This window comes from Streptomyces aculeolatus (genome assembly GCF_020400605.1).
Taxonomy (GTDB): domain Bacteria; phylum Actinomycetota; class Actinomycetes; order Streptomycetales; family Streptomycetaceae; genus Streptomyces; species Streptomyces aculeolatus.
The window spans coordinates 173,015-219,331 of the sequence record NZ_JAINRD010000013.1; the positions used below are offsets into that span (position 1 = coordinate 173,015).

The window sequence follows — 46,317 nt, forward strand, 5'->3', positions numbered from 1 at the left end:
CGCATCCGCGGCTCGGTCGTCCTCCCGGAGGCCGAGCTGCTGTGGCGTTTCTCCCGTTCCTCGGGGCCGGGCGGCCAGCACGTGAACACCAGCGACACCCAGGCCGAGGTCCGCTTCGACCTCGCGGGCACGCAGTCGCTGCCGCCGGTGTGGAAGGAGCGGGCCCTCGCGCGGCTCGCGGACCGGCTCGTCGACGGGCACGTGGTGGTGCGGGCGAGCGAGCACCGTTCGCAGTGGCGCAACCGCGAGACCGCTGCCGTACGGCTCGCCGCGCTGCTCGCGGAGGCCACGGCGCCGCCGCCCGCGCCGCGGCGCAAGCGGAAGGTCCCGCGGGGTGTGAACGAGCGCCGGCTGCGGGAGAAGAAGCAGCGGTCCGACGTCAAGCGCGGGCGTACGGGCCGCGGCTGGGGCCAGTAGCCGCCACCGCCGGAAGCCCGGCCCGCCGCCGCTGACGGCGGCCTGCCGCCGGTGGCCCGCCAGGGGTTGTTGCCGACGCGAAGGTGCGAACCCTCAGCCCAGCGTCCGGTACCGCCCCCGGAAGTACGTGAGCGGGTTCCCGTCCGAGCTGGGCTGCGCCGCGCTCAGCACCCGCCCGATCACCAGCGTGTGGTCCCCCGCCACGACCCGCTGCTCCGTCCGGCACTCCACCGTCGCCAGCGCTCCGCCCACCAGCGCGCAGCCGGTCACCTCGCCGCGCGTGTACGGGATGTCGTCGAACAGCAGCCGGTCGCTGATCCGCCCCTTCATCGCGAACCGCCCGGCGATGTGGCGCTGGCTCTCGGAGAGCACCGACGCCGCCCACTCCTCGCGGTCCGTCAGCAGGTCGTCCATGCGGGAGCCGTTGCGGACGCTGACCATGACCAGCGGCGGGTCCAGGGACACCGACAGGAACGCGGTCGCCGTCATGCCCACGTCCTCGCCGTCCAGGCCGGGGTCCGGGTCGTACGCCGTGACCAGCACCACGCCCGCCGCCAGCCGGCTCATGGCCGCCCGGAACTGCTCGTCGCTCACACCGACAGGATGGTCCACCGTTCGCGTCTCATGCAGCACGCCTCGAACCGTAACCGGGCGGGCACCCCCCGGGCATCGGGCCCGGGACGGAGCGAAGTCCTAGGTCCCCGGCCCGCCCCACCAGGCGCGGGAGCCGACGGGGAGATCACCGGCCCCACCCGGCGCGAAGCTCCCCCCGGGCGGCGCGCGCCTCCTGGTAGCACGCCGGTTAACACCTCCCCACCCTGTGACTTGAGTCACAGAGAGCATCCAATGTTGACCCTGTGTACCCGCCGTAGAGCTGCCTGTGATTCAGTGGCCGTGTCGTTGGTGAAATTCCACGCGGGGGTCTTCCGCCGAGGTCGGGGCGAGACGGGAGGGCAGGTATGGAGACGGAGGCAGAGCCTTACGTAAGGCTGGCGAGCCTGCGCCGGCTGCACCAGGTCCTCGCGGACCTGAACCAGACGCGCAGCCTCGCCGACACACTCCAGAGCGTCGCGGACGGACTCGTCGCCCTCGGGTACGAGGTGTCCGCGGTGAACCTCGTACGGCCCGACGGCGACCTCGTCGTCGCCGCCGTCGGCGGCGATCCCACCGCCGAGGCGATCATGGCGGGCCGGGTCGGCCCGCGCGGGGCGTGGGAGCGCCGGCTCCACATGGGCGTCGAGTGGGGCGAGCTGCGGTACATACCCCACAGCGAGGGCTGGGTGCTCGACGACGACGAGGTGCCGCAGACGCACCCGGTCGTCCCGCCGCCCTCCGCACCCGGTGACTGGGTCACCGGCGACCGGCTCTTCGCGCCGATCTACGACGCCGGCCGCGAGCTGCTCGGCGTCCTGTCCGTCGACAAGCCGGCCAACGGCCGGGTGCCGACCCCCTGGGGGCGCGAGGCCCTGCAGATGTACGCCTCGCAGGCCGCCATAGCGATCACCAACGCCCGGCTGCGGGCCAACATGCAGCGCGCGCTGGTGCGCCTGGAGCGCGAGCAGCAGGCGCTGCGCGCCAGCGAGGAGAGCTTCCGCCAGGCCTTCGAGTACGCCCCCAGCGGCATGGCCGTCGCCGAGATGGGCGGCGACGACCACGGGCGGCTGATCCGTACGAACGACGCGCTGTGCCGGCTCCTGGGCCGCCAGCCCTCCAGCCTGCGCCGGCTGTCGTTCTCCGACCTCGTCCACCCCGAGGACGTCGGGACCCTGCTGCGCACCTTCGCCGAGGGCGGCAAGGCCGAGCTGCGCCTCGCCCGCCGCGACAACACCTATGTGTGGGTGAACCTGCGCAACTCGGTGGTCGCCGACGCCGCCGACGGGCCGCGCTACCTCCTCACCCACGTCGAGGACATCGAGGAGCGCAAGCGCCACGAGGCGCAGCTCGCGCACCGCGCCAGCCACGACTCGCTCACCGGCCTGCCCAACGCCGCCGAGCTGCGCGCCCGCCTCACCGCCCGGCTCTGCGACCGGCCCCCGGAGCTGTACACGGGCGCCGTCAGCCACTCCGCCGCCGGGCTGCCGGGGCCGCGCGGCCGCGCCATCGTCGGCGCGGGGCCCGCCCCCGGCGAGGTCGACAGCAACGGGCACGGCTTCGGGACGGACGGCGCCGAGGAGCAGCACTGGGCCGGCCCCGGCCCGTACGAGCACCATGTGCACGCGATGGTCCCCGACGGCGGCGGCGGGGAGTCGGCGGGCAAGGGGCTCGCGGTGCTCTTCTGCGATCTCGACGGCTTCAAGTCCATCAACGACCGCTTCGGGCACAACACCGGCGACGCCGTGCTCATCGCAGTCGCGCAGCGGCTGACCCACGCGGTCCGCGACGGCGACACCGTCGCGCGGCTCGGCGGCGACGAGTTCGTGGTGCTGGCCGACGGCCTGACTCCCGGCGGCGCCGAGGACCTCGCGGTGCGGCTGCGGAACGCGATCATCCCGCCGATCAGGGTCGACGGCCGGGGGGTGCGCGTCGGCGCGAGCATCGGCACGGGCTGGGCGATGTGCGGGATGTCGACCGAGGAGATCCTCAGCTCGGCGGACCAGCTCATGTACCGCGAGAAGCGGGCCCGCTCGCAGGGGCGCTCGCACCGCAGGGCGGGCTAGGCTCTGTCTGACAAATGGCGCCGTCCGCCCGCAGGGCGGGTGTCGCGGCGTCTGGTGCGTGCGATCGCAAGGCGGAGGGTCGACCGCATAGTGGGCCTATTCGGTCGAGCCCGACAACGCAGCGAGCGTGCGTGCCAGGCGTCGCGACACAGGCGGGATTTGTCAGACAGGGCCTAGTGACGCCGGTACGGGCCGGGGGCGCCGCCGTCCCGCGGCCGCGGGTTGTCCACAGGCGGCCGTCGTGGCTTCGTCCACAGTCGGCAGAAGGAACGCTCGGGTACTGCTCCGGACGGGGTAGGCTCGCCCCCTGGCCGGCGGTTCACCGGCCGGGACGCAACGCCCACCAGGGAGTGAGAGGGAGATGACGGCCGGCAACCACGGTGCGGGCACGCCGCCCGAGGACGACGACCCCTTCGCCCACCTGTACCGCCCCGAGGGCGGTGCCGCGCCGGTTCCCGGCCCGGGCGAGGGCGCGGCCCCCGCCCCGGGTGTGCCGCGCACGTCGTACACCCAGGTCAGGGCCGTCGGCGAGCGGACGTACGGCGGTCAGCAGGCCGCGCAGCAGGTGCCGCCGCAGCAGGCCTATCCGTACGGGCAGTCCAGCCCCAGCCCGCACTACGCGGCGCCCGAGACCTACGGCGGCCCCCCGCCGCAGCCCCCGTCCTTCCCGCCCGGCGGCCCCGGCGAGGGCCCGCGCCGCGGGCGCGGCGGCGGGCGGAACGGGCTGATGCTCGGCGCGGTCGCCGTGGTCGCGACGGTCGTGATCGCCATCGTCGCCGCGGTGCTCTTCAGCGGCGACGGCGAGGAAGGCGACGTTAGCGGCGGGGACTCCGAGTCCGTCGCCCCCAGCCCCGACGGCAAGGGCGACGACGAGCCGAAGAACGGCGACGACAAGCCGAAGAAGGACCCGGCGGCCCTGCCCACCGAGGACGGGACGAAGCTGGCGCTGGCCGGCGGCGCGGTCGTCGGGAGCGACACGAACATCTCCGACGACGGCCCGTACGTCCACGGCCTGGAGAACCAGGGCGCGTCGGCGACCTGGGAGCCCGAGGTCGACGCGGCGGGGGAGTACACGCTCTTCATCGACTACAGCGTGCCGGGCAAGGACGCCGAACTCACCCTCACCGTCAACGGTGACGACCGGTCGGTGAACATGGAGAACTTCGCCAAGGCGAAGAAGAACGACTGGCTGGCCGGCTGGACCAGGACCTATCAGTACATCAACCTGGACGAGGGCGCCAACGAGATCAAGCTGTCCTGCGAGTCGGGCAACAAGGACTGCCAGACCGCGATCAGCAAGGTGGAGCTCAAGAAGGGCCAGGTCACGTCGTAGGGCTTCCGGTGCCGTAGCGCGCCGGTGCGTCCGGGCCCGTAGCGGCGCTACGGGCCCGTCGTCGTCCCCGCGGCCGTCAGCCGCCGACGACCTCCAGGAAGCGCCGCACCGTCGCCGCCATCTCGTCCCGCCCCGGCGCCAGGTACTTGCGCGGGTCCACCACGGCCGGGTTCGCGTCCAGGTGGGCGCGGACGGCGCCGGTGAACGCGGTGTTCAGGGCCGTACCGACGTTGATCTTCACCATGCCCGCCGCCACCGCCTGCCGCAGCTCCCCGTCCGGTACGCCGGACGAGCCGTGCAGCACCAGCGGCACCGCGACCGCCGACCGCAGCCGGCCGATCAGCTCGTGGTCCAGCGCCGCCGTGCGCTCGGTCATCGCGTGCGAGCTGCCCACCGCGACGGCCAGCGCGTCGACGCCGGTGTCGGTGACGTACGCGACCGCCTCGTCCGGGTCCGTACGGACCCCGGGCGCGTGCGCGTCGAGCGGCGCCTCGCCCTCCTTGCCGCCCACCCGGCCCAGCTCCGCCTCGATCCAGATCGCGTGCTCGTGCGCCCAGCGCACCGCCTCGGCGGTGGCCTTGACGTTCTCGGCGTACGGCAGCTTCGAGGCGTCGAACATCACCGAGCTGAAGCCCAGCCCGTGCGCGGAGCGCAGCAGTTCCGGCGAGACGACGTGGTCCAGGTGCAGCGACAGCTGCGCGGACGAGGCGTGCGCCACGGCCGCCGTCGCGGCGGCCAGCGGCATGAGGCGGCCGCCGTGGAACCGTACGGCGTTCTCCGAGATCTGGAGGATCGCGGGGGCGCCCGCGGCCTCCGCGCCGGCGGCGACGGCCTCGGCGTGCTCCAGCGTGATGACGTTGAACGCGGCCACGCCCTGGTCCGCGGCGCGGGCGGCGGTGACGAGTTCTCCGGTGGTCGTGAGTGGCATCTTCAGGCCCCATCCCGGGCCGCCGCGCGGCCCGACGTGATCTCGATGCGCGGCAGCGTCTCCGCGTGGACGGCGGTGTCGAACTCGCCGGCCACGGGCGCGGCGACGGTCGCCGCGGACAGCGCCACCGCGCGGGCGAGCCGGGCGGGCCAGTCCAGCCCCTCGGCGAGCCCGGACAGCAGCCCGGCGACGGCGGAGTCGCCGGCGCCGGTGGGGTTGCCCGGCACGTGCCGCGGCGGTGCGGCACGCCAGGTGCCGTCGGCGGTGACGGCGAGCAGGCCGGCGGCGCCGAGCGAGGCGACGACGGCGTGGGCGCCGCGGCGGCGGGCGTCGTCGGCGGCGCGCAGCGGTTCGGTGGCGCCGGTGAGCCGGGTCAGCTCCTCGGCGTTGGGCTTGACGAGGTCGGGGCGGGCGGCGACGCCGCGGGCCAGCGGTTCGCCGCTGGTGTCGAGGAGCACGGGGACGCCGGCGGCGTGCGCGGCGCGTACCAGCTCGGCGTACGCGCCCACGGGCACGCCGGGCGGCAGGCTGCCGCACAGCGCCACGGCCCGCACGGGCGCGGCGCCTTCGGCGGGGTCGGTGCTCGTGCCGGTGCCCGTGCCGGTGAGCAGCGCCGCGTACGTGTCGAGGAACGCCGCCCACTCCTCCGCGGTGATCTCGGGCCCCGCCTCGTTGAGCTGGGTGGTGTCGCCCGTACTGCCGTCGACGACGGCGATCGTGCGCCGCGTGTTGCCGGCGACGTCCACCAGGGCGTCGGTCACCGGTGCGCGGGCCGCCGCCCCGGCGGCCGCCGGCCCCGCCCCGGCGGCCAGCAGCGCGCGCACGTGCGCGCCCGTGGGGCCGCCCGCGAGGCCGGTGACGGTCACGGGGTGGCCGAGGGCGGCGAGCACCCGGGCCACGTTCAGGCCCTTGCCGCCCGGCCGCTCGGTGACGTCGGTGATCCGGTGGGACTCGTGGGCACGCAGCCGCGGCACCCGGTACGTGACGTCGAGTGCGAGGTTGAGTGTGACGGTGAGGAACATATGCGCGAAGGATCCTGCCATGGTGCTCGAGCACCGTCGACAGCGCGCGCTGCCGACGGCGCGCTTTCAGCTACCGGGTTCGACGATCCACGCACCCTTGCGCATGATCCCGACGAGAGCGAACCGCGCGTCGAGTACGACGAGGTCCGCGTCCTTTCCGGGCTCCAGCGACCCGATCCTGTCGTACGCTCCCAGCACCTTCGCCGGCGTCGCCGACAGCGCCTCCACGGCGTCCCCGACAGGCAGGCGGTCGACGGTGACCGCCCGGCGGAACGCGGTGTCCAGCGTCAGCGTGGAACCCGCGATCGACCCGCCGTCGACCAGCCGGGCCACGCCGTCCTGCACGTCGACCTCCATCGGGCCGAGCGGGTAGCGGCCGTCGCCCATGCCGGCGGCGCCCATCGCGTCCGTGATGAACGCGACCCGCCCGCTCCCGGCGCGCCGGAACGCCAACTGCAGCACCGCGGGGTGCAGGTGCACGCCGTCGTTGATCAGCTCGACGGTCACCCGCTCGTCCTCCAGCAGCGCGGCGACCGGGCCCGGCGCGCGGTGGCCGAGCGCGGGCATGGCGTTGAAGAGGTGGGTGGCGACGGTGGCGCCGGCCTCGACGGCCTCGTGCACGGCGTCGTACGAGGAGTCGGTGTGGCCCACGGCGGCGATGACGCCGCTGTCGGCGAGGAGGCGTACGGAGTCGAGTCCGCCCGGCAGCTCCGGCGCCAGCGTGAGCATCCGCGTCTGCCCGCGGCCGGCCTCGACGAGCTTGCGCACGTCGGCGGGCGCGGGGTCGCGCAGCAGCGCGGGCTGGTGCGCGCCGCAGCGGTGCGGGGAAATGAACGGGCCCTCGAAGTGGATGCCGGCCAGCTCGCCGTCCTCGGCCAGCTCGGCGAGGACCCCGGCCTGCCGGGCCAGGTCGTCCAGGTCGCCGGTGACGGTCGAGGCGAGCATGGTGGTGGTGCCGTGCGCGCGGTGGGTGTCGATGACTGTGCGGGCCTGCTCGTGGGTGCCGCCGGAGAAGGAGGCGCCGCCGGCGCCGTGCACGTGGATGTCGACGAAGCCGGGGACGATCCAGTGCCCGGAGAGGTCGACCGCCGCGGGCCCGCCGTCGTCCCGCGGTTCCCCGGGTGCCTGCGGCGCCGCGTCGGCCGGTGTCACCGAGGCGATCCGGCCGTCCGCGACCGTGAGCCTGGCGTCCTCTACGGTGCCGGTCGGCTGGACCACACGGGCGCCGGTGAGCACCGTGCCGCCCTCCCGCATCGAATCCCGCATCAGGCGGTTACCTCCGTGGCGAGTAGGTCCCAGGCGAGCTGCCCGGCGCCCAGGCAGGCGGCGGCGTCTCCCAGCTCCGCCGGGACGATCTGGGGGGATGTCTGGAACGTGATGCGCGCCCGGACGGCGCGGGTGAGCGGTACGAACAGGGTGTCGCCGGCCTCGGCGAGGCCGCCGCCGACGACGATCCGGCGGGGGTCGAGCAGGGTGATGCCGGTGATCAGGCCGCCGGCCAGGGCGTCGACGGCGTCCTGCCAGACGGCCTCGGCCACCGGGTCGCCGGACTCGACGGCCTTGGCGCAGTCCGCGGCGGTCGCGCCGGGGTCGCCGCAGGCGGTGGCCCATGCCTCGCCGACCGCGGAGGCGGACGCCAGCCGCTCCAGGCAGCCGCGCTGCCCGCAGCCGCAGGGCGGCCCGTCGGGGCGGACGACGACGTGGCCGATCTCGCCGGAGCCGCCGTGGGCGCCGGGCTCGATGCGTCCTTCGATGCCGATGGCGGCGGCGATGCCGGTGCCGAGCGCGATGAACAGGAACCGGTCCACATCCCGCGCCGCCCCGAGCCGGCCCTCCGCGAGCCCGCCGGTGCGCAGGTCGTGGCCGACGGCGACGGGGCAGGCCAGCCGCTCGCCGAGGAGGCGGCGAAACGGTACGTCACGCCAGCCGAGGTTCGCCGAGAACACCGCGACGCCCTCGGCGTCGTCCACGATCCCGGGCACCGCGACGCCGGCCGCGACGGCCGGTTCGCCGTACTTCTCCACGCCGGTGTCCCGCAGCTCGGCGGCGAAGTCCAGCACGGCGGCGACGACGGCCTCGGCGCCCGCCTCGCGCGGGGTCGCCCGGCGCGACTCGTGGAGCAGCGCGCCGTCCGCCCCGACGAGGGCGGCTTTCATGCCGGTGCCGCCCACATCGAGGGCGATGACGTGTCTCACGGGGGACAGTCTCGCCCGTAAAGAGGCGAGAGGTCTAGTCCAGTCGCGATGACGCGTCCGGTTTTCACCGGTATCCGGTTAAGTGCCCCTGCGGAACGCCCTCCGGCGCTGCCCGCCGAACCGTCCGCGGCCGGACGGCCTCAGCGCAGGACGACGCTGCGCGTCAGGTTCCGGGGCCGGTCCGGGTCGTAGCCCTTCGCCTCCGCCACGGCCACCGCCAGCCGCTGCGCACGTACCAGGTCCGCCATCGGGTCGAGCCCCCGCGCCGTCGACCCCGCACTCAGGTGGCCGCCCACCCGGCCCACGTCCGCCGCCAGCCCCTCCGGCAGCTCGCCGAAGTGCCAGACCACGCGGCCGGGGCCGGTGATCGCCATCGGCCCGTGCCGGTACTCCATCGCCGGGTAGCTCTCCGTCCACGCCCCGGCCGCCTCGCGCATCTTCAGCGCAGCCTCCGCCGCGAGACCGCAGGTCCAGCCCCGGCCCAGGAACGTCCACTGCACCGCCGCCGCCAGCTCCGGCGGCAGCGGCTGCGTCACCGCCAGCTCCGCGTCCACGGCCGCGTCGGTGACGGGCTTCACACCCGCCGGCGGCTCCCCGTGCAGTTCGAGACCGGTGCGCAGCAGTGCCAGCGCCGTCGTCGCGAACCGGGTCTGGACCACCGACTCCTCGTCCGCGTACGCCAGCGTGACCAGCTCGTCCGCGACCGAGGCGACCGGGGTCCCGGCGTCCGCGGTGAGCGCGGTGGTCGCGGTTCCGGCGGCCTCGTCCCGTACCGCCGCCAGCAGGTCCAGCACCTCGGTCGTCGTCCCGGACCGCGTGATCGCCACCATCCGGTCGTACCGCCGACCGGCCGGGAACTCCGAGGCGGCGTAGGCGTCCGTGTGCCCCTGCCCGGCGGCCTCGCGCAGCGCGGCGTACGCCTGGGCCATGAACCACGAGGTGCCGCAGCCGACCACCGCGACCCTCTCCCCGGGCAGCGGCAGTCCGGGGACGGTCTCCGCCTCCTGCCGGGCTCGGCGCCAGCAGCTCGGCTGGGTGGCTATCTCGGCGGCGGTGCGGGACGGTTCGGCGGCTGCCATGAGGTGCGGCTCCCTGGTTGTGCGCGGGTACGTTCTGCGCCATGCGCGTCGTTGCGATCGTGCGCGATTTCGTGCTGTTCCGCGACCGTTGATGTGCGGTTCAGCTCGCCGCCTCCCTATCAGCCCGGTACCCCGTGCGGCAATGGCAGGAAGGGGAGGTGGTTACGGAAGTGATATCCATCTGGTGTAGACCTGGGAGGGGCGTTCCGGTCAGACTCGCCCCCTCAGATGATTCTGTACGAGGTGGGCTAAAGCTGTGCAGCGGCGTGGATTTCTGAAGGCGGCAGCCGGTGCCGCGGGAGCGGCGGCCCTACCGCTGAGCGCGTGCGGGGACGGCAGCGGCGGCGGCGATGTCACGCTGAAGCTGGTGGCCGCGGAGTACGGCACGGGCGAGTCCGACACCGCCCGGCGCTACTGGGAGCAGCTGGCGGCGAAGTTCTCCAACGACACCCCGGGCATCTCGATCGACATCGAGATCATCCCGTGGGAGGACATCGACGCCAAGGTCGACAAGATGGTCAAGGACGGCAATCCGCCGGACATCGCGCAGATGGGCCCGTACGCGGAGTACAGCTCCCGCGACATGCTCTACAGCACCGACCAGTTGCTCTCGATCCCCACCCAGGCCAACTTCGTGCCCAGCCTCGCCGCCGCCGGCGAGGTCAACCGCGTCCAGTACGGCATGCCGTTCGTCTCCAGCTCGCGGCTGCTCTTCTACAACAAGTCGCTTTTCGAGGCCGCCGGCCTGGAGACCGACCCCGAGGACGCGCCCAAGGACTGGGACGAGCTGCTCGACGTCGCGCAGGCGCTCAAGGACTCCGGCGTGAAGGTCCCGTATGCGCTCCCGCTCGGGCCCGAGGAGGCCCAGGGCGAGACGCTGATGTGGATGATCAGCGGCGGCGGCGCGTACACGGACGACGTCGGCAGCTACACGATCGACTCCGAGCAGAACATCCACACCTTCAACTGGATACGCGACAACCTCGTCGGCGCCGGCCTCACCTACGCCGCGCCGTCCGAGACCAACAGGCGCACCGCGTTCGCCGACTTCGTCAAGGGCGACGTCGGCATGATCTTCGGCCACCCGACGCTGATGCAGGACCTTCGGCGGGAGAAGGTCGACTTCGGCATCGCCCTGAAGCTGCCCGGCCGCGACGGGCCCTCGGAGTCGACGATGGGCGTCGCCGACTGGATCATGGCGTTCAAGGCCAACGGCCACCGCTCCGAGATCGGCAAGTTCCTCGACGTCCTCTTCGACGACACCAACGTGCTGAAGTTCGCGCAGCGCTACGACCTGCTGCCGACGACCGTCTCCGGCGTGGACAAGCTGAGCCAGGGCCGCAAGGACCTCCAGCCGTTCCTCGACCAGTTGCAGAGCGCCGTGTTCTACCCGGACAACAAGACGTCGTGGGCGCGGGTGAACGCGGAGCTGAAGAAGCAGATAGGCAAGGCGGCCGAGTCGGGCGGCGAGCCGCCGGAGCGGGTGCTGACGAACCTCCAGAGCATCGCCGAGTCCGCGTCCTCGACGGAGGAGTGACCGCGGCCGCACGCCGGCACACCCTCCCGCCCGTACGCCCCTCTCGCCCGTACGCCCCTCTCGCCCGTACGACCCTTCTCGGCCGTACGACCCTTCTCGGCCGTACGCACCGCCCGGGCGCTCAGCCCTCCCGGGCGTCGCGGCGGGCCTGCCGGACGCGCCGCAGACGGTTGACCGTCACCGGGTCGTGCTCCTGCGCGCGGGGGTCGTCCAGCAGCGCGTTGAGAAGCTGGTAGTACCGCGTCGGGGAGAGCCCCAGCCGCTCCCGGATCGCCCGCTCCTTCGCGCCCGGACCCGGCCACGCGCGCTTCTCCAGCGCGAGGACGGCCAAGTCCCGCTCGGTCAGCGCACCCTCCGACATACCCTGCACGTTACCGCGGCCCGGTAGGGTCCTGGGCATGGGCAGCACCCACGCAGCACAGCTCCCCGTTCCGCGTACCGAGGCGGGCCGCGCCGGCCTCGCGGCGCTCCTCGCCGACCCGGAACAGGCCCTCGTCGCCTTCGACTTCGACGGCACCCTCGCCCCCATCGTCCCCGACCCCGATTCCGCGCGCGCCCACCCCGGCGCCGTACCCGCGCTGGCCCGGGTCGCGCCGCGCGTCGGGACCGTCGCCGTCATCACCGGCCGGCCCGCCGCGGTGGCCGTACGGTACGGCGGCTTCGCCGGCGTACCGGGCCTGGCGCACCTGCGCGTCCTCGGCCACTACGGCGACGAGCAGTGGGACGCCGCCACCGGCACCCTGCGCGCCCCTGACCCGCACCCCGGCGTGGCGGCGGTGCAGGCCGAACTGCCGGGCGTGCTGGAGGCGGCCGGCTCCTGGCGGGGCACGTGGATCGAGGACAAGGGCCGCGCCGTCGCCGTCCACACCCGCCGCGCGGACGACCCCGCCGAGGCCGCCGACGCGCTGCGCAAGCCGCTGGACGACCTGGCGACGGCCCACGGCCTCGTCGTCGAGCCGGGCCGCTTCGTCCTCGAACTCCGCCCCCCGGGTATGGACAAGGGCCGCGCCCTCACCGCCCTGACCCGCGAGACGGGCGCCCGCACCGTCCTCTACGCCGGCGACGACCTCGGCGACCTCGCGGCCTACGACGCCGTGGACGCGCTCCGCCCCGAGGGCGTGGCGGGCCTGCTGGTATGCAGCGCGGCGACGACGGGCGAGGGCGCCGACGCGCTCGCGGACCGCGCGGACCTGACGGTCGACGGACCGGAGGGCGTGGTGGACCTCCTGACGTCCCTGGCCACGGCCCTGAACGCCTGACCCCACCCGCCCCCGGCCGCCGGGCCCGCCCGCAGTCGGCGCCGCACGGTCGTCCCCTCAGTCGGACAGCCGGCGCAGGAAGTCCCGTATCAGCCCGGCGCTCTGCGCGAACCGGGTCGTCAGCGGGAAGTGGCCGGCGTCCAGCAACTGCACCTGCGCGTCCTTCGCGTCCCGGGCGAAGGCCCGCGCCCCGTCGGCCCCGAAGATCTCGTCGTGCCGGCCCCAGGCGGCGAGCACCGGCGGCTGGTGCACCCGCAGGTACTCCTGCCAGTCGGCGTACCGGCCGGGGTTCGAGCCGTAGTCGAGGAACAGGTCGAGCTGGATCTCCTGGTTGCCCGGCCGGTCCAGCAGGGCCTGGTCGTGCACCTCCAGCGCCGGGTCGACCAGCGAGGTGTCCGGGACGCCGTGGCTGTACTGCCAGTGCGTGGCGTCCGGGGTGAGGAGCGAGCGGAGCGCCTCGCGGTTGGCGGGTGTGGGGTCGGCCCAGTAGGCCCGCAGCGGGGTCCAGAAGGGGGTGAAGCCCTCGTCGTACGCATTGCCGTTCTGGCTGACGATGCCCGTGATGCGCTCGGGGTGGCGCAGGGCGAGGCGGAAGCCGACCGGGGAGCCGTAGTCGTGGATGTAGATCGCGTAGCGCGCGACGCCGAGCTGGTCGAGCAGCTTGTCGACGACGTCCGCGAGGTGGTCGAAGGTGTACGCCCACTCGTCGGCCGGCGGCGCGGAGCTGAGCCCGAAGCCGGGGTAGTCGGGGGCGATCAGGCGGAACTCGTCGGACAGCTCCTCCATCAGCGGCGCGAAGCCCACGGACGAGGTCGGGAAGCCGTGCAGCAGCACGAGCGCCGGCGCGCCGGGGTCGCCCGCCTCCCGGTAGAAGACGTCGAGGCCGTCGATACGGGCGGTGCGGTGGCGTACGGTCATGGCGGGCTCCAACCATCAAAATGGATTTGAACGGTTACGACGGGAAGAACGTAACCCGCCCCCGCCAACCTGTCAAGCCGACTTGAACGGTTACACTGGCCCGTATGACGCGACCGCTGACCGGCGAACCGCTGGCCCTGGACCTGGTGAACACCTGGTGGATCGACCAGGGAAGCCCCGTCGACTTCTTCTACGAGCCCGACGGCGTGGGCCGCTGGCTCGGCGAGCACGGCCTGTCCGGTCACGCGGCCGACGCCCCCGCTCCCGCCGCCGTGCGCGAGCCGCTCACCGCCGCCCGCGCCGCCCTGCGCGCCGCCCTCGACGGGGACGAGCAGCCGCTCGACGAGATCCTGGCCCACGGCTCCCGCCGCCCCCTGCTGCGCGACGGCCGGGCCACCTCGGAGGTCGTCGTGGACGACCCCGCGTGGCTGCCGGCCTGGGTCGCCGCGGCCGATCTGGTCCGGCTCTTCGAGGAGCACCCGGAGCGGGTCCGCGGCTGTGCGAACCCCGAGTGCGTGCTGTGGTTCTACGACACGAGCAAGAACGGCCGCCGCCGCTGGTGCTCCATGGAGGGCTGCGGGAACCGCGCCAAAGCGGCCCGCTTCCAGGAGCGCCACCGCCACTGAGGGGGGAGCGCGGGACGTACCGCGCGGGCCGCCCGCCCCCGCGGGCCGCCTAGCGCCGCAGTGCGTCCAACTGCGCGAGGAACCACGCCTGCGGCGGCAGCGCGGTCGCCGCCGCCGCCAGCCGCTTCGTCCGCCGGGCGCGCTCGTCGCGGGGCATCGACAGCGCCGCGTGGAGCGCGTCCGCCGTGGCCTCCACGTCGTACGGGTGCACCACGAGCGCGTCCTCGCCGAGGTCGGCGTACGCGCCCGCCTCCCGCGACAGCACCAGCGCGCAGCCGTCGTCCGAGACCACCGGGATCTCCTTCGCGACCAGGTTCATCCCGTCCCGCAGCGGATTGACCAGCGCCACGTCCGCCAGCCGGTACGCGGCGAGCGAGCGGGCGAAGTCGTCCTCGACGTGCAGCACGACGGGCTGCCAGCCGTCCGTCCCGTACGCCTCGTTGATCTCCGCGGCGAGGCGGCGCACCTCGGCGGTGTAGTCCCGGTACACCGCCAGGTCCTGCCGCGACGGATACGCGAACGCCAGCTTCACCACCCGCCCGTGCCACTCCGGCCGCCGCTCCAGCAGCCGCCGGTACGCGAGCAGCCCGCGGACGATGTTCTTCGACAACTCGGTGCGGTCCACGCGCGCGACAACGGCGCGGTCCGTACCGCCGATCTGCTCCCGCAGGGCCGCCATCCGCTCGGCCACGTCCGGCCGCCGGGACCGCTCGTGCAGGAACCCGGCGTCGGCGCCGAGGGCGTGCACGTCGACCTGCGTGGTCCGCGCGCGCTCCGCGTCCTCGCCGAGGACGTCGCGGCAGCAGGCGACGAACGCGTCTGCCCAGCGCCGGGTGTGGAAGCCGACGCGGTCGGCGCCGAGCAGCCCGCGCAGCAGGGCGGCGGCGATGTCGTCGGGAAGGAGCCGGAAGTAGTCCGGCGGCGCCCAGGGGGTGTGGGTGAAGTGGGAGATGCGCAGGTCGGGGCGGGCCTCGCGGAGCATGCCGGGCACGAGGCAGAGGTGGTAGTCCTGCACGAGCACCGCCGCGCCCTCGTCGGCACCCTCGGCGAGGGCGTCGGCGAAGGTGCGGTTGTACGTCTCGTAGGCGGCCCACTGGCGGCGGAACCCGGCGTCGAACACGGGGGAGACGGGGATGTCGTAGAGCATGTGGTGGACGAACCACAGGACGGAGTTCGCGACGCCGTTGTACGCGTCGTGGAAGACGTCCGGGTCGATGCCGAGCATCCGCACGCCCGGCTCGGCCACGCCCTGCCGCACGGCCTCCCGGTCCCCGTCACCGAGCGCCGCACACACCCACAGCGCCCCGGCGTCGGGCCCCACGGCACTGAGCCCGGACACGAGCCCGCCGCCGCCGCGCTTGGCGGCGAGCGCACCGTCGTCGCCGACGGCGTACGAGACGGGCCCGCGGTTCGACGCGACGAGCAGGGGGGCACCGGAGGACGCGACCATGCGCCGAGCCTAGCCACGCCGGCCCCCGCCGAAACGCAACCAGCGTGGCGTGGCCGAGACAGATGGGACGCGAGGGCTCCGGGAGCCGGGGTCCGGGGCGAAGACCCGGTCCCGGGAAGAGGCGGGTTCGGGGAAACCCTGCTCCGGTATGGCCCGCCCGGCGAGGGCTACGCCGCGGGGCGGTTCACGTACTCCCTGATCTCCGCCATCGGCGGCCGCTCCTCCGTGTCCACCCCGTACGTCCGCGGCTCGAACGCCCCGTCCTCCCCCCGGTCGAACTGCGTCAGCCGCGGCCGCACCAGGTGCCCCCGCGCCAGCCGCAGCTGCGCCGTGCGGTAGATCGACGCCGCCATCCGGCCCAGCGCCCGGTCGTCCTGGTGGCGGTGGCGGCGTACGCCGACGTCCACCTGCGCCAGCCCCGCCAGCCCCACCGTGTGCAGCGCGTCGACGAGCAGTCCCAGCTCCACCCCGTACCCCACCGGGAACGGCAGCCGCTCCAGCAGCGACCGCCGCGCCGCGTACTCGCCGCCCAGCGGCTGGACGAAGCCGGCCAGCAGCGGCCAGTGCAGGTTCAGCAGCGGCCGGGCCACCAGCTCGGTGACCCGCCCGCCCTGGCCTGCCGTGCCCGTCTCCAGCGGCCTGTCGTACACGGCCTTCACGAACTCCACGTCCGGCTCCGTCAGCAGCGGCCCGACGATCCCGCTCACGAACGCCGTGTCGAAGTCCTTCAGGTCCGCGTCCACGAAGCACACGATCTCGCCGCGCGTCACCAGCAGCGAGCGCCACAGCACCTCGCCCTTGCCCGGTACCGCGGGCAGCCGCGGCAGCACCTCGTCGCGGTGGACGACCCGCGCGCCGGCCGCGGCGGCGGCCTCGGCGGTGCGGTCGGTGGAGCCGGAGTCCATCACGACCAGCTCGTCGACGAGCCCGCCGTCGGCCGGAGCCATCAGTTCCGCCCGGATCGCCGCCACGATCGCGCCGACCGTGGCCTCCTCGTTGAGCGCGGGCAGCACCACGCTCACCGTCCCGTTCGCGCCCAGCGCGCGCTTGGCCGCGAGCAGCCGCGCGTACGGCCGGTCCGCCGCGGACCAGGACCGCGTCCTCAGCCACTGCTCCACGTCATCGAGCACCTGCGGGCCTCCCCTTGCCGGTGGTCCTGTGAGGTGTGAGAGCCGTCTCGCGTGGCGGACGGCTCTCACAACTGTCCTGGCCGTCGGTTACAGTCTTGAACAACGTGCGTGACGTCCCTATGTCGGGGTCGGCGCGCCGGACAAAAGCGCCGGACGGCCCTGCCGTACCTGCGCCATACAGAGCTCATCCAGAGGGGCAGAGGGAACGGCCCGTTGAAGCCCCGGCAACCCTCCGTCCGGTACTCGCGACGCTGCGAGGCCCCGGACGGTGATGGTGCCAATTCCGTCCTGCGGCGAGATGCGTCGCGGGGAAGATGAGGAGAGAGGGCCTCGCCAGTATGGCTGTAGACACAGCTCCCACCCCCACCGCCGTGGACGGCGCCCCCGATCTGGGCCCGGCCGTCGCGCTCTCCTGCCGGGAGTGCGGGGAGCGGGTGCCGCTGGGTCCGGTGTTCGCGTGCCAGTCGTGTTTCGGGCCGCTGGAGGCGGCGTACGAGCTGCCCGGCGGCGACGCCGAGTCCGCCGCCCGGCTGCGCAGCCGGATCGAGGCGGGGCCGCGGAGCATCTGGCGGTACGCGCCGCTGCTGCCCGTCCCCGCGGACGTGGCGGACAAGCCGAACCTGAACCCCGGCTTCACCCGGCTGCACCGCGCCGACCGCCTCGCGGCGGAGCTGGGCGTCACGGGCGCGCTGCACGTCAAGGACGACTCGGGCAACCCGACGCACTCCTTCAAGGACCGCGTCGTCGCCATCGCCGTCGAGGCCGCCCGCGCCTTCGGCTTCACCACGCTGTCCTGTTCGTCCACCGGCAACCTGGCCGGTGCCGTCGGCGCGGCCGCGGCGCGGGCGGGGCTGCGGTCGTGCGTGTTCATCCCGTACGACCTGGAGCACGCGAAGGTCGTCATGGCCGCGGTCTACGGCGGTGAGGTCGTCGGCATCGAGGGCACGTACGACGACGTGAACCGCTTCTGCTCCGAGCTGATCGGCGACCCGGCCGGCGAGGGCTGGGGCTTCACGAACGTCAACCTGCGCCCGTACTACGCGGAGGGCTCCAAGACCCTCGCCTACGAGATCTGCGAGCAGCTCGGCTGGCGGCTCCCGGACAACATCGTCATCCCGGTCGCCTCCGGCTCCCAGCTCACGAAGATCGACAAGGGGCTGAAGGAGCTGATCGCGACGGGGCTGGTCGAGGAGCGCCCGTACAAGATCTTCGGCGCCCAGGCGGCCGGCTGCTCCCCGGTCTCGCGGGCCTTCAAGGACGGCCATGACGTGGTACGCCCCGTGCGGCCCGACACCATCGCCAAGTCCCTCGCCATCGGCAACCCGGCCGACGGCCCGTACGTGCTGGACATCGCCCGCCGCACCGGCGGCGCGGTGGAGGACGTCACGGATGCGGACGTCGTCGACGCGGTGAAGCTGCTGGCCCGTACCGAGGGCGTCTTCGCGGAGACGGCGGGCGGCGTCACGTTCGGCGTGCTGGCGAAGCTCGTCGCCGACGGCCGGATCGACCCGGCCGAGACCACCGTCGCGATCAACACCGGCGACGGTCTCAAGACCCTCGACGCGGTCGCTCCCACCACGGGGCCGACCGCGATCATTCGTCCCACACTCGACTCCTTCCGAGAGGCCGGCCTCGCATCATGAGCGTGAACGTCCGAATTCCGACCATCCTCCGTACGTATACCGACGGGCGGGCAGAGGTGAACGCCGAAGGCGCGACCCTGGCCGAGGTGATCGAAGACCTGGAGAAGAACCACCGCGGCATCGCCGCCCGGGTGCTGGACGATCAAGGCAAGCTGCGTCGCTTCGTGAACGTCTACGTGAACGACGACGACGTCCGCTTCGCCGATGGCCTGCAGACTCCCACCCCTGAGGGGGCGGGTGTCTCGATCATCCCGGCGGTCGCCGGAGGCTGCTGAACCCCGCTGCTGTGCGTGCGGCCCCACCGATCCGGAGTGGGGCCGTTCGCATGTCCGTGCACGCGATAGGGTTGGGGCGTTCCCCCCTCGTGGCCCATGCTCCACGCATATGAGAACACGACAAGTTCCGTGCAAATGCGGAGAGTTAATTGTCGTGATGGTGAGTTATGCCCTGCCCGAGTTGTCAGGGAATGGCGGAAATTGATCGGAAATATACCGATCGAGTGTCCGCAGAATTCTCGTCCGACTGACCTGTTGCACTGGGCATCTGTGCGGATACATTCAGCCGCGGTCGACGCGTTCCGGCGCACGCCCCGGCGTGTATCCGGGGGTGAGGTCTGACCCGGGTCCGCGGAGTGCGGTCCTGTGTAAGGGCCAGCAATAGGGGAGTTTGGAATGGCTCAGGGCACCGTCAAGTGGTTCAACGCGGAGAAGGGGTACGGCTTCATCGCGGTCGACGGTGGTGCGGATGTCTTCGTCCACTACAGCGCGATTCAGATGGACGGATACCGCACCCTCGAGGAAGGCCAGCGGGTCGAGTTCGAGATCTCGCAGGGCCAGAAGGGGCCGCAGGCAGACATGGTCCGCGTCAGCGGCTGAGCGCCGGGCATCGACCACGGACGACTCGCGACGGGCCCGCACCCCCCGGGGTGCGGGCCCTCTGCTGTCCGCGTCTCCCCGCGACTTGGGGCGGGGTGCCGCGGTCCGGTTCCGCTCTGCGCATGAGAAGCCCGTACCCGCTTGCACTCGCAGGGGGCGAGTGCTAATCATTGGCGTTAGCACTCTCCCCGTGAGAGTGACAGAACGGGACCGGTTCGGTGAGGTCCGTACGCCGGGTGGGAGGGAACCACACGGGTCGCGGACCGTCCGTCGCGGGCGCCAGCGCGGTCCGGACACAGACGACCCCCCTGTCCGGGAGGACTCAACACAATGGCCAAGACCATCGCGTTCGACGAGGAGGCGCGGCGCGGCCTTGAGCGCGGCATGAACCAGCTCGCCGACGCCGTCCGCGTCACCCTCGGCCCCAAGGGCCGGAACGTCGTCCTCGAGAAGAAGTGGGGCGCCCCCACGATCACGAACGACGGTGTCTCCATCGCCAAGGAGATCGAGCTCGAGGACCCGTACGAGAAGATCGGTGCCGAGCTGGTCAAGGAGGTCGCGAAGAAGACGGACGACGTCGCCGGTGACGGCACGACGACCGCGACCGTCCTCGCCCAGGCCCTGGTCAAGGAGGGCCTGCGGAACGTGGCCGCCGGCGCCAACCCGATGGCGCTGAAGCGCGGCATCGAGAAGGCCACCGAGGCCGTCTCCGCCGCCCTGCTGGAGCAGGCCAAGGACGTGGAGACCAAGGAGCAGATCGCCTCCACCGCCTCCATCTCCGCCGGCGACACCCAGATCGGCGAGCTGATCGCCGAGGCCATGGACAAGGTCGGCAAGGAAGGCGTCATCACCGTCGAGGAGTCGCAGACCTTCGGGCTGGAGCTTGAGCTCACCGAGGGCATGCGCTTCGACAAGGGCTACATCTCCGCCTACTTCGCCACCGACATGGAGCGCATGGAGGCGGAGCTCGAGGACCCGTACATCCTCATCGCCAACTCCAAGATCAGCGCGGTCAAGGACCTGCTGCCGCTCCTGGAGAAGGTCATGCAGTCGGGCAAGCCGCTGCTGATCATCGCCGAGGACGTCGAGGGCGAGGCCCTGTCCACCCTCGTGGTGAACAAGATCCGCGGCACCTTCAAGTCCGTCGCCGTCAAGGCCCCGGGCTTCGGCGACCGCCGCAAGGCCATGCTCGGCGACATCGCCATCCTCACCGGTGGCCAGGTCATCTCCGAGGAGGTCGGCCTCAAGCTGGAGAGCGCCACCCTCGACCTGCTGGGCCGCGCCCGCAAGGTGGTCATCACCAAGGACGAGACCACCATCGTCGACGGCTCCGGCGACAGCGAGCAGGTCCAGGGCCGGGTCAACCAGATCCGCGCCGAGATCGACAACAGCGACTCCGACTACGACCGCGAGAAGCTGCAGGAGCGGCTCGCCAAGCTGGCCGGCGGCGTGGCCGTCATCAAGGCCGGTGCCGCGACCGAGGTCGAGCTGAAGGAGCGCAAGCACCGCATCGAGGACGCCGTTCGCAACGCGAAGGCGGCCGTCGAGGAGGGCATCGTCGCCGGCGGTGGCGTGGCGCTGCTGCAGGCCGGCCACGTCTTCGAGAAGCTGGAGCTCCAGGGCGACGAGGCCACCGGTGCCTCCGCGGTGAAGCTGGCCCTGGAGGCCCCGCTGAAGCAGATCGCGGTCAACGCCGGCCTCGAGGGCGGCGTCGTGGTGGAGAAGGTGCGCAACCTGACCGCCGGTCACGGGCTCAACGCCGCCAGCGGTGAGTACGTCGACATGATCGCCGAGGGCATCCTCGACCCGGCGAAGGTGACCCGCTCCGCGCTGCAGAACGCGGCGTCCATCGCGGGCCTCTTCCTCACCACCGAGGCCGTCGTCGCCGACAAGCCGGAGAAGGAGAAGGCCGCGGCCGGGGGCGGTATGCCCGGCGGCGACATGGACTTCTGATCCAGGGTTGCCGGGTCCGGACCTCCGCGTCGCACGCGGACGCACGCCGGACGGCTGACGAACCGAGGGCGGTACCCCGCAGGGGGTGCCGCCCTCGGGCGCGTCGGGGCGGCGGCCGGAAGAGCACGCGTGGGGCGGACGCCGGGGTACGGACCGCAGGCGGCACCGGCCGCGGTCGGAGGCGGGCTTCCCCTTCGTACGTACGGAGGCGGGCTCCCCTCCGTACGTGGGGACGCCGACTTCCCCTCCGTACGTGCGTACGCCGGCCCCCGCCGTACGTGCCGGCCGCCCGGTGTGGACTCCGTCCGCCGGACGGGCCGGCGGGCCGGGGTCAGCTCACGTCGGTCGCGGACTTCAGCGCCACCCGCAGATGACCGTGCGAGGCGTCGAGCAGGCGCTCCGCCGTGGAGCCGTCGACGCCGCCGAGGATGGTGAGGATCGCGTTCTTCACCTCGCCGTGGGTCTCGGCGAGGGCGGCCTCCACCTCCTCGTCGCCCGCGCCCGTCGCCAGCGCGACGATGCGCCGCGAACGGGCCTGCAGCTTCTCGTTCGAGGCGCGCACGTCGACCATCAGGTTCCCGTACGTCTTGCCGAGCCGGATCATCGTGATCGTCGACAGCATGTTGAGCACGAGCTTCTGCGCCGTGCCCGCCTTCAGCCGCGTCGACCCCGCGATCAGCTCGGGGCCCACGACGACCTCGATGGCGTGCTGCGCGGCCGCGCCCAGCGGCGAACCGGCGTTGCACGACAGCCCGATGGTCAGCGCCCCCCGGCCGCGCGCGAACGTCACCGCGCCCACGGCGTACGGCGTGCGGCCGGAGGCGGAGATGCCGACGACCGTGTCGTCGGGCCCCAGGTCCGCCGCCGCCAGGTCGGCCGCGGCCAGCTCCTTGCTGTCCTCCGCGCCCTCCGTGGAGGTGCGCAGCGCCCTGTCGCCACCGGCGATCATGCCGACGACCTGCGACGGGTCGGTGTTGAACGTCGGCGGGCACTCGCTGGCGTCCAGCACCCCGAGCCGGCCGGCGGTGCCGGCGCCCAGATAGAACAGCCGGCCGCCGCGGGCCATGCGCTCGGCGGTGGCGTCGATGGCGGCGGCGATCTGCGGCAGCTGTGTGGCGACCGCGCCCGGTACCCCGCTGTCCTCCTCGTTCATGATTCTGGCGATCTCCAGGCTGGAGAGACGGTCGATCTCTGCCAGCTCAGGACGGAACGCCTCGGTGGTCAGGTTTTCCAGCTCCCGGCGGATTTCGGCTGAGGGAGAGGGCATGTCGGAGCGGCTCTTTCCATGCGGTGCGTGGCGCGCGGTGGGCGGTGCGCGCACGCGGAGGTGGGTCGGTCACGGCGGCTTGCGTGGTGCGGTCGCCGGCGGTCGGACTGCCGTCGCGGGCGTCCGGCGCGCGGGGCGCGCCGGACCACCGGGCGGCGCCGGCGTCGTACGGCGGTGCGGTGGGGTGCCGGCCGTCGGACGCCCACGGGGGCGTCCTCGGGCAAACCGGTGCCGTGGGCGTGGCCGCACCTGGTCGGAGGGCGGGTCGCCGGTGCATCGGTCGTCGTCTGGTGTCGCCGGTCGGCGTCAGGACCGCGGGCGGAGCGGACTGTGCCGGTGGGCCAGTGCCTCGTACGAGGCGGCGAGCGCCGGGGCGGCACGCTCGTACGTCCGCTGGGCCACGCCTATGAACAGGCAGTCCACGACCAGCAGCTGGCCCGTCCTGCTGGACATGGCCGCCGGCCGCAGCTCGCTCTCGCGACCCGTGGACGTGGTGAGTATGTGGTCCGCGTACGACGCGACGGGGCCGTCCGGGCGGCCGGTGATGGCCACCGTCGTCGCCCCGTGGTCGAACGCGACCCGCAGCGGCTCTATGACGTCGACCGTGCGGCCCGAGTGCGTGATGGCGATGGCCACGTCGCCCGCGCGCAGTTGGACGGCGTTGGTCACGGCCAGGTGCGGGTCGGGCGAGGCGTGCGCCACGACGCCGATCCGCAGCAGCTTCTGGACCAGGTCCTGCCCCACGAGGTTGGAGGCACCGATCCCGTACACGTCGATGCGCCGGGCGGTGGCCATGGCGGCGATCGCCGCCTCCAACTGCACGGGGTCGAGACCGGCCGCGGTGTCCGCCAGCGCCTGCTGCTCGTCGCGCGCGAGCTTGGCGATGACGTCGGCCATCGAGTCGTCCACCGCTATGTCGGCGGTGACCGACGGCGCCCGCCCGGCCTCCTGCTGGGCCGCCGCGGCGGCGAGGGCCAGCCGGAGGTCGCGATAACCGGGATAGCCGAGCAGCCGCGCCGTCCGCACGACGGTGGCCTCCGACGTGCCGGTGCGCTCCGCGAGGCCCGTGACGGTGAGCGCGGCACAGCCGGCCGGGTCTCCGGCGACGGCCTCGGCGACGCGCTGCATGGAGCGCGTCATGGACGGCGCGACCGTGCGCACCTTGGCCGCGAGGGCGGCGGGCGCGGGCGGCGCGGGTCCGGTCGGGGTGTCAGGAGTGAAAGTTTCCTTCACGCTGTAGCTCACACACGAAAGATATTTTCGCGGGAGAGCGCGAGTCAACCCCCCGCGTCGGCCCTGTGGAAAACCCCGGAGCGGGGTCCCGCGCCCGCCGGAACGGCCGCGCGACCGGCCTCGCCGGCGCCGTTGCGGGAGAATGAATGTATGGAGCACCAAGGGCTGGAGCAGGCGCTGCACCGCGCCCGCGCGCTGATCCTCGCCGACCTCAGCGCCGCCGACGTGGCCGAACCGGACGTGGTCACCTTCGTCGAGGACGCGGTGGTACACCGCCGCTGGTGGGTGGAGCAGTGGCCGGAGGGCGTGGCGTATCTGGACGGCCTGGTGGCCCAGGACGTCCAGGACGCGCTGCTGGAGAAGTACGGCAGGTGGCCGCTCTGCCCCGTCTGCGACGACGTCGACTCGGCGGGCCCGCACGCGCTGGACATCGAACCGGAGCTGGGCCCGGACCCGCGGTGGGTCTGCGGCCGGACGGGCGCGGTGGTGGCTCAGGTGGGCAGCCTGGGTACGGGCGTCAGGGGCGGATCCGGCGGTGCGGGCGGTGCGGGCGGCCCGGGCGGTGCGGCGTGACGATCTACGTGGACCCGCCGACGTGGCCGGGCCACGGGCGGATGTGGTCGCACCTGGTGAGCGACGTCTCGTACGACGAGTTGCACGCCTTCGCGGAGTCGATGGGGGTGCCGAGGAGGGCGTTCGACGGGGACCACTACGACATCCCGTCGGGGCGGTACGAGGACGCGGTGGCGCGCGGGGCCGTGGAGGTGGGCTCGAAGGAACTGCTGCGGCGGCTGGTGGACGGAGGGCTGCGCCGGCGGGTGAGGAGGACGGGGACGGGGTGAGCGGGTAGAGGGCCCCGCGGGTGCGGGGAACACTCTTTTCGACCTGCGGGTTCTCCCCGTACCGTGGCGGTCGTAGGAATGTTCCCCTCCCGCCTTGGTGTTTGCCTCGTCATGTCCCCGACCGCTCCCCGGGCCGGAGCCCGCCTCCCCGTCGCCGTGTACGTCCTCGGCGTCGCCGTCTTCGCCCTCGGGACGTCGGAGTTCATGCTCTCCGGCCTCCTCCCCGAGATAGCCGACGACCTCGACGTCTCCATACCCCGCGCCGGGCTCCTCATCTCCGCGTTCGCGGTCGGCATGGTCGTCGGCGCGCCGACCCTCGCCGCCGCCACCCTCCGCCTTCCCCGCCGCACCACCCTCGTCGGGCTGCTCGTCGTCTTCGGCGCCGGGCACATCGTGGGGGCGGTCTCCACCTCCTACGGTGTCCTCTTCGCCACCCGCATCGTCAGCGCCCTCGCCTGCGCCGGGTTCTGGGCCGTCGGCGCCGCCGTTGCCATCGCGACCGTTCCGACCGGCGCCCGCGCCCGCGCCATGGCGATCATGGTCGGCGGGCTCAGCGTCGCGAACGTCGCCGGGGTGCCCGGCGGGGCGCTGCTCGGGCAGCACTTCGGCTGGCGGTCCGCGTTCTGGGCCGTGACGCTGATGACCGTCGTCGCCCTCGTCGGGGTCGTGGCGCTCGTACCCGGTGGCACGCCGGGAGACACCGAGCCGCCGCGGCTCCGCGAGGAGTTGCGCATCTACCGCGACGGCCAGGTGTGGCTGGCCATGGCCACGATCGCCCTCTTCGCGGGTGCGACGTTCTCCTTCTTCTCCTACCTCGCGCCCCTCCTCACCGATGTCGCCGGCCTCGGCGACGGCTGGGTACCGACCGTGCTGGCGCTCTTCGGCGCCGGGGCGTTCCTCGGCACGCTTGTCGGCGGGCGGATGGCGGACCGGTACCGGTTCGGCACCATGTACGTCGGACTGTCCGCGACCGCCGCCGTGCTGGTGGCGTGCGCGCTGCTCGCCGAGTACCCGGTGGCGATCGTGACCCTGTCCATCCTCCTCGGCGCCACCGCCTTCACCACCGCGCCCGCGCTCAACGCCCGGATCTTCGACGTCGCCGGCGCCGCCCAGGGCCTCGCCGGCGCGACCGCCACGTCCTCGTTCAACATCGGCAACACCGTGGGCCCGTGGCTCGGCGGCCTCGTCATCAGCGCCGGCCTCGGGTACGCGGCCACCGCGTGGACCGGCGCCGTGCTGGCGGTGGGCGCGGTGGCGATGACGGTGGTCGCGGGCAGGTCGGCGGCGCGGCGGACGAGGCTGGTGGCACGCGGCGGCGAGCCGGCGGCGGAGGGTGCGGTGAAAGCGACGGGGTAGCCACGGAGTGTCACTCCCGTGTGGTTGTCTGGCAGCCAGGACAGGGGAGGGGCGCGCATGCTTGCGGAGACGGCGGCATTACGGCTCGGCACGATCGTCGCGAACGCCGCGGGGAAGCTGTGGCTCCGCGGCAAGCAGCGCGATCAGGAACGCCAGTTGGAGATGGCGGACCTGATCCGCGTGCGGGTCCCGGGCGTGCGCCTCCAGCGCGAGGTCAGGCAGCAGTTCGAGCAGATCACCAACGCGGTGTACGACCGCCTGGACCCGTATCTGACCCATGCCTTCGACCGCCTGGAGCCCGGCGGCCGGCAGGCCGTCATCGACGCCGTCGCCGACACCTTCGCCCGCGCGGACCTCTCCGACGACGCCGTCCTCGCCGCCGACGCCCGGCCCGCCGAGCTGGTCCGCCGCATCACCGCCTCCGTACGCCCGCCGACGGGACTCGGCGAGACGGAGACGCGGCTGTACGAGACGCTGTTCGCCGAGTGCGTCGCGTACTACGTACGCATCGTGCGCAGCCTGCCCGTCTTCGAGGAGCGCGCCGCCGCCGAGCTGCTGGCGCGTACGTCCACGCTGGGCGCCGAGGTCGCCCGGATCCTGGAACGCCTGCCGGACCGCTCGCTGTTCGCGCCGGATGGCTCGGACCTGGACACCGACTTCCGCCGTACGTACCTGGAGCTGGTCAGCCGGCAGCTCGACGAGGTGGAGCTCTTCCGCGGCACGTCCGACCAGGCGGGCCCGCAGCGCGTGCGGCTGTCGGTCGCGTACGTCAGCCTCCGCACGACCGGGGGCGACGCCGGGCGGCGGCGCAGCATCCGGACGCTGCCCCGGCTCAGACCCGACATGAGCGACTGGGAGGAGGACGGGCCCGAATCCTCCGGTATGCGCGTCGAGGCGGCGCTGCGGGGCGCCTCCCGCGTGCTGCTGCGGGGTGAGGCCGGCTCCGGCAAGACGACGCTGCTGCGCTGGCTGGCGATCACGGCGGCGCGCGGCGGCTTCACCGAGGAACTCGCGGAGTGGAACGGTCTCACGCCGGTCCTCGTCAAGCTCCGCGACTACGCCGGCCGCAAGCCGCCGAACCCGGAGGCGATGCTCGACGGGGTCGCCGGGCCGATCACCGGGGTCATGCCGCGGGGGTGGGTCGAGCGCCGGCTCGACGCGGGCAACGTGCTGCTCCTGATCGACGGCGTGGACGAACTGCTCCACCGCGAACGCCAGGAGGTGCGCGACTGGCTGCGCAGGCTCCTCGGCCAGTACGAGGACGTCCGGGTCGTCGTCACCTCCCGCCCTGCCGCGGCCGGCGCCGACTGGCTCCGCCGCGAGGACTTCACCGCGCTCCACCTGGACCGCATGACGCCGCCCGACCTGGCGGCCTTCGTACGCCAGTGGCACCAGGCCGTGCGCGAGCTGGGCGGCGAACTGCCCTGCGCGGTGGACGACATCCCGCAGTACGAACAGTCCCTCCTCACCAGCCTCAAGGACCGCGCGCACCTGCAGTCCCTGGCGAGCACCCCGCTGCTGGCGGCGATGCTCTGCGCGATGCACCTCAACAGGGGCCGCCATCTGCCGCAGGACCGGATGGAGCTGTACCGCAACGCGCTGCACACCCTCGTCCACGACCGCGACGCGGACCGGAGGGTGCCGAGCGCGGCGGACAGCGAGCTGAGCCTCGGCGACAAGCTCCTGATACTGAGGGACCTGGCCTGGCGGCTGTCCGACAACAACAGGACGGAGATCGACGCCGACAGGGCCGCCGGGTACGTCACGGCGAAGCTGCGGGGGATGCGGCACCTGGACGTGCTGGACGGCACCCAGGTGCTGGCCCAGCTCCGGCAGCGCTCCGGCGTCCTCCGGTCTCCCGCGGAGGACCGGATCGACTTCGTCCACCGGACTTTCCAGGAGTACCTCGCCGCCGAGGAGGCGGCTGAGGAGGACCGCATCGGCAACCTGGTGGAGCGGGCGCATCTGGACCTCTGGCGAGAGACGATCATCATGACCGCGGGCCACGCGAACGCGCGGCAGCGGGAGGAGTTGCTCGACGGCATCCTGAACCGCGCGGGGGAGGAGCCCCGGCACGCCCGCACGCTGCGACTGCTGGCGGCGGCGTGCCAGGAGACGCTGCCGATGGCGTCGGAGGGACTGGCAGCCAGGCTGGACGAGGCCGTGATCAAACTGCTTCCGGCTAGGCGGAAGACGGATCCGCCCGCGCTGGCGGCGGTCGGACCGACCCTGCTGCGCTGGCTGCCGTCGTCACTTGAGGAGCTGACGGAAAAGGCCGCGGCGCAGACGGTACGAACAGCGGCGTTGATCGGGGGCGAGAGAGCCCTGCACTTGCTGGAGGGGTACGTAGGGGACGAGCGCTGGTATGTCGTCTACGAACTCATCCGTGCCTGGGACTACTTCGACGCGGACGTCTATGTCGACCGGGTTCTCTGCCGACTGCCGTTGGCAAAACGCATTGTGTTGATCAATCATTCTGGTCAGCTCCATGCAGCGCGCCGCTTGGGTGCCCTGACAGATCTCGTTGTCGCCTGCCCCCAGCCCGACCTCACGTTCGTCGTCGATCTCCTGCCTCTCCGGGAGTTGTGGATGACCCGGTTGGCTGGAGTAGCCGACCTGTCGGTCCTCCGCGGCCATCCACACCTGAGACATCTCTCATTGCACGGCACAATGTCTCTCCGCGAGGTATCGGCCCTCGCGGACCTCTCTCGCCTGGAGTGGCTGGGGCTCCCCGCCTCCGAGGCCCTGGACCTGGACATATTGCGAGAAATTCGCAAGCTACGGGGCATTAAGCTCTTCGAAGCGGGGGAGACGGGCCTTGGCCCGTTCACCACCCTCACAGGCGTGCAACACCTGATGCTCGTGGGATCCTGCTGGTGCAAGCTTCGGGGCTTCGACGAACTGGAGGGCATGACTAGTCTTCGAAAGTTGGACCTCTACAATCTCGACGGCCACGTGTGGCTTGCAGGGGTGAACAGCGTCCCTCCGTCGTTGACGGACTTGTCGCTTTACAACTGCGTCGTATTGCCCGACCGTCAGACCTTCACGCGGTTCAGCAGCCTCAGAAGGGTGACTCTCCACGCCTGTCGCACCCCCGATGGCATGCCAGTCAGCACCCTGGACATCCCGGGGGTGGCGGTCCAGGTCTTCTGATATCCCGCCCGCGGGCCTACACCGCCAGCAGCTCCAGCTCCGTCCCCACGTTGTGCCGTGCCGTCTCCTCCCAGCGGGCGTAGCCCGTCTCCGTACGGAACAGCCGCGGCAGACCCAGCAGTTGTCGTAGCACCGCCGCCCGGCCCTCCCGGAACGCGTCGTCCGGGACGAAGCCGTACTCCTCCCGTACCGCCGCCGCGTACGCCGCGTACTCCGCCGGCGTGCCCGCCAGCACCGCGAGGTCCGCGTCGCACAGCACCTCGCCGTTGCGGTCCCCCGCGTGCGGGTCGTGGGTCACCGTGAGCCGTACGAGCCGCGCCACCTCCTCGACGCGCCCGGCCTCAACTCCCGCCTCCGTCAGGGCGACTTGCGCGAGTCGCGCACTGCGCTCCTCGTTCTCGCTCCGCTCCGGCCGGTAGACGGCGTCGTGGAACCAGGCCGCGAGGCGTACGGCGTCGGGGTCGTCGGCGTGGTCGGCCAGCTCGTCGGTGCGGTCGAGGACGGCCGTCAGATGCGCGGCGGTGTGGTAGCGCCGCTGCGGCTCACCCCACCGTTCCAGCAGGTTCATCCCGTACGGTACGGGGTCGGGGGGCGCGGTGCCGGACTGGCAGCGGACGAGGAGGACCGTCCAGCGGTCGAGGAGTGGGGGGCCGGCGGGCTCGGGCGCCGATGTTGCGGGCTGGTTGTCTCCGGGGGCTGGCATGGTCACCATTCTGCGCGATATGGCAGGCTGTGCTTCATGTCTAGACCAATGCTGCTTGAGGTCATCGCCCTGAACGCCGCCGACGCCGCCGCCGCGGAGGCGGGCGGTGCCGACCGTCTGGAGTTGGTCACGGACATGGCCGCGGACGGACTCACCCCGTCGCGCGAGACCGTCGCCGCCGTACGGGCCGCGGTGGAGATCCCCGTACGCGTCATGCTGCGCGCCGAGGACGGCTTCGCGGCGGGCGACGCGGAGGCGCTGGCGGCGCGGGCGCGGGCGCTGCGGGCCGAGGGGGCGGAGGAGTTCGTCCTCGGCTTCCTGGACGAGGCCGGCGGTCCTGACCTGGCGGCGGTCGGGCGGCTGCTGGAGGCCGTGGGGGGCGGGTGCCGGTGGACGTTCCACCGGGCGATCGACCGGGCGGCGGACCGGGACACGCTGCGCAAGCAGCTCGCGGGGCTGCCGGGGCTGGACACGTATCTGACGGCGGGTTCGGCGAAGGGCGTCGCGGACGGGCTGGGGGTGCTCGTCGACGAGGCCGCCCGTGCGGCCGCCGGCCAACCCGGCTACGAGGCGCGCATCATGGCCGGCGGCGGCCTCACCGCGTCCCACGTCCCCCGCCTCCGCGCGGCGGGCCTGGACGCCTTCCACGTCGGCGGCGCGGTCCGCCCGGAGGGCTGGTCGGGGCCGGTGTCGCCGGAGTCGGTGGCGGAGTGGCGGACGCTGCTGGACGCCGGGCCGGTGGTCGCCTGAGCCGGTCGAGGCTCGCGGCGGCGTCTGCGCGCGTCCGCGGCGACCTCGATCGTCTACCTGGTCACGGCTGCTGTTGCCACGGGTCGAGCAGTTCGACACCGGTGTACGCGAAGTCCTTGAGGTTTCGCGTCGCGCAGGTGGCGTCATGCGCCAGGCAGATCGACGCGATCTGCGCATCGGCCGTGCTGATCGGCAGCCCTGCCGCCTCTCGTGCGACGAGGATGTCCGCGTAACGCTCGGCGGCACCAGCGTCGAAAGGCAGCACTGAACGGTCATCCCGGTAGGGCTCGACGGCGGTCGCGATGCGCGCGGACAACGCCTTTTTGCGTCGGCCGTCGGGGAGGCGGTGCACGCCGGCCAGTAGCTCCGCGAGCGTCACCGCGGTGATGGCGACGTCGCCGGTGAGCGACTCGAGCCACGCGACGACGCTCGCGTCGGGCTGCGGTCGGAAGATCTCCGAGATGACGTTGGTGTCGAGAACGATCACTCGAAGTCCACCGCTCGCGCGACATCGCTTCGCTCGGGGATCGGGAGATCGTCGACACCTCCCGCATCCTGAGCCGCCTGCATGAGCGCCAAGCCGATGTGGGGCCTGCGCGCGGCCTTCGTCAGGATGTCCCGGACCTCGGCCTCCATGGAGCGTCCGTGTTCTTTCGCCTGCGTGGCGAGCTGCTGCTTGACGGACTCGTCGAGCCCGCGGACGATGATGGACGACATCAAGGACCACCTCCCTCAAGTGCTATCAATAACGATAGCATTCTCAGTCACGCGCGGCGCCCCCCTGCGCCCCCGGTCCCGATGTCGACTCCCTCACCTGCAGTGCCGTGCGCAGCACCACCGTCTGCAGCGGCCGCTCCGTCCCCGCGATCCGCTCCTGCAGCAGCCCCGCCGCCGTCCACCCCAGGTCGTACGACGGCAGCTGCACCGTCGACAGCGGCGGGCGGACCAGAGACGCCCACGGGACGTCGCCGAACGACAGGACCCCCGTCCGCGGCGGCTCCGTGCCCGCCTCTCTGAGCGCCTGCAGCGCGCCCACCGTCATCAGGTTGTTCGCCACGAACACCGCGTCCGGCGGCGCCGGCAGCGCCAGCAGGTCCCGCATCGCCGACCGGCCGCCCTCGACGCGGAAGTCCGCGTGCCGCACGTACTCCGGCGGCAGCGCGCCCCCGTCCGTCTCCCGGAGGTGGTCGCGCATCACCGCGCGGTAGCCCGCGAGGCGGTCGTCGGACGTGGACGCGCCCTCCGGGCCCGCGATGCACGCGATCCGGCGGTAGCCGCTGCGCAGCAGGTGCGCGGTGGCCTCCTCGCCGCCGTGCTGGTTGTCGACCATCACCGCGTCCACGGACGCGCCCCGCGGGCGCCGGTCCACCGCGACCACCGGCATCCCGCGGCCCTCCAGCACCGACAGGTCGGTGCGGTTCCGCGACGCGGCGGCCACGATCACGCCCGCCATCTGCTCGGCCGCCGCGATCTCCAGGTAGCGCCGTTCCTTGTCGACGTCCTCGTCGGTGTTGCACAGCACCACCGACAGGTTCGTCTGCTGGGCCGCGTCCTCCACGCCGCGCGCGAGCGACGTGAAGAAGGGGTTCTCGATGTCCGGGATGATCAGCCCTATGACGCTCGCCCGCTGCATCCGCAGCGACCGCGCCACGCGGTTCGGCGAGAAGCCCAGCTCCGCCGCGGTCTTGCGGACGCGCTCGGCGCGCTCGGCGGTGACCCGGCCCCCGTTGAAGACCCGGGAGACCGTGGCCGGCGAGACCCCTGCGGCGCGCGCCACATCGTTGATGGTCGTCACTTTGTCCGCTACCTGAACCTCTCACGCAGGCGCGGGAGTCGGCCGCGCGTCCGGTGCCCTGCCGCCCATTCTCCGCCAGTCCGGGGCCCGGTCGGGCCGCGGCGGGACATCGGACACGGACATCCGGCCGCCCCGCGGTGCGGCCCGCGGTGCGGCCCCGGGATCCGGTCGGGGTGCGTGGACGGGTCGGCGCGGACGGTGTTTTCCGCGGTCTCGTACGGACCTCTTGACACCGTCTGGCGTGAACTCTACGTTCGCGTGAAATGGATTTCAAGGGATTTCCGGTGGGGGTGTCCCACATCACCGGAGTCCGCTCAGTTGTTGCGCGCGCACTTGGGATGACCCTTCGCCACTCCTGCACGAAAACGATTTCACGACGGAGCGTCCATGAGCACCACGTTCGGCCTGGATGACCTCGCCCGTACGACCCCCGCCCGCACCCGCTCGATCAGCGCGGAGAACCCCACCGGCGCCAAGGGCGCCGGCGGCGCCGCCACCGAGGGCACCGGCGCCCGGGCCGCCAGCCGGCTCGGCCAGGGGTGGAAGGTCTCCCCGAGCATCGACATCCCCGCCGGCGAGACCGCCGTGCTCGCCGAGATCGACGGGCCGGGCACCATACGCCACCTCTGGTGCACCACCGCCCCGCACGCCGCCTGGCGGCAGACCCTGCTGCGCGTCTACTGGGACGGCGAGCAGACCCCCGCCGTCGAGGTGCCCCTCGGGGACTTCTTCTGCAACGGCTGGAGCGTCTTCAGCCCCGTCTCCTCGGTGCCCGTGACCGTCGCCCCCAACGGCGGCTTCAACGCCTACTGGCCGATGCCCTTCCGCCGCCGCGCCCGCGTCACGCTGGAGAACCTCAGCCCCGAGCAGATGACGCTCTACTACCAGATCGACTACGAGCTGGCCGACGTCCCCGCCGACGCCTCCTACTTCCACGCCCAGTGGCGCCGCAGCAACCCCGTCGACGAGTCGTCGGTCCACACCCTCCTCGACGGCGTCACCGGCGCCGGCCAGTACGTCGGCACGTACCTCGCCTGGGGCACCAACAGCCCCGGCTGGTGGGGCGAGGGCGAGCTGAAGTTCTACCTCGACGGCGACGAGGACTGGCCCACGATCTGCGGCACCGGCACCGAGGACTACTTCGGCGGCGCCTGGAACTTCGACGTCAAGCCGCACGGCTACACCGCGTACACCACGCCGTATCTGGGCCTGAACCAGATCCTCCGGCCCGACGGCCTCTACGCCAGCCAGCAGCGGTTCGGGATGTACCGCTGGCACGTCCTGGACCCCGTCCGCTTCCAAGAAGACCTCCGCGTGACCGTGCAGTGCCTCGGCATCGGCGCCGGCCAGGGCAACGGCCTCAAGCACCGCTACCGCAAGAACCGCGACGACATCGCCTCGACCTCCCTGTTCTACCTGGACGCGCCGTCGAGCGCAGCCCTCCCCGCGACCCCCGGCCTGCTCGACCTCGAAGTCGACGCCCCCGACTGAGCCCACCCCTCGTACCGCACCCATCCGACAGACAGGGGCACGACATGCTCCAGCACGGCAACGGCGCCGTCCCCGCCCGGGGCGCCCCCTCGCGCCGCCGCTTCCTCGGCGGCACCGCGGGCGCCGCCGCCGCGACGGCGGCCGCCGCCACCCCGCTGCTCAGCGGCTGCGGCGGGTCCGCGAGCGCCGACGGCGGCACGCTGAAGTTCTGGCACTTCTACGACCCGAAGGCGTCCGACCCCGCGATGGTCGCCCAGTCGAAGTGGTTCGACCAGCTCATCAAGGGCTGGAACGACACCCACGACGTCAAGATCGAGCCGTACTTCGTCCCCGGCGTCAGCTACCAGGGCTCGAAGATGGTCACCGCCTTCGCCGCCGGCGCCGGGCCCGACATCTTCCTGCTCAGCCCCGGCGACTTCACCCGCTACTACAACGGCGGCATCCTCGCCGACCTCACCCCCCACCTCGACGACGGCGTCGTCGAGGACTACGGCACCAGCCTCACCAGCCGCACCGTGGACGGCAAGGTCTACGCCCTGCCCATGGAGGTCGAGCCGCTGGCCATGTTCTACAACGTCCCCGTCTGGGAGAAGGCCGGCCTCTCCGAGGCCGACATCCCCACCACCTGGGACCAGCTCCTCGACACCGGCGACAAGATCCGCAGCAAGACCGGTGCCGCCGGCCTCGTCTTCCACACCGACCCCGGCTACTACCAGAACTTCACCTGGTACTGCTGGATGTGGCAGGGCGGCGGCGAGGTCGTCGACAAGGCCGGCAACGTCGCCTTCGACTCCAAGGGCGCCCGCCAGGCCCTCGCCCTCTGGCAGGACGCGGTCGAGGCCGGCATCGCGCCCCGTACGCTCCCGGCCGCCGACGACCGCATCACGGCCTTCACCTCCGACCTGGCCGGCATGTGGCAGATCGGCATCTGGGAGGTCCAGGCGTTCAAGGCCGGCGCCCCCGACCACGAATACGGGGTCTTCAAGCTGCCCGTACCGCCCGGCGGCGAGTACACCACCACCCTCGGCGGCTGGTCGTTCTGCGCCAGCACCCAGGGCGCCAACCCCGACGCCGCCGCCGAGTTCTGCGGCTGGGCCCTCGGCGGGATGTCGGACGAGTCCATCGACCGCACCGTCGAGTGGTGCACGGGCGTGAAGTCTGACATCTCCCCGCGCACCTCCGCGCTGGAGCGCGGCGCCGAGCGCGGCGGCTACGACTCCTGGGCGATGAAGACGTTCAAGGAGGACATCTTCCCCGGCGGCCGCGCCGAGCCCCGCTACCCGCCGATCGTCTACAAGGCGATCTCGGACGCCATCCAGGCCACCATGCTCGCCGGCAAGGGCGTGGACGGCGAGGCCGACCGCGCGGCCCAGACGATCGACGCCTTCTTGAAGAGCTACCAGGGGGCGAGCCTGATATGACGAGTATCGCCACACAACAGGCGCGCGCCCCCGGCGCCGCCGCCGCGCAGGCCGCCCCCGCGGGCCGCCGGCGGCTCGGCCGCAAGGGCCGGGAGCGGCTGGCCGCCGCGCTGTTCCTGCTGCCAGACGGCCTCGGCCTGGCGCTCTTCGTCGTCCTGCCGATGCTGCTGTCGTTCCTGCTGAGCTTCTTCCAGGTCTCGGGCTTCGGCTCGTACGAGTGGATCGGCGTCGGCAACTACGAACGCATGGTCAACGACCCGTACTTCTGGTCCTCGATGGGGGTCACCGCGAAGTACGTCGTCCTCATGGTGCCGACGCTGTTCGTGGTCAGCCTCAGCCTCGGCGTGCTGATGAAGCAGATGCTGCCCGGCATGTCGGTGTACCGCACCGCGCTCTTCCTGCCCCACATGCTGAGCCTGGTCGTCGTCGGCCTGCTGTGGAAGTTCATGCTCGACGACCAGACCGGCGTGGTGAACAAGGCCGGCGGCGAGCTGGGCCTGGGCGCCCGCTCCTGGCTCGGCGACCCCGGCCTCGCGCTGTACGCGGTGATCGCGGTCACGGTCTGGTACTACATGGGCTACTACATGATCATTTTCCTGGCGGGTCTCAACGAGATCCCCCGGGAGCTGTACGAGGCAGCGAGGATCGACGGCGCCGGCCCCTGGACCTCGTTCCGGCGGATCACCTGGCCGCTGCTGAAGCCCACCAGCTTCTTCGTCCTCATCGTCAGCACGGTCGCCGCGATCACCGGCACCTTCGACCTCATCTTCGTGCTGACCGACGGCGGTCCCGCCAACGGCACCGCCGTGGCGATGTTCTACATCTACCAACAGGCGTTCGTCTTCGGCGAGTACGGCTACGCCGCGGCCCTGGGCTCCTTCCTGGTGCTCGTGATGGTCGCCCTGTCCTGGCTGATCTTCAAGGCGACCAAGGGCGGGAGGTTCGACGATGAGTAGCGACACCCTGGCCGGCGGCGGCCCCGCCGCCCGCCCCACCCCGCTGCGCGGCCCCGGCCGCCGCCGCGCCCGCGCCGGGCTCACGGTGCTGGCCATCGTGGTGTCGGTGCTGAGCATCTTCCCGGTCCTGTGGCTGATCACCTCGGCGCTCAAGCCGCGCGAGGCCGTCACCGACGGCAAGCTGCTCCCCGACGACGTCACCTGGGAGAACTTCCGCTACGTCCTCACCGAGGTGGCCTTCGACCGCTGGCTGTGGAACAGCTTCTTCACGGCCGCGATCATCACGGTCCTCGCGCTGTTCTTCCACTCGATGGCCGCCTACGCCCTGGCCCGCCTGCGCTTCCCCGGCCGCGACGGCATCTTCGTCGTCATCTTCTCCACGCTGCTGATCACCCCGCCGGTGATCCTCATCCCGCTGTTCATCGTGGTCCGCGAGATGGGCATGCTCGACAGCTACGCGGCCCTCATCATCCCGGCGATCTTCAACGCCTTCGGCATCTTCCTCCTGCGGCAGTTCTACCTCGGCATCCCGCGGGAGCTGGAGGAGGCGGCGATCGCCGACGGCGCCGGCTACTGGCGGATCTACCGGAGCATCATCCTGCCGCTGTCCCGGCCCATCCTCTCCGCGCTGTCGGTGTTCTTCTTCCTCGCCAACTGGAACGCCTTCGCCTGGCCGCTGGTCGCCACCAGCAGCGAGAACCTGACCGTCACCCAGGTCGGCATCGCGTCCTTCACCACCCAGTACGGCTCGAACTGGAACTACATCCTCGCCGCCGCCGTGGTCGCGGTGATCCCGATGCTGATGCTCTTCCTCTTCTTCCAGCGCCAGATGGTCGAGTCCATCAAGACCTCCGGCCTCAAGTAACGCGCCGCCGCCCGCCGTACGCGACCTGCCGTACCCGGCGGACGTACCGCAGCACCGCCACCACGCATCACAACCGCACGCAATTGGAGGCCAGCCACATGGCACGCATCGGTCTGCTGTCCATCTCCGACGGCCGGGACTACGTCCAGCGGGACGTACGCGACCACGTCTCCCGCGCCGCGCGCGAGCTGGCGGCCATGCTCGGCGACGCCGGGCACGAGGTGATCGTCGCGCCCGAGCACGTGGAGTCCAACGTCCTCGCCACCTCGCAGGCCCGCTGGCTGGCCGAGCGGCACGTGGACGTGACGATCTTCCACCACTCCGTGTGGACGTTCCCGCACTTCACGATGCTGGCCGCCGAGGCCACGCCGGGGCCGATCCTGATGGTCGCCAACCTCGACCCGCAGTTCCCCGGCATGGTCGGCCTCCTCGCCGGCGCCGGCGGCCTCGACCAGATCGGCCGCGTGCACGCCCGCGCCTGGGGCGACCTGGCGGATCCCGCGGTACGGGACCGGATCCTCACCCACGTCCGCGCGGGCGCCGCCGTCCAGCAGCTGCGCGGCTCCACCTTCGGCCGGATCGGCGGCCGGCCCATGGGCATGTACACCGCCACCGCCAACACCGACCAGTGGATGAAGGTCTTCGGCGTCGACGTAGAGGAGATCGACCAGTGGGAGATCGTGCGGCGCAGTGAGAACGCCGACGCGGCGCGGGTGAAGAACGCCCGCAGCTGGATCGAGCGGCACGCGGCCGGCGTCCACTACGACGGCGACCGGCTCACCCCCGAGCTGCTGGAGCGGCAGATCCGCTCGTACTACGCGATGCGCGAGCTGATCGAGGAGTGGAACCTCGACTTCTCCGGCATCAAGGGCCAGCCGGAGCTGACCGCGAACTTCGCCACGATGGACGTCGCCGAGGCGTTCCTGAACGACCCGTACGACTGGGAGGGCCCCAAGGAGACCCATGTCACCTCCACCGAGGCGGACATGGACGCGGCGATGACGATGCAGCTCCTCAAGCTGCTCTCCGGCGACCCCGTGCTCTTCGCCGACATCCGGCACTACGACAGCGACAAGCAGGTCTGGGACCTGTGCAACTCCGGCCAGCACGCCACCTGGTACGCGGCCCGCTCGGACGACCCCGCGGAGAACATGCGGCACGTCAGCTTCCTCCCGGAGGTCTTCTACTTCCCGGCCGGCGGCGCCTCCGTCCAGCACCTGGCGGCTCCCGGCGCGATGACCTTCGCCCGGCTGACGCGGCTGCGCGGCGAGTACCGGATGCACGTGATGCGCGGCGACCTGGAGCAGTACGACGCGGAGACCAACGAGCGGATGATGCGCGCCACCACCTGGGAGTGGCCGCACGCCTTCGCGCGGCTGAGCCCCACGGCGGAGGAGTTCCTGACCCGCTTCGGCAGCAACCACATCCACGCGGTCCCCGGCGACTACGTCGCCGACCTGCGCGCGGTCTGCGACCAGCTGGGCATCGCGTACGACGGCTTCGGCGACGCGGCGTAGCCGCGGGCTCCGCGGCTTTCCCCGCCCGGCGCGGGACCGGCCATCCGACCAGCAACGGAAGGTGAGGCATCCAACCGCATGTCCAGCGACGCGAAACCGCCCCTGCTCGCGATGCGCGGTATCGCCAAGTCCTTCCCCGGCGTGCGCGCGCTCAAGGGGGTCGAGCTGACCGTGCACGCCGGGGAGGTGGTCGCGCTCCTCGGGGAGAACGGCGCGGGCAAGTCGACGCTCATGAACGTCCTCGCCGGGGTCCACCCCGACTACGAGGGCGTCATCGAGCGCGACGGCGCGCCCGCCGCCATCCACTCGCCCAAGGACGCGCAGCGGCACGGCATCGGGATGATCCACCAGGAGCTGAACCTCGTCCCCGAGCTGTCCGTCGCCGAGAACGTCTTCCTCGGCCGCGAGCTGCGCACCGCCCGCGGCACCGTCGACAAGAAGGCCCAGGAGGCCCGCGCCCGCGAGCTGCTCGCGGGCCTGGGCCTGGCCGTGCCGCCGCGGCGGCTGGTCAAGCACTGCCGGCTCGCGGAGCAGCAGCTCATCGAGGTGGCGAAGGCCCTCAACCTCGACGTGCGGCTGCTCGTCATGGACGAGCCGACCTCGGCGCTCGCCGACGCCGAGGTACGGCGCCTCTTCGCCGTCATCCGCGACCTGACCGCCCGCGGCGTCGGCGTCGTGTACATCTCCCACCGGCTGGAGGAGCTGGAGGAGATCGCCGGCACCGTCACCGTGCTGCGCGACGGCGCGTACGTCGGCACCCGCCGCATGGCGGAGACCACCCGGGCCGAGCTGGTCCGGCTCATGGTGGGCCGCCCGCTCGGCGAGCTGTTCCCGCGCCGCCCCGAGCAGCATTGCGGCGGCGAGGTGCGGCTCGCGGCCGAGGGGCTGACGTACGTCTCGCAGGACGGCGGCCCGTCGCTGTACGGCGTGGACGTCTCCGTACGCGCCGGGGAGATCGTCGGGATCGCCGGGCTGATGGGCGCCGGGCGCAGCGAGGTCCTCCAGGCGCTCTTCGGGCACTACGGGACCCGGGCGCATGGCCGGATCACGGTGGACGGCCGCCCGTACCGCCCGCGCAGCCCCGGCCACGCCATCCGCCGCGGCCTCGCGCTGGTCGCCGAGGACCGCAAGGGGCAGAGCCTCGTCACGGCCAACACCGTGCGGTTCAACGGCTCGCTCGCCGCCCTGGCCCGCTACCGCACCCCGTGGCGCACGGTGCACAAGCGCCGCGAACGGGAGGCGGTCGCCGGGCAGATCGAGGCGCTGAAGGTGAAGACGCCCGGCATGGAGACCGCCGTGCAGCACCTGTCCGGCGGCAACCAGCAGAAGGTCGTCCTCGCCAAGTGCCTGCTGACCAGGCCGAGCGTGCTGCTCATGGACGAGCCGACGCGCGGCATCGACGTCGGCGCCAAGGCCGAGATCCACCGGCTCATGGACGAACTGGCCGCGCAGGGCACCGCGATCCTCGTGGTCTCCTCCGAGCTGCCCGAGCTGATCGGCATGTGCGACCGGGTGCTGGTCCTCTGCGAGGGCCGGCTGACCGGCGAGTTCCACCGCGATCCGGCGCGCGGGCCGCAGGCCGGCCAGGAGGCCGTCCTCACCGCGGCGATGGCGCGCGAGACCGTCACCACCCACCACCTTCGAGGGACGCGGAGCTGACGCGGAGATGACCAAGACCCAGCCGGACCCGGCGCCCGCCGGCGGCGAAGGCCCGGACGGCACCCACGGGCCCGGCGGCCCCGGCGGCCCGGACGGCACCGGTGCGGTGTCGCGGGCCCGGCGGATCCTGCCGGTGCTCGGCTCGCTGCAGGCGTACATCGGCCTGATCCTCATCGTCGCCATCGGCGTGATCACCAAGGGCGACGTCTTCCTCAACCAGACCAACCTGACCAACGCCGTGGGCGCGTTCGCCACCCGCGGCATCCTCGCGGTCGGCGTCACGCTGGTCATCCTGGCGGCGGGTATCGACCTGTCGGTCGGCTCGCTGATGGGCTTCGCCTCGATGTCCGCGGCCATCATGGTGGCCCACCACGACATGCCCGTCTGGCTGATCGTGCCCGCGTGCATGCTCATCGGCGCCGGCTTCGGCCTGGCCAACGGCATTGGTACCGCCTGGCTGAAGATTCAATCGTTTGTCATGACTCTGGCGATGATGTCGATCGCCAGAGGACTCGACAGAAAGATGAGCGACAACGAGTCGGTCGGCACCCTGGTCGCCGGCCCGGACGGCGAACTCACGGAGAACTCCGAGTCGTTCCAGAAGCTCGGCACCCCCGACAACAACGTCCTCGAAGGCATCCTCGGCCCGGACGGCATCTACTTCCCCGTCCTCGCCTTCCTCATGGTCTGCGTCGTCTTCCACCTCCTGCTGTCCCGCACCACCTTCGGCCGGCACATCTACGCCGTCGGCGGCAACCCCACCGCCGCCCGGCTCTCCGGTATCAACGTCACCTTCGTCATCATCGCCGTCTTCACCCTCTCCGGGATGCTCGCCGGCTTCGCAGGACCCATCGACGCGGCGTACAGCGTCTCCGCCGACCCGCAGGCCGGCTACACGTACGAACTCGACGCCATCGCCGCCGCCGTCATCGGCGGCGCCTCCCTCGCCGGCGGCAAGGGCACGATCATCGGCACCTTCGTCGGCGCGCTGATCCTCACCCTGCTCGACAACGTCCTCGGCCTGAACGCCGTCGACGACAACTGGCAGCTGGTCATCAAGGGCTCGATCGTCGTCCTCGCGGTCGTGCTGCAACGCCCCGACCTGCTGCAGAGCATCAAGAACGGCATCGACAGGCTACGCGGCGGCCGATCCCGTACGGGACCGGGCCGCACCCCCGACAAGGCCCAGGTCCCCGGGCCCGCCTCCGCACCCGCCTCCAAGGAGACTCCACGATGAGCAGCAGCACCCGCACCCTGCGCCGAGCGCTCACCGCCGCCACCGCCGTGCTCGCGGCCACCGCCCTGGCCGCCGGCTGCGCCTCGAAGACCGAGGAGGGCGGAGGCGGCGGCGAGAAGGGCGCCGGCGACGAGTTCGTCATCGGCTACTCCCAGGCCAACAACGCCGAGCCGTACCGCGCCCAGCTCAACAAGCAGCTGGAGCACTACGTCAAGGACTACCCGAACCTGAAGCTCCTGCCGATCGCCGACGCCCAGCAGGACAACGCGCAGCAGGTCAGCCAGATCCAGCAGTTCGTCCAGCAGAAGGTCGACATCCTCATCGTCTCGCCGAACGAGCCCGCCCCCGTCACCCCCGCGGTCGAGCAGGCGTGCGCCGCCGGCATCCCCGTGATCATCCTGGACCGCACCGTCGACACCGACTGCTACACGTCCTTCATCGGCGGCGACAACTTCGAGATCGGCAAGAAGGCCGGCGAGGCCGTCGTCAAGGAGCTGCCGGACGGCGGCAACGTCGCCGAGCTGCGCGGACTGCTCTCCACCGAGCCGCAGAAGCAGCGCCACGACGGCTTCATGGAGGCCATCGGCGAGAACCCCGGCATCAAGGTCGTCGAGGAGCGCGAGGGCAAGTGGCTCCAGCCCGAGGGCACGAAGATCATGCAGCAGTGGCTCGCCCGCGGCACCGACATCGACCTCGTCTACGCCCACAACGACCCCATGGCCATCGGCGCCCAGCAGGCGGCGAAGGCCGCGGGCAAGGACGAGATCAAGTTCATCGGCATCGACGGCCTCGCCATCCCCGACGGCGGCATCCGCGCCGTCCAGCAGGAGCGGATGGCGTACACCTACCTGTACCCGACCGGGGCGGAGGAGGCCGCGAAGACCGCCGCCGACATCGCCGCGGGCGAGAAGGTGGAGAAGAAGCAGACCCTCGGCACGGTGGAGATCACCGAGGCCAACGCCGAGGACGTCTACGCCAAGTACGACATGAGCGGAAAGGTCGACTGACACCCATGGGGCTCCTCCTCGGCATCGACATCGGCACCTCGTCGTCCAAGGGCGTGCTCGTCCGCGGCGACGGGACGCTCGTCGCCCAGGCCGTACGCGAACACGCCACCGCCACCCCGCGGCCCGGCTGGGTCGAGCACGATGCCGAGGAGGTGTGGTGGGCCGACTTCACCGCGCTGACCGCCGAGCTGACGGCCGCGGCGGGCGCGGCGGGGGAGACGGTCGACGCCGTCGGCGTCAGCGGGATCGGCCCGTGCCTGCTGCCCGTCGACGAAGCCGGCACCCCGCTGCGGCCCGCGATCCTCTACGGCGTCGACACCCGGGCCGGCGCCGAGATCGAGGCGCAGACCGCCCGGTACGGCGCGGAGGCGGTCATCGCGCAGTGCGGCTCGCCGCTGACCAGCCAGGCCGTGGGGCCGAAGCTGGAGTGGCTGCGGCGGCACGAGCCTGAGGTGTACGCGCGCACCCGCCGCTGGTACATGGCCAGTTCGCTGCTCGCGCACCGGCTCACCGGCGCGTACGTCCTGGACCACCACTCCGCGAGCCAGTGCACGCCGCTGTACGACCTGCGCGAGCGGCGCTGGATCGCGGAGCGGTGCGAGGAGATCGCGCCGGGGCTCCAGTGGCCGGAGCTGGTGTGGCCCTCCGACGTCGTCGGGGAGGTCACCCCCGCCGCCGCTGCCGCCACCGGCCTGCCCGCCGGGATCCCCGTCGTCGCCGGCACGGTCGACGCCTGGGCGGAGTCCACGGCGGTCGGCGCCACCGGTGCGGGGGACCTGATGCTGATGTACGGCACGACGATGTTCCTGGTCAACGTCGTCGAGCAGCCGGTGTCCAGCCCGAAGCTGTGGGGCACGGCGGGCGCCTTCGCCGGAACGTACTGCCTCGCCGCCGGCATGGCCACCTCCGGTGCCGTCACCGGCTGGCTGCGCGACCTCACCGGCTCCGACTACGCCACCCTCGTCGCCGAGGCCGCCGCCGTCCCGCCGGGTGCCGAAGGGCTGCTGATGCTCCCGTACTTCGCGGGCGAGCGCACCCCGCTCTTCGACCCCGACGCCCGCGGCCTCGTCCACGGCCTCACCCTGCGCCACACCCGCGGCCACCTCTACCGCGCCGCGCTGGAGGCCACCGCGTACGGCGTCCGCCACAACCTCGCCGCGATGACCGAGGCCGGCGGCGCACCGGCCAGGCTCGTCGCGGTCGGCGGCGGCGCCCGCGAGCTGTGGACGCAGATCGTCTCCGACGTCACCGGGCAGGAGCAGCAGATCCCCCGCCACCTCGTCGGCGCCGCGTACGGTGACGCATTCCTTGCCGCCGTCGGCGCCGGAACGGCGTCGCCCCGGGACATCTCCGACTGGAACCCCGTCGAGTCGACGGTCACCCCCGACCCCGCCGCGGGCCGCGTCTACGCCCAGCTCTACGCCCACTACCTGGACCTCTACCCGGCGACGAAGGACATCGCCCACGCGCTCGCCGCCCGGCAGCACGCGGACGCCTGACCGGAGACCGGGCCGCGGCCCGCTATCACGCTTCTGTGACTGCATGGTTGCTTTCCTGCCATCGAAGACGCGACCTCACTTCGCTAATCTCGTTGAGGCATAACGGGGGCACGTGGCTCCCCTCCCAGAAGCGACGGAGGGAACCGCACGATGAGAGCGCGTAGGAACGGGACCCGGGCGGCGGCAGCGGCCGCGGTGGCCGCAGCCGCGCTGCTGCTGGCCGGCTGCGGCGGCGACGACGGGGGTTCGTCGTCCGGCGACAAGATCGAGGGCGCGGGGTCGGGCGACCAGGAGCCGTCCGCCGAGCCGTCCGAACCGGAGCCCGGCGCTCCGCAGTTCGACCTCCCGGACGACGTCCAGGTCGAGGTCGCCGAGGACGCCACGGGGGACGAGCAGAAGGACGCCATCCTGCGGGACCACGGCTACGCGCTGATGGCCCAGCAGGAGGCGTACGCGGCGACCGAGGCGACGCCGAACTTCTCGAAGTACTGGGCCGGCGAGGCCGCCGCGACGTTCGAGGCCGACTTCGCCGAGTACCGCAAGGACGGCGTCACCATCACCGGGCTCGACGCCTTCTACTTCCGCGAGGTCACCTCGCTGAAGGACGGCCGCGCCGTCGTCGCGTACTGCGAGGACCAGAGCAAGGCGTATCTGAAGAACGCCGAGAGCGGGAAGGTCGACAAGACCCCGACGACGCTGAACTCCTACATCGACGCGCGCGCCACGATGGAGAAGAGCGGCGGCGGCTGGCAGGTCGTGGACTACCAGGCAACCAGGGGGAGCAAGGAATGTCGCGACGAAGCCTGACACACCGCACGCGCGCCGGCGCCACGGTCTCCGTGCTGGCCTGCGGGCTGCTGCTCGCCTCCGCCGGCGGGGCGGTGGCCGACCGCGGCACGGGGACCACCGACACGGGCGGCGGCGGCACGAGCGGGGGCGACGGGATCTCCGCCGTCGTGTACGCCTACCACAGTCCGGAAGGCGGCCAGCCGATGACCAGCTCGACCGGCAACTGGTCGCCGCCGGTGTGCTGGTTCGAGCCGCGGTACACCAACGACGCGCTGGCCAAGCACAACGAGGAGATGGAGGACAAGGGCCCGCTGGAGGGCATCGACCACGACACCGCGGAGAACCGCAAAGAGGAGACCGACGCCCACAAGGACAAGGACGGCATGTGGTGGGAGCGCACCCCCGTCATGTCGCCGCGCTCCTGTGAGATCGGCGAGCTGTGGATCTGGGTGGACCGCGGCGACCCCGACCCGCCGGCCGACGCCGTCGACCCGGAGATCCTCGCCGGGCTGGCGTACGACAGGACCAAGCTCCCGGCGCCGCCGGTGGACCTCAAGCCCAACGACGACCGCAACGTCGTGAACCTGCCCACGAAGATCGAGTTCAGTGAGCCGCTGGACCGCGTCTGGACGACGGCCAGCCTCGTCAACGCGCAGGCCGGCATCAACATCGCGGCCACGACCGTCGCCGAGCCGGTCTCGCTGCGCATCGACGCGGGCACGGAGTACGCCGAGCCGTCGTCCTGCACGTACGACCTGGTCAAGGCGGGCGGCGGCTACGAGGTCAACAGCGAGGGCGCCGGCTGCAACATCACGTACCGCAAGTCCTCCGGCGAGGGTACGTACCCGATGGAGGCCCAGATCGTCTGGGACGTCACCTGGAACCCGACGGCGAGCCCCGACGGGGAGCCGGCGAACGGCGACCTGCCCGACGGGCTGTCGGTCACCGAGCAGGCGGTGACCGTGAAGGAGATCCAGACGGTCGTCCGCTGACCTGGTTCTTTATCCTGATCAAGGCGCCCCCGGCCGGAGAGGCCGGGGGCGCCTCGCACTGTGCCGAACGAAGGAAACCGTCATGCGCAAGCTCGTCTACTACATCGCCAGCACCGTCGACGGCTTCATCGCCGGCCCGGACGGCTCCGACCCCACGGGTCCGGGCGGCTTCTGGCCCGTCCCCGCCGACTACCTGGAGCACCTCGTCGCGCACTACCCCGAGACGCTGCCCGTCATGGCGCGCGAGGCGCTGGGCGTCACGGCGGAGGGCACCCACTTCGACACGGTCCTGGAGGGCCGCAAGTCGTACGAGATCGGGCTGGCCGCCGGCGTGCCCGACGCGTACCCGCACCTGCGGCACCTGGTCTTCTCCACGACGCTGGGGGAGAGCCCGGCCGAGGCGGTCGAGGTGGTCGCCGGGGATCCGGTGGCGCGGGTGGCGGAGCTGAAGCAGGAGGACGGCAAGGACATCTGGCTCATCGGCGGCGGCGCGCTGGCGGCGTCGCTGTACGGGGAGATCGACCGGCTGATCATCAAGCTGGGGCCGCTGACGACGGGCACGGGCATCCCGCTGTTCGGACGCGACGCGGCGTTCGACCCGCGGGTGTGGAAGCTGGCGGGGCACGAGGTGATGGAGAGCGGCGCGGTGTTCCTCACGTACGACCGGTGAGGACGGAGGCGGACCGGGCGGGGGGGGGCGGGGGGGGGGGGCCCCGCGCCCCCCCCCCCCCCCCCCCCGGGCCGCCCCGGGGGGGCCCCGGCG

The 46,317-nt window shown here is 72.4% G+C and carries 43 protein-coding genes and 1 riboswitch (1 of these 44 running past the window's edge); of the genes, 27 read left to right on the top strand and 16 right to left on the bottom strand.

Annotated elements, in window-relative coordinates; all coding sequences use genetic code 11:
* Positions 1-417: the 3' portion of an alternative ribosome rescue aminoacyl-tRNA hydrolase ArfB gene (arfB, locus tag LG396_RS22075; RefSeq protein WP_018840284.1), read on the top strand. Its footprint begins 15 nt before the window's first position; only the last 417 of its 432 coding nucleotides appear in the window; its start codon lies off the left edge, out of view; it ends in the stop codon at positions 415-417.
* A gap of 93 nt (positions 418-510) precedes the next feature.
* Here arfB and LG396_RS22080 read toward each other — a convergent pair whose 3' ends face one another.
* A complete protein-coding gene (locus LG396_RS22080; protein ID WP_018840283.1) occupies positions 511-984 on the bottom strand; it encodes a flavin reductase family protein in 474 nt (157 codons plus the stop codon).
* Between the two features lie 392 nt (positions 985-1,376).
* Here LG396_RS22080 and cdgB point away from each other — a divergent pair, with 392 nt between their 5' ends.
* Together cdgB and LG396_RS22090 are read left to right on the top strand one after the other, a co-directional pair.
* Positions 1,377-3,074 carry a diguanylate cyclase CdgB gene (gene cdgB, locus LG396_RS22085; RefSeq protein WP_225796087.1) on the top strand — a complete coding sequence of 566 codons (1,698 nt, stop codon included), beginning with the start codon at positions 1,377-1,379 and terminating at the stop codon, positions 3,072-3,074.
* Positions 3,075-3,435: 361 nt separating this feature from the next.
* On the top strand, positions 3,436-4,407 hold the full coding sequence (locus LG396_RS22090) for a CBM35 domain-containing protein (protein WP_225796088.1): 972 nt from the start codon (positions 3,436-3,438) through the stop codon (positions 4,405-4,407).
* Between the two features lie 76 nt (positions 4,408-4,483).
* Here the strand turns inward: LG396_RS22090 and LG396_RS22095 are convergent, their stop codons facing one another.
* The 5 genes from LG396_RS22095 to LG396_RS22115 form a co-directional block, all read right to left on the bottom strand.
* Positions 4,484-5,335, bottom strand: a complete 852-nt coding sequence (locus LG396_RS22095; RefSeq protein ID WP_225796089.1) for a class II fructose-bisphosphate aldolase — start codon at positions 5,333-5,335, stop codon at positions 4,484-4,486.
* A gap of 2 nt (positions 5,336-5,337) precedes the next feature.
* The gene (locus LG396_RS22100) at positions 5,338-6,357 is read right to left on the bottom strand and encodes a 1-phosphofructokinase family hexose kinase (protein WP_225796120.1); all 1,020 of its coding nucleotides are present in this window, start codon (positions 6,355-6,357) and stop codon (positions 5,338-5,340) included.
* A gap of 66 nt (positions 6,358-6,423) precedes the next feature.
* Positions 6,424-7,623, bottom strand: coding sequence for an N-acetylglucosamine-6-phosphate deacetylase (gene nagA, locus LG396_RS22105; protein WP_225796090.1), 1,200 nt, complete (start codon positions 7,621-7,623; stop codon positions 6,424-6,426).
* Positions 7,623-8,552 carry an ROK family protein gene (locus LG396_RS22110; protein ID WP_051642475.1) on the bottom strand — a complete coding sequence of 310 codons (930 nt, stop codon included), beginning with the start codon at positions 8,550-8,552 and terminating at the stop codon, positions 7,623-7,625. Before LG396_RS22110 ends, nagA begins: the two co-directional genes overlap by 1 nt.
* 140 nt (positions 8,553-8,692) lie before the next feature.
* Positions 8,693-9,631, bottom strand: a complete 939-nt coding sequence (locus tag LG396_RS22115) for an SIS domain-containing protein (protein ID WP_225796091.1) — start codon at positions 9,629-9,631, stop codon at positions 8,693-8,695.
* A gap of 256 nt (positions 9,632-9,887) precedes the next feature.
* On the opposite strand from LG396_RS22115, the gene LG396_RS22120 reads away from it, so the two are divergent.
* A complete protein-coding gene (locus LG396_RS22120; protein WP_037743974.1) occupies positions 9,888-11,168 on the top strand; it encodes an ABC transporter substrate-binding protein in 1,281 nt (426 codons plus the stop codon).
* Between the two features lie 121 nt (positions 11,169-11,289).
* On the opposite strand, the gene LG396_RS22125 is transcribed toward LG396_RS22120, so the two are convergent.
* Positions 11,290-11,529, bottom strand: coding sequence for a DUF3263 domain-containing protein (locus LG396_RS22125; protein WP_225796092.1), 240 nt, complete (start codon positions 11,527-11,529; stop codon positions 11,290-11,292).
* 37 nt (positions 11,530-11,566) lie between these two features.
* Between LG396_RS22125 and otsB the strand changes: the two genes are divergently transcribed.
* Positions 11,567-12,427: a trehalose-phosphatase gene (otsB, locus tag LG396_RS22130; protein ID WP_037743978.1), complete on the top strand. Its 861-nt coding sequence runs from the start codon at positions 11,567-11,569 to the stop codon at positions 12,425-12,427.
* A 57-nt stretch (positions 12,428-12,484) separates the two neighbouring features.
* Here the strand turns inward: otsB and LG396_RS22135 are convergent, their stop codons facing one another.
* The gene (locus tag LG396_RS22135; protein WP_225796093.1) at positions 12,485-13,345 is read right to left on the bottom strand and encodes an alpha/beta fold hydrolase; all 861 of its coding nucleotides are present in this window, start codon (positions 13,343-13,345) and stop codon (positions 12,485-12,487) included.
* A 104-nt stretch (positions 13,346-13,449) separates the two neighbouring features.
* Between LG396_RS22135 and LG396_RS22140 the strand changes: the two genes are divergently transcribed.
* Positions 13,450-13,971 (top strand): CGNR zinc finger domain-containing protein, encoded by a 522-nt coding sequence (locus LG396_RS22140; protein ID WP_225796094.1) that lies wholly within the window; start codon positions 13,450-13,452, stop codon positions 13,969-13,971.
* Positions 13,972-14,020: 49 nt separating this feature from the next.
* On the opposite strand, the gene LG396_RS22145 is transcribed toward LG396_RS22140, so the two are convergent.
* Together LG396_RS22145 and LG396_RS22150 are read right to left on the bottom strand one after the other, a co-directional pair.
* Positions 14,021-15,421, bottom strand: coding sequence for an alpha,alpha-trehalose-phosphate synthase (UDP-forming) (locus LG396_RS22145; RefSeq protein WP_225796095.1), 1,401 nt, complete (start codon positions 15,419-15,421; stop codon positions 14,021-14,023).
* Positions 15,422-15,588: 167 nt separating this feature from the next.
* Positions 15,589-16,551 (bottom strand): glucosyl-3-phosphoglycerate synthase, encoded by a 963-nt coding sequence (locus LG396_RS22150; protein ID WP_027768226.1) that lies wholly within the window; start codon positions 16,549-16,551, stop codon positions 15,589-15,591.
* Between the two features lie 181 nt (positions 16,552-16,732).
* Positions 16,733-16,872, top strand: a riboswitch (SAM riboswitch).
* A gap of 17 nt (positions 16,873-16,889) precedes the next feature.
* Between LG396_RS22150 and thrC the strand changes: the two genes are divergently transcribed.
* The 4 genes from thrC to groL all read left to right on the top strand — a co-directional run bounded on the left by thrC (position 16,890) and on the right by groL (position 21,022).
* Complete coding sequence (gene thrC / locus LG396_RS22155; RefSeq protein ID WP_225796096.1) at positions 16,890-18,194, top strand: threonine synthase; 1,305 nt, start codon at positions 16,890-16,892, stop codon at positions 18,192-18,194.
* Complete coding sequence (locus tag LG396_RS22160; RefSeq protein ID WP_026276618.1) at positions 18,191-18,469, top strand: MoaD/ThiS family protein; 279 nt, start codon at positions 18,191-18,193, stop codon at positions 18,467-18,469. Before thrC ends, LG396_RS22160 begins: the two co-directional genes overlap by 4 nt.
* A gap of 396 nt (positions 18,470-18,865) precedes the next feature.
* Positions 18,866-19,069, top strand: a complete 204-nt coding sequence (locus LG396_RS22165) for a cold-shock protein (RefSeq protein ID WP_018839739.1) — start codon at positions 18,866-18,868, stop codon at positions 19,067-19,069.
* A 330-nt stretch (positions 19,070-19,399) separates the two neighbouring features.
* Positions 19,400-21,022: a chaperonin GroEL gene (groL, locus tag LG396_RS22170; RefSeq protein WP_018839738.1), complete on the top strand. Its 1,623-nt coding sequence runs from the start codon at positions 19,400-19,402 to the stop codon at positions 21,020-21,022.
* A 331-nt stretch (positions 21,023-21,353) separates the two neighbouring features.
* Here groL and murQ read toward each other — a convergent pair whose 3' ends face one another.
* Both murQ and LG396_RS22180 read right to left on the bottom strand, forming a co-directional pair.
* The gene (gene murQ, locus LG396_RS22175; RefSeq protein ID WP_027743690.1) at positions 21,354-22,289 is read right to left on the bottom strand and encodes an N-acetylmuramic acid 6-phosphate etherase; all 936 of its coding nucleotides are present in this window, start codon (positions 22,287-22,289) and stop codon (positions 21,354-21,356) included.
* A gap of 306 nt (positions 22,290-22,595) precedes the next feature.
* Positions 22,596-23,534 (bottom strand): MurR/RpiR family transcriptional regulator, encoded by a 939-nt coding sequence (locus LG396_RS22180; RefSeq protein ID WP_018839736.1) that lies wholly within the window; start codon positions 23,532-23,534, stop codon positions 22,596-22,598.
* A gap of 138 nt (positions 23,535-23,672) precedes the next feature.
* Here LG396_RS22180 and LG396_RS22185 point away from each other — a divergent pair, with 138 nt between their 5' ends.
* From LG396_RS22185 to LG396_RS22200, 4 genes are all read left to right on the top strand, one after another.
* A complete protein-coding gene (locus tag LG396_RS22185) occupies positions 23,673-24,095 on the top strand; it encodes a DUF8819 family protein (protein WP_225796097.1) in 423 nt (140 codons plus the stop codon).
* Positions 24,092-24,364, top strand: coding sequence for a DUF4031 domain-containing protein (locus LG396_RS22190; RefSeq protein ID WP_018839734.1), 273 nt, complete (start codon positions 24,092-24,094; stop codon positions 24,362-24,364). Before LG396_RS22185 ends, LG396_RS22190 begins: the two co-directional genes overlap by 4 nt.
* 111 nt (positions 24,365-24,475) lie before the next feature.
* The gene (locus LG396_RS22195) at positions 24,476-25,720 is read left to right on the top strand and encodes a Cmx/CmrA family chloramphenicol efflux MFS transporter (RefSeq protein WP_225796098.1); all 1,245 of its coding nucleotides are present in this window, start codon (positions 24,476-24,478) and stop codon (positions 25,718-25,720) included.
* 57 nt (positions 25,721-25,777) lie between these two features.
* Entirely contained in the window at positions 25,778-28,873 is a 3,096-nt protein-coding gene (locus LG396_RS22200) for an NACHT domain-containing protein (RefSeq protein WP_225796099.1), read from the top strand.
* A gap of 16 nt (positions 28,874-28,889) precedes the next feature.
* On the opposite strand, the gene LG396_RS22205 is transcribed toward LG396_RS22200, so the two are convergent.
* Positions 28,890-29,585: an HD domain-containing protein gene (locus LG396_RS22205; protein ID WP_372483546.1), complete on the bottom strand. Its 696-nt coding sequence runs from the start codon at positions 29,583-29,585 to the stop codon at positions 28,890-28,892.
* Positions 29,586-29,612: 27 nt separating this feature from the next.
* On the opposite strand from LG396_RS22205, the gene LG396_RS22210 reads away from it, so the two are divergent.
* A complete protein-coding gene (locus tag LG396_RS22210; protein WP_225796101.1) occupies positions 29,613-30,326 on the top strand; it encodes a copper homeostasis protein CutC in 714 nt (237 codons plus the stop codon).
* A 61-nt stretch (positions 30,327-30,387) separates the two neighbouring features.
* Here the strand turns inward: LG396_RS22210 and LG396_RS22215 are convergent, their stop codons facing one another.
* From LG396_RS22215 to LG396_RS22225, 3 genes are read right to left on the bottom strand one after another with little or no spacing between them, the layout of a single operon-like run.
* A complete protein-coding gene (locus LG396_RS22215; RefSeq protein ID WP_225796102.1) occupies positions 30,388-30,813 on the bottom strand; it encodes a type II toxin-antitoxin system VapC family toxin in 426 nt (141 codons plus the stop codon).
* Entirely contained in the window at positions 30,810-31,043 is a 234-nt protein-coding gene (locus tag LG396_RS22220; RefSeq protein ID WP_225796103.1) for a FitA-like ribbon-helix-helix domain-containing protein, read from the bottom strand. The genes LG396_RS22215 and LG396_RS22220 overlap by 4 nt, the downstream gene beginning before the upstream one ends.
* Positions 31,044-31,086: 43 nt before the next feature.
* The gene (locus LG396_RS22225) at positions 31,087-32,121 is read right to left on the bottom strand and encodes a LacI family DNA-binding transcriptional regulator (RefSeq protein WP_225796104.1); all 1,035 of its coding nucleotides are present in this window, start codon (positions 32,119-32,121) and stop codon (positions 31,087-31,089) included.
* Positions 32,122-32,508: 387 nt separating this feature from the next.
* Here LG396_RS22225 and LG396_RS22230 point away from each other — a divergent pair, with 387 nt between their 5' ends.
* From LG396_RS22230 to LG396_RS22285, 12 genes are all read left to right on the top strand, one after another.
* Positions 32,509-33,612, top strand: coding sequence for a glycoside hydrolase family 172 protein (locus LG396_RS22230; RefSeq protein ID WP_225796105.1), 1,104 nt, complete (start codon positions 32,509-32,511; stop codon positions 33,610-33,612).
* A gap of 44 nt (positions 33,613-33,656) precedes the next feature.
* Positions 33,657-35,033, top strand: coding sequence for an ABC transporter substrate-binding protein (locus LG396_RS22235; RefSeq protein WP_225796106.1), 1,377 nt, complete (start codon positions 33,657-33,659; stop codon positions 35,031-35,033).
* The gene (locus LG396_RS22240) at positions 35,030-35,989 is read left to right on the top strand and encodes a carbohydrate ABC transporter permease (RefSeq protein WP_225796107.1); all 960 of its coding nucleotides are present in this window, start codon (positions 35,030-35,032) and stop codon (positions 35,987-35,989) included. The genes LG396_RS22235 and LG396_RS22240 overlap by 4 nt, the downstream gene beginning before the upstream one ends.
* Positions 35,982-36,854 (top strand): carbohydrate ABC transporter permease, encoded by an 873-nt coding sequence (locus LG396_RS22245; RefSeq protein WP_037744017.1) that lies wholly within the window; start codon positions 35,982-35,984, stop codon positions 36,852-36,854. The genes LG396_RS22240 and LG396_RS22245 overlap by 8 nt, the downstream gene beginning before the upstream one ends.
* 98 nt (positions 36,855-36,952) lie before the next feature.
* Positions 36,953-38,371 carry an L-fucose/L-arabinose isomerase family protein gene (locus LG396_RS22250; RefSeq protein ID WP_018839720.1) on the top strand — a complete coding sequence of 473 codons (1,419 nt, stop codon included), beginning with the start codon at positions 36,953-36,955 and terminating at the stop codon, positions 38,369-38,371.
* Between the two features lie 78 nt (positions 38,372-38,449).
* Complete coding sequence (locus LG396_RS22255; protein ID WP_225796108.1) at positions 38,450-40,030, top strand: sugar ABC transporter ATP-binding protein; 1,581 nt, start codon at positions 38,450-38,452, stop codon at positions 40,028-40,030.
* A 7-nt stretch (positions 40,031-40,037) separates the two neighbouring features.
* The gene (locus LG396_RS22260) at positions 40,038-41,267 is read left to right on the top strand and encodes an ABC transporter permease (RefSeq protein ID WP_225796109.1); all 1,230 of its coding nucleotides are present in this window, start codon (positions 40,038-40,040) and stop codon (positions 41,265-41,267) included.
* On the top strand, positions 41,264-42,274 hold the full coding sequence (locus tag LG396_RS22265) for a substrate-binding domain-containing protein (protein WP_225796110.1): 1,011 nt from the start codon (positions 41,264-41,266) through the stop codon (positions 42,272-42,274). Before LG396_RS22260 ends, LG396_RS22265 begins: the two co-directional genes overlap by 4 nt.
* A gap of 5 nt (positions 42,275-42,279) precedes the next feature.
* On the top strand, positions 42,280-43,773 hold the full coding sequence (locus tag LG396_RS22270) for an FGGY-family carbohydrate kinase (protein WP_225796111.1): 1,494 nt from the start codon (positions 42,280-42,282) through the stop codon (positions 43,771-43,773).
* A gap of 150 nt (positions 43,774-43,923) precedes the next feature.
* Positions 43,924-44,580: a hypothetical protein gene (locus LG396_RS22275; RefSeq protein ID WP_225796112.1), complete on the top strand. Its 657-nt coding sequence runs from the start codon at positions 43,924-43,926 to the stop codon at positions 44,578-44,580.
* On the top strand, positions 44,562-45,554 hold the full coding sequence (locus LG396_RS22280; protein ID WP_225796113.1) for a hypothetical protein: 993 nt from the start codon (positions 44,562-44,564) through the stop codon (positions 45,552-45,554). The genes LG396_RS22275 and LG396_RS22280 overlap by 19 nt, the downstream gene beginning before the upstream one ends.
* 82 nt (positions 45,555-45,636) lie before the next feature.
* The gene (locus LG396_RS22285; RefSeq protein ID WP_018839713.1) at positions 45,637-46,224 is read left to right on the top strand and encodes a dihydrofolate reductase family protein; all 588 of its coding nucleotides are present in this window, start codon (positions 45,637-45,639) and stop codon (positions 46,222-46,224) included.
* Positions 46,225-46,317 lie beyond the last annotated feature (93 nt).

What these genes read in the sequence shown, in the direction of transcription:
- LG396_RS22080 (WP_018840283.1), bottom strand. Translation starts at nt 984, where the DNA reads ATGAGCCGGCTGGCGGCGGGCGTGGTGCTGGTCACGGCGTACGACCCG.
- cdgB (WP_225796087.1), top strand. Translation starts at nt 1,377, where the DNA reads ATGGAGACGGAGGCAGAGCCTTACGTAAGGCTGGCGAGCCTGCGCCGG.
- LG396_RS22090 (WP_225796088.1), top strand. Translation starts at nt 3,436, where the DNA reads ATGACGGCCGGCAACCACGGTGCGGGCACGCCGCCCGAGGACGACGAC.
- LG396_RS22095 (WP_225796089.1), bottom strand. Translation starts at nt 5,335, where the DNA reads ATGCCACTCACGACCACCGGAGAACTCGTCACCGCCGCCCGCGCCGCG.
- LG396_RS22100 (WP_225796120.1), bottom strand. Translation starts at nt 6,357, where the DNA reads ATGTTCCTCACCGTCACACTCAACCTCGCACTCGACGTCACGTACCGG.
- nagA (WP_225796090.1), bottom strand. Translation starts at nt 7,623, where the DNA reads ATGCGGGATTCGATGCGGGAGGGCGGCACGGTGCTCACCGGCGCCCGT.
- LG396_RS22115 (WP_225796091.1), bottom strand. Translation starts at nt 9,631, where the DNA reads ATGGCAGCCGCCGAACCGTCCCGCACCGCCGCCGAGATAGCCACCCAG.
- LG396_RS22125 (WP_225796092.1), bottom strand. Translation starts at nt 11,529, where the DNA reads ATGTCGGAGGGTGCGCTGACCGAGCGGGACTTGGCCGTCCTCGCGCTG.
- otsB (WP_037743978.1), top strand. Translation starts at nt 11,567, where the DNA reads ATGGGCAGCACCCACGCAGCACAGCTCCCCGTTCCGCGTACCGAGGCG.
- LG396_RS22135 (WP_225796093.1), bottom strand. Translation starts at nt 13,345, where the DNA reads ATGACCGTACGCCACCGCACCGCCCGTATCGACGGCCTCGACGTCTTC.
- LG396_RS22140 (WP_225796094.1), top strand. Translation starts at nt 13,450, where the DNA reads ATGACGCGACCGCTGACCGGCGAACCGCTGGCCCTGGACCTGGTGAAC.
- LG396_RS22145 (WP_225796095.1), bottom strand. Translation starts at nt 15,421, where the DNA reads ATGGTCGCGTCCTCCGGTGCCCCCCTGCTCGTCGCGTCGAACCGCGGG.
- thrC (WP_225796096.1), top strand. Translation starts at nt 16,890, where the DNA reads ATGGCTGTAGACACAGCTCCCACCCCCACCGCCGTGGACGGCGCCCCC.
- LG396_RS22160 (WP_026276618.1), top strand. Translation starts at nt 18,191, where the DNA reads ATGAGCGTGAACGTCCGAATTCCGACCATCCTCCGTACGTATACCGAC.
- LG396_RS22165 (WP_018839739.1), top strand. Translation starts at nt 18,866, where the DNA reads ATGGCTCAGGGCACCGTCAAGTGGTTCAACGCGGAGAAGGGGTACGGC.
- groL (WP_018839738.1), top strand. Translation starts at nt 19,400, where the DNA reads ATGGCCAAGACCATCGCGTTCGACGAGGAGGCGCGGCGCGGCCTTGAG.
- murQ (WP_027743690.1), bottom strand. Translation starts at nt 22,289, where the DNA reads ATGCCCTCTCCCTCAGCCGAAATCCGCCGGGAGCTGGAAAACCTGACC.
- LG396_RS22185 (WP_225796097.1), top strand. Translation starts at nt 23,673, where the DNA reads ATGGAGCACCAAGGGCTGGAGCAGGCGCTGCACCGCGCCCGCGCGCTG.
- LG396_RS22195 (WP_225796098.1), top strand. Translation starts at nt 24,476, where the DNA reads ATGTCCCCGACCGCTCCCCGGGCCGGAGCCCGCCTCCCCGTCGCCGTG.
- LG396_RS22200 (WP_225796099.1), top strand. Translation starts at nt 25,778, where the DNA reads ATGCTTGCGGAGACGGCGGCATTACGGCTCGGCACGATCGTCGCGAAC.
- LG396_RS22205 (WP_372483546.1), bottom strand. Translation starts at nt 29,585, where the DNA reads ATGGTGACCATGCCAGCCCCCGGAGACAACCAGCCCGCAACATCGGCG.
- LG396_RS22210 (WP_225796101.1), top strand. Translation starts at nt 29,613, where the DNA reads ATGTCTAGACCAATGCTGCTTGAGGTCATCGCCCTGAACGCCGCCGAC.
- LG396_RS22220 (WP_225796103.1), bottom strand. Translation starts at nt 31,043, where the DNA reads ATGTCGTCCATCATCGTCCGCGGGCTCGACGAGTCCGTCAAGCAGCAG.
- LG396_RS22230 (WP_225796105.1), top strand. Translation starts at nt 32,509, where the DNA reads ATGAGCACCACGTTCGGCCTGGATGACCTCGCCCGTACGACCCCCGCC.
- LG396_RS22235 (WP_225796106.1), top strand. Translation starts at nt 33,657, where the DNA reads ATGCTCCAGCACGGCAACGGCGCCGTCCCCGCCCGGGGCGCCCCCTCG.
- LG396_RS22240 (WP_225796107.1), top strand. Translation starts at nt 35,030, where the DNA reads ATGACGAGTATCGCCACACAACAGGCGCGCGCCCCCGGCGCCGCCGCC.
- LG396_RS22245 (WP_037744017.1), top strand. Translation starts at nt 35,982, where the DNA reads ATGAGTAGCGACACCCTGGCCGGCGGCGGCCCCGCCGCCCGCCCCACC.
- LG396_RS22250 (WP_018839720.1), top strand. Translation starts at nt 36,953, where the DNA reads ATGGCACGCATCGGTCTGCTGTCCATCTCCGACGGCCGGGACTACGTC.
- LG396_RS22255 (WP_225796108.1), top strand. Translation starts at nt 38,450, where the DNA reads ATGTCCAGCGACGCGAAACCGCCCCTGCTCGCGATGCGCGGTATCGCC.
- LG396_RS22260 (WP_225796109.1), top strand. Translation starts at nt 40,038, where the DNA reads ATGACCAAGACCCAGCCGGACCCGGCGCCCGCCGGCGGCGAAGGCCCG.
- LG396_RS22265 (WP_225796110.1), top strand. Translation starts at nt 41,264, where the DNA reads ATGAGCAGCAGCACCCGCACCCTGCGCCGAGCGCTCACCGCCGCCACC.
- LG396_RS22270 (WP_225796111.1), top strand. Translation starts at nt 42,280, where the DNA reads ATGGGGCTCCTCCTCGGCATCGACATCGGCACCTCGTCGTCCAAGGGC.
- LG396_RS22275 (WP_225796112.1), top strand. Translation starts at nt 43,924, where the DNA reads ATGAGAGCGCGTAGGAACGGGACCCGGGCGGCGGCAGCGGCCGCGGTG.
- LG396_RS22280 (WP_225796113.1), top strand. Translation starts at nt 44,562, where the DNA reads ATGTCGCGACGAAGCCTGACACACCGCACGCGCGCCGGCGCCACGGTC.
- LG396_RS22285 (WP_018839713.1), top strand. Translation starts at nt 45,637, where the DNA reads ATGCGCAAGCTCGTCTACTACATCGCCAGCACCGTCGACGGCTTCATC.